General features: G+C 54.7%; 58 protein-coding genes and 2 pseudogenes (1 of these 60 running past the window's edge). 39 read left to right on the top strand and 21 right to left on the bottom strand.

Features of this window, described 5'->3' with window-relative positions; all coding sequences use genetic code 11:
- A protein-coding gene (locus ACTF5G_RS02565) for a sensor histidine kinase (RefSeq protein ID WP_438951257.1) crosses the window boundary here: on the bottom strand, window positions 1–489 show its 5' portion. Its footprint begins 597 nt before the window's first position; 489 of the gene's 1086 nt are visible here — the first part of the coding sequence; the start codon lies at window positions 487–489; its stop codon lies beyond the left edge, outside the window.
- 100 nt (window positions 490–589) lie between these two features.
- Here ACTF5G_RS02565 and argH point away from each other — a divergent pair, with 100 nt between their 5' ends.
- From argH to ACTF5G_RS02545, 4 genes are all read left to right on the top strand, one after another.
- Window positions 590–1990 carry an argininosuccinate lyase gene (gene argH, locus ACTF5G_RS02560; RefSeq protein WP_438951256.1) on the top strand — a complete coding sequence of 467 codons (1401 nt, stop codon included), beginning with the start codon at window positions 590–592 and terminating at the stop codon, window positions 1988–1990.
- Between the two features lie 196 nt (window positions 1991–2186).
- A complete protein-coding gene (locus ACTF5G_RS02555) occupies window positions 2187–3632 on the top strand; it encodes a circularly permuted type 2 ATP-grasp protein (RefSeq protein ID WP_438951255.1) in 1446 nt (481 codons plus the stop codon).
- Window positions 3632–4549, top strand: coding sequence for an alpha-E domain-containing protein (locus ACTF5G_RS02550; protein WP_438951254.1), 918 nt, complete (start codon window positions 3632–3634; stop codon window positions 4547–4549). Before ACTF5G_RS02555 ends, ACTF5G_RS02550 begins: the two co-directional genes overlap by 1 nt.
- On the top strand, window positions 4546–5589 hold the full coding sequence (locus ACTF5G_RS02545) for a zinc-binding metallopeptidase family protein (protein ID WP_438951253.1): 1044 nt from the start codon (window positions 4546–4548) through the stop codon (window positions 5587–5589). The genes ACTF5G_RS02550 and ACTF5G_RS02545 overlap by 4 nt, the downstream gene beginning before the upstream one ends.
- Here the strand turns inward: ACTF5G_RS02545 and ACTF5G_RS02540 are convergent.
- Together ACTF5G_RS02540 and cyaY are read right to left on the bottom strand one after the other, a co-directional pair.
- Window positions 5543–6289, bottom strand: a complete 747-nt coding sequence (locus ACTF5G_RS02540; protein WP_438951252.1) for a peptidase — start codon at window positions 6287–6289, stop codon at window positions 5543–5545. The two genes, ACTF5G_RS02545 and ACTF5G_RS02540, sit on opposite strands and share 47 nt — an antisense overlap.
- 113 nt (window positions 6290–6402) lie before the next feature.
- The gene (gene cyaY, locus ACTF5G_RS02535) at window positions 6403–6735 is read right to left on the bottom strand and encodes an iron donor protein CyaY (protein ID WP_438951251.1); all 333 of its coding nucleotides are present in this window, start codon (window positions 6733–6735) and stop codon (window positions 6403–6405) included.
- A 118-nt stretch (window positions 6736–6853) separates the two neighbouring features.
- Here cyaY and lptM point away from each other — a divergent pair, with 118 nt between their 5' ends.
- The 6 genes from lptM to ACTF5G_RS02505 all read left to right on the top strand — a co-directional run bounded on the left by lptM (window position 6854) and on the right by ACTF5G_RS02505 (window position 11603).
- Window positions 6854–7030, top strand: a complete 177-nt coding sequence (gene lptM / locus ACTF5G_RS02530; RefSeq protein WP_438951250.1) for an LPS translocon maturation chaperone LptM — start codon at window positions 6854–6856, stop codon at window positions 7028–7030.
- 24 nt (window positions 7031–7054) lie between these two features.
- Window positions 7055–8302, top strand: coding sequence for a diaminopimelate decarboxylase (lysA, locus tag ACTF5G_RS02525; RefSeq protein ID WP_438951249.1), 1248 nt, complete (start codon window positions 7055–7057; stop codon window positions 8300–8302).
- Window positions 8303–8360: 58 nt separating this feature from the next.
- Window positions 8361–9191 carry a diaminopimelate epimerase gene (gene dapF / locus ACTF5G_RS02520; RefSeq protein WP_438951248.1) on the top strand — a complete coding sequence of 277 codons (831 nt, stop codon included), beginning with the start codon at window positions 8361–8363 and terminating at the stop codon, window positions 9189–9191.
- Window positions 9188–9886 (top strand): DUF484 family protein, encoded by a 699-nt coding sequence (locus ACTF5G_RS02515; protein ID WP_438951247.1) that lies wholly within the window; start codon window positions 9188–9190, stop codon window positions 9884–9886. Before dapF ends, ACTF5G_RS02515 begins: the two co-directional genes overlap by 4 nt.
- 19 nt (window positions 9887–9905) lie before the next feature.
- Window positions 9906–10799: a tyrosine recombinase XerC gene (xerC, locus tag ACTF5G_RS02510; RefSeq protein ID WP_438951246.1), complete on the top strand. Its 894-nt coding sequence runs from the start codon at window positions 9906–9908 to the stop codon at window positions 10797–10799.
- Window positions 10800–10889: 90 nt separating this feature from the next.
- Complete coding sequence (locus tag ACTF5G_RS02505; protein ID WP_438951245.1) at window positions 10890–11603, top strand: SIMPL domain-containing protein; 714 nt, start codon at window positions 10890–10892, stop codon at window positions 11601–11603.
- A gap of 128 nt (window positions 11604–11731) precedes the next feature.
- Here ACTF5G_RS02505 and glnK read toward each other — a convergent pair whose 3' ends face one another.
- The 4 genes from glnK to ACTF5G_RS02485 form a co-directional block, all read right to left on the bottom strand.
- On the bottom strand, window positions 11732–12070 hold the full coding sequence (glnK, locus tag ACTF5G_RS02500; RefSeq protein ID WP_438951244.1) for a P-II family nitrogen regulator: 339 nt from the start codon (window positions 12068–12070) through the stop codon (window positions 11732–11734).
- A 158-nt stretch (window positions 12071–12228) separates the two neighbouring features.
- Window positions 12229–13476, bottom strand: a complete 1248-nt coding sequence (locus ACTF5G_RS02495; protein ID WP_438951243.1) for an ammonium transporter — start codon at window positions 13474–13476, stop codon at window positions 12229–12231.
- A gap of 19 nt (window positions 13477–13495) precedes the next feature.
- The gene (locus ACTF5G_RS02490; RefSeq protein WP_036858463.1) at window positions 13496–13834 is read right to left on the bottom strand and encodes a P-II family nitrogen regulator; all 339 of its coding nucleotides are present in this window, start codon (window positions 13832–13834) and stop codon (window positions 13496–13498) included.
- A gap of 53 nt (window positions 13835–13887) precedes the next feature.
- Window positions 13888–14664, bottom strand: a complete 777-nt coding sequence (locus ACTF5G_RS02485; RefSeq protein WP_438951242.1) for a TorF family putative porin — start codon at window positions 14662–14664, stop codon at window positions 13888–13890.
- Window positions 14665–14979: 315 nt separating this feature from the next.
- Here ACTF5G_RS02485 and ACTF5G_RS02480 point away from each other — a divergent pair, with 315 nt between their 5' ends.
- The 4 genes and pseudogenes from ACTF5G_RS02480 (at window position 14980) to rep (ending at window position 20764) form a co-directional block, all read left to right on the top strand.
- Window positions 14980–15237 (top strand): accessory factor UbiK family protein, encoded by a 258-nt coding sequence (locus tag ACTF5G_RS02480; RefSeq protein ID WP_438951241.1) that lies wholly within the window; start codon window positions 14980–14982, stop codon window positions 15235–15237.
- Between the two features lie 72 nt (window positions 15238–15309).
- A pseudogene (locus ACTF5G_RS02475) lies at window positions 15310–16803 on the top strand (YifB family Mg chelatase-like AAA ATPase).
- A gap of 61 nt (window positions 16804–16864) precedes the next feature.
- Window positions 16865–18652, top strand: coding sequence for a PHA/PHB synthase family protein (locus tag ACTF5G_RS02470; protein WP_438951240.1), 1788 nt, complete (start codon window positions 16865–16867; stop codon window positions 18650–18652).
- A 78-nt stretch (window positions 18653–18730) separates the two neighbouring features.
- Window positions 18731–20764: a DNA helicase Rep gene (gene rep / locus ACTF5G_RS02465; RefSeq protein ID WP_438951239.1), complete on the top strand. Its 2034-nt coding sequence runs from the start codon at window positions 18731–18733 to the stop codon at window positions 20762–20764.
- A 16-nt stretch (window positions 20765–20780) separates the two neighbouring features.
- On the opposite strand, the gene sfsA is transcribed toward rep, so the two are convergent.
- Entirely contained in the window at window positions 20781–21491 is a 711-nt protein-coding gene (gene sfsA / locus ACTF5G_RS02460) for a DNA/RNA nuclease SfsA (protein WP_438951238.1), read from the bottom strand.
- Complete coding sequence (locus tag ACTF5G_RS02455; RefSeq protein ID WP_438951237.1) at window positions 21488–22669, bottom strand: aminotransferase class I/II-fold pyridoxal phosphate-dependent enzyme; 1182 nt, start codon at window positions 22667–22669, stop codon at window positions 21488–21490. Before ACTF5G_RS02455 ends, sfsA begins: the two co-directional genes overlap by 4 nt.
- A gap of 231 nt (window positions 22670–22900) precedes the next feature.
- On the opposite strand from ACTF5G_RS02455, the gene dksA reads away from it, so the two are divergent.
- From dksA to panB, 7 genes are all read left to right on the top strand, one after another.
- Window positions 22901–23347 (top strand): RNA polymerase-binding protein DksA, encoded by a 447-nt coding sequence (gene dksA / locus ACTF5G_RS02450; protein ID WP_438951236.1) that lies wholly within the window; start codon window positions 22901–22903, stop codon window positions 23345–23347.
- Window positions 23313–24284, top strand: coding sequence for a tRNA glutamyl-Q(34) synthetase GluQRS (gluQRS, locus tag ACTF5G_RS02445; RefSeq protein WP_438951235.1), 972 nt, complete (start codon window positions 23313–23315; stop codon window positions 24282–24284). Before dksA ends, gluQRS begins: the two co-directional genes overlap by 35 nt.
- A 102-nt stretch (window positions 24285–24386) precedes the next feature.
- Window positions 24387–25757 carry a sigma-54-dependent transcriptional regulator gene (locus ACTF5G_RS02440; protein ID WP_438951234.1) on the top strand — a complete coding sequence of 457 codons (1371 nt, stop codon included), beginning with the start codon at window positions 24387–24389 and terminating at the stop codon, window positions 25755–25757.
- 412 nt (window positions 25758–26169) lie between these two features.
- Complete coding sequence (gene pcnB / locus ACTF5G_RS02435; RefSeq protein WP_438951233.1) at window positions 26170–27540, top strand: polynucleotide adenylyltransferase PcnB; 1371 nt, start codon at window positions 26170–26172, stop codon at window positions 27538–27540.
- Window positions 27533–28042, top strand: coding sequence for a 2-amino-4-hydroxy-6-hydroxymethyldihydropteridine diphosphokinase (gene folK, locus ACTF5G_RS02430; protein WP_438951232.1), 510 nt, complete (start codon window positions 27533–27535; stop codon window positions 28040–28042). The genes pcnB and folK overlap by 8 nt, the downstream gene beginning before the upstream one ends.
- On the top strand, window positions 28026–28712 hold the full coding sequence (locus ACTF5G_RS02425) for a deoxynucleoside kinase (protein WP_438951231.1): 687 nt from the start codon (window positions 28026–28028) through the stop codon (window positions 28710–28712). The genes folK and ACTF5G_RS02425 overlap by 17 nt, the downstream gene beginning before the upstream one ends.
- A 14-nt stretch (window positions 28713–28726) precedes the next feature.
- Entirely contained in the window at window positions 28727–29515 is a 789-nt protein-coding gene (gene panB / locus ACTF5G_RS02420) for a 3-methyl-2-oxobutanoate hydroxymethyltransferase (RefSeq protein WP_438951230.1), read from the top strand.
- Here the strand turns inward: panB and ACTF5G_RS02415 are convergent.
- The gene (locus tag ACTF5G_RS02415) at window positions 29512–30165 is read right to left on the bottom strand and encodes a glutathione S-transferase (RefSeq protein WP_438951229.1); all 654 of its coding nucleotides are present in this window, start codon (window positions 30163–30165) and stop codon (window positions 29512–29514) included. The two genes, panB and ACTF5G_RS02415, sit on opposite strands and share 4 nt — an antisense overlap.
- A gap of 109 nt (window positions 30166–30274) precedes the next feature.
- On the opposite strand from ACTF5G_RS02415, the gene ACTF5G_RS02410 reads away from it, so the two are divergent.
- Both ACTF5G_RS02410 and ACTF5G_RS02405 read left to right on the top strand, forming a co-directional pair.
- A complete protein-coding gene (locus tag ACTF5G_RS02410; protein ID WP_438951228.1) occupies window positions 30275–30934 on the top strand; it encodes an alpha/beta hydrolase in 660 nt (219 codons plus the stop codon).
- Window positions 30935–31017: 83 nt separating this feature from the next.
- Window positions 31018–32052, top strand: a complete 1035-nt coding sequence (locus ACTF5G_RS02405) for an MBL fold metallo-hydrolase (RefSeq protein WP_438951227.1) — start codon at window positions 31018–31020, stop codon at window positions 32050–32052.
- Window positions 32053–32065: 13 nt separating this feature from the next.
- Here ACTF5G_RS02405 and ACTF5G_RS02400 read toward each other — a convergent pair whose 3' ends face one another.
- The 3 genes from ACTF5G_RS02400 to mpl are packed head-to-tail and all read right to left on the bottom strand — an operon-like array spanning window position 32066 to window position 34654.
- A complete protein-coding gene (locus ACTF5G_RS02400; RefSeq protein WP_438951226.1) occupies window positions 32066–32689 on the bottom strand; it encodes a DUF2238 domain-containing protein in 624 nt (207 codons plus the stop codon).
- Window positions 32689–33297: a flavin prenyltransferase UbiX gene (locus ACTF5G_RS02395; RefSeq protein WP_438951225.1), complete on the bottom strand. Its 609-nt coding sequence runs from the start codon at window positions 33295–33297 to the stop codon at window positions 32689–32691. The genes ACTF5G_RS02400 and ACTF5G_RS02395 overlap by 1 nt, the downstream gene beginning before the upstream one ends.
- Window positions 33284–34654: a UDP-N-acetylmuramate:L-alanyl-gamma-D-glutamyl-meso-diaminopimelate ligase gene (gene mpl / locus ACTF5G_RS02390; protein ID WP_438951224.1), complete on the bottom strand. Its 1371-nt coding sequence runs from the start codon at window positions 34652–34654 to the stop codon at window positions 33284–33286. The genes ACTF5G_RS02395 and mpl overlap by 14 nt, the downstream gene beginning before the upstream one ends.
- A gap of 190 nt (window positions 34655–34844) precedes the next feature.
- Between mpl and ACTF5G_RS02385 the strand changes: the two genes are divergently transcribed.
- Both ACTF5G_RS02385 and ACTF5G_RS02380 read left to right on the top strand, forming a co-directional pair.
- A complete protein-coding gene (locus ACTF5G_RS02385) occupies window positions 34845–36107 on the top strand; it encodes a 6-phosphofructokinase (protein ID WP_438951223.1) in 1263 nt (420 codons plus the stop codon).
- A 59-nt stretch (window positions 36108–36166) separates the two neighbouring features.
- Complete coding sequence (locus ACTF5G_RS02380) at window positions 36167–36838, top strand: hypothetical protein (RefSeq protein WP_438951222.1); 672 nt, start codon at window positions 36167–36169, stop codon at window positions 36836–36838.
- 115 nt (window positions 36839–36953) lie between these two features.
- On the opposite strand, the gene dtd is transcribed toward ACTF5G_RS02380, so the two are convergent.
- Both dtd and ACTF5G_RS02370 read right to left on the bottom strand, forming a co-directional pair.
- Window positions 36954–37391: a D-aminoacyl-tRNA deacylase gene (dtd, locus tag ACTF5G_RS02375; RefSeq protein WP_438951221.1), complete on the bottom strand. Its 438-nt coding sequence runs from the start codon at window positions 37389–37391 to the stop codon at window positions 36954–36956.
- Window positions 37392–37402: 11 nt separating this feature from the next.
- On the bottom strand, window positions 37403–37729 hold the full coding sequence (locus ACTF5G_RS02370) for an NAD(P)-dependent oxidoreductase (protein ID WP_438951220.1): 327 nt from the start codon (window positions 37727–37729) through the stop codon (window positions 37403–37405).
- Window positions 37730–37788: 59 nt separating this feature from the next.
- Here ACTF5G_RS02370 and ACTF5G_RS02365 point away from each other — a divergent pair, with 59 nt between their 5' ends.
- The 8 genes and pseudogenes from ACTF5G_RS02365 to ACTF5G_RS02330 all read left to right on the top strand — a co-directional run bounded on the left by ACTF5G_RS02365 (window position 37789) and on the right by ACTF5G_RS02330 (window position 46992).
- Window positions 37789–38181: a SelT/SelW/SelH family protein gene (locus ACTF5G_RS02365; RefSeq protein ID WP_438951219.1), complete on the top strand. Its 393-nt coding sequence runs from the start codon at window positions 37789–37791 to the stop codon at window positions 38179–38181.
- Entirely contained in the window at window positions 38163–40709 is a 2547-nt protein-coding gene (locus ACTF5G_RS02360; protein WP_438951218.1) for an efflux RND transporter permease subunit, read from the top strand. Before ACTF5G_RS02365 ends, ACTF5G_RS02360 begins: the two co-directional genes overlap by 19 nt.
- A gap of 127 nt (window positions 40710–40836) precedes the next feature.
- On the top strand, window positions 40837–42468 hold the full coding sequence (locus ACTF5G_RS02355; protein WP_438951217.1) for a Na/Pi cotransporter family protein: 1632 nt from the start codon (window positions 40837–40839) through the stop codon (window positions 42466–42468).
- A gap of 104 nt (window positions 42469–42572) precedes the next feature.
- A pseudogene (locus ACTF5G_RS02350) lies at window positions 42573–43669 on the top strand (S-(hydroxymethyl)glutathione dehydrogenase/class III alcohol dehydrogenase).
- A gap of 14 nt (window positions 43670–43683) precedes the next feature.
- On the top strand, window positions 43684–44517 hold the full coding sequence (fghA, locus tag ACTF5G_RS02345) for an S-formylglutathione hydrolase (protein ID WP_438951216.1): 834 nt from the start codon (window positions 43684–43686) through the stop codon (window positions 44515–44517).
- Window positions 44518–44533: 16 nt separating this feature from the next.
- Window positions 44534–45217 carry a CatB-related O-acetyltransferase gene (locus ACTF5G_RS02340; protein ID WP_438951215.1) on the top strand — a complete coding sequence of 228 codons (684 nt, stop codon included), beginning with the start codon at window positions 44534–44536 and terminating at the stop codon, window positions 45215–45217.
- A 108-nt stretch (window positions 45218–45325) separates the two neighbouring features.
- Window positions 45326–45751, top strand: coding sequence for a LexA family protein (locus ACTF5G_RS02335; protein ID WP_438951214.1), 426 nt, complete (start codon window positions 45326–45328; stop codon window positions 45749–45751).
- Window positions 45739–46992 (top strand): Y-family DNA polymerase, encoded by a 1254-nt coding sequence (locus ACTF5G_RS02330; RefSeq protein WP_438951213.1) that lies wholly within the window; start codon window positions 45739–45741, stop codon window positions 46990–46992. Before ACTF5G_RS02335 ends, ACTF5G_RS02330 begins: the two co-directional genes overlap by 13 nt.
- An 11-nt stretch (window positions 46993–47003) precedes the next feature.
- Here ACTF5G_RS02330 and ACTF5G_RS02325 read toward each other — a convergent pair whose 3' ends face one another.
- Both ACTF5G_RS02325 and ACTF5G_RS02320 read right to left on the bottom strand, forming a co-directional pair.
- A complete protein-coding gene (locus ACTF5G_RS02325) occupies window positions 47004–48074 on the bottom strand; it encodes an MJ1255/VC2487 family glycosyltransferase (RefSeq protein ID WP_438951212.1) in 1071 nt (356 codons plus the stop codon).
- On the bottom strand, window positions 48071–48619 hold the full coding sequence (locus ACTF5G_RS02320; RefSeq protein WP_438951211.1) for a phosphatase PAP2 family protein: 549 nt from the start codon (window positions 48617–48619) through the stop codon (window positions 48071–48073). Before ACTF5G_RS02320 ends, ACTF5G_RS02325 begins: the two co-directional genes overlap by 4 nt.
- A 133-nt stretch (window positions 48620–48752) precedes the next feature.
- Here ACTF5G_RS02320 and ACTF5G_RS02315 point away from each other — a divergent pair, with 133 nt between their 5' ends.
- From ACTF5G_RS02315 to rlmH, 6 genes are all read left to right on the top strand, one after another.
- On the top strand, window positions 48753–49259 hold the full coding sequence (locus ACTF5G_RS02315) for a DUF4124 domain-containing protein (protein ID WP_438951210.1): 507 nt from the start codon (window positions 48753–48755) through the stop codon (window positions 49257–49259).
- Window positions 49260–49333: 74 nt separating this feature from the next.
- Window positions 49334–49921 carry an LON peptidase substrate-binding domain-containing protein gene (locus ACTF5G_RS02310; protein WP_438951209.1) on the top strand — a complete coding sequence of 196 codons (588 nt, stop codon included), beginning with the start codon at window positions 49334–49336 and terminating at the stop codon, window positions 49919–49921.
- Window positions 49922–50127: 206 nt separating this feature from the next.
- Window positions 50128–51381, top strand: a complete 1254-nt coding sequence (locus ACTF5G_RS02305; RefSeq protein WP_438951270.1) for a glutamate-5-semialdehyde dehydrogenase — start codon at window positions 50128–50130, stop codon at window positions 51379–51381.
- A gap of 15 nt (window positions 51382–51396) precedes the next feature.
- Entirely contained in the window at window positions 51397–52050 is a 654-nt protein-coding gene (gene nadD / locus ACTF5G_RS02300) for a nicotinate-nucleotide adenylyltransferase (RefSeq protein ID WP_438951208.1), read from the top strand.
- A 15-nt stretch (window positions 52051–52065) separates the two neighbouring features.
- Window positions 52066–52416: a ribosome silencing factor gene (gene rsfS, locus ACTF5G_RS02295; RefSeq protein WP_438951207.1), complete on the top strand. Its 351-nt coding sequence runs from the start codon at window positions 52066–52068 to the stop codon at window positions 52414–52416.
- Between the two features lie 6 nt (window positions 52417–52422).
- Window positions 52423–52890 (top strand): 23S rRNA (pseudouridine(1915)-N(3))-methyltransferase RlmH, encoded by a 468-nt coding sequence (gene rlmH, locus ACTF5G_RS02290; RefSeq protein ID WP_438951206.1) that lies wholly within the window; start codon window positions 52423–52425, stop codon window positions 52888–52890.
- Window positions 52891–52920: 30 nt separating this feature from the next.
- Here rlmH and ACTF5G_RS02285 read toward each other — a convergent pair whose 3' ends face one another.
- The 4 genes from ACTF5G_RS02285 to ACTF5G_RS02270 form a co-directional block, all read right to left on the bottom strand.
- Window positions 52921–53565 (bottom strand): pyroglutamyl-peptidase I family protein, encoded by a 645-nt coding sequence (locus ACTF5G_RS02285; RefSeq protein ID WP_438951205.1) that lies wholly within the window; start codon window positions 53563–53565, stop codon window positions 52921–52923.
- A gap of 35 nt (window positions 53566–53600) precedes the next feature.
- Window positions 53601–54110, bottom strand: a complete 510-nt coding sequence (gene msrB / locus ACTF5G_RS02280) for a peptide-methionine (R)-S-oxide reductase MsrB (RefSeq protein WP_438951204.1) — start codon at window positions 54108–54110, stop codon at window positions 53601–53603.
- A gap of 17 nt (window positions 54111–54127) precedes the next feature.
- Window positions 54128–54958 (bottom strand): carbon-nitrogen hydrolase family protein, encoded by an 831-nt coding sequence (locus tag ACTF5G_RS02275; protein WP_438951203.1) that lies wholly within the window; start codon window positions 54956–54958, stop codon window positions 54128–54130.
- Window positions 54955–57074: YhdP family phospholipid transporter (locus ACTF5G_RS02270; protein ID WP_438951202.1), on the bottom strand; the 2120-nt coding region annotated here is incomplete at its 5' end. The genes ACTF5G_RS02270 and ACTF5G_RS02275, both read right to left, overlap by 4 nt.

The following is a 57074-nucleotide window of genomic DNA, read 5'->3' as shown; positions in this document are numbered from 1 at the left end:
CAACTGCTGTTGAAGGTACAGGTAGCGAAGCAGAATGCCGGCAGGAATCGCAGCCAGAAGCAAATACTCGGCAATGTTCCAGATATTGTAAGTGCGCTCTGCCAAAGGCGCTGAATACCACCACATAATGCCTTCGGATACTGCGCCACAAAACAGGGTGACGATCAGAATCAGCAGAAAAGAGAGGGTTGCTGCGGTCACCAGCCGGACACCGGACAGCAGTCGATTGACGAAACAGAGCACGACCGCACTGAGCAGGGCTATCCACAGGGAGAGCAAGGAAACCCTGGCCAACTTGACCCAGTCGAAATTTTGCAGCCCACTGTCGGCAACACTGATCAACAACGCCAGCAGTTCCGATATAACAATCACCGCCAACAACCCCTGGCCGCGGCAAAAATTCGGCAGAAAAGTGTCCCCCTCCCGAAGAAATAACTGGGCAGGCCTGGGTTTGCTCACTTTCCACCGCTCCATGATTCCCATTAACATCCACCCATCCTGTTTGACTCGGCTTTGCTATAATCAGGCTTTTCCCGCACCCGCAGCACTTTATCTGTGGTCCGACAAGTTATAAAGGTTCAGTTTACCGATGAGCAACTCAAAAGACACCAATCTATCCTGGGGCGGCCGCTTCAATGAGGCCACAGATGAATTCGTAGCCAGGTTTACAGCCTCTGTCAACTTCGACCAGCGACTTGCGCCACAGGATATTCAGGGTTCCATTGCCCACGCCACCATGTTGACCAGCATCGGGGTGCTCGATGAAAGTGAGCTTGACTCAATCAAGACTGGCTTGACAGAGATTTTGACTGATATTGAAAACGGTACATTTGAGTGGAGCCTGGCACTGGAAGATGTCCATATGAATGTGGAGGCAGCGCTCACTTCACAGATCGGCATTACGGGCAAAAAACTCCATACCGGACGCTCGAGAAATGATCAGGTGGCCACGGATATCAGACTCTGGTTAAGACATGAAATTGACGCAATCGGCGTGGAATTGACTCGGCTGCAACAGGGCATTCTGGAGCTGGCACAAGCACAGGCAGACACCATCATGCCGGGATTTACCCACTTGCAGACAGCGCAGCCGGTGACATTCGGGCACCATCTGATGGCTTGGTTTGAAATGCTGGAACGCGATTACGGCCGATTGCTCGATTGCAGAAAACGCCTCAATCAGTCGCCGCTGGGTGCCGCGGCCCTGGCAGGAACCACCTATCCCATTGATCGTCAAATGACCGCAGAATTACTGGGCTTTGACGGTCCTACCCGCAACTCACTGGACTCCGTAAGCGACAGGGACTTCGCCATCGAATTTTGTGCGTTTGCGAGTATTTTGCTCACACACCTGTCCCGCGCTTCCGAAGAATTGATTCTGTGGACCTCCGCGCAGTTCAATTTTATTGAGTTGCCGGATCGTTTCTGCACGGGCTCCTCCATCATGCCGCAGAAAAAAAACCCCGATGTTCCCGAACTGGTCCGGGGTAAAACGGGCCGGGTTAACGGCCACCTGGTTGCGCTGTTGACCCTGATGAAATCCCAACCACTGGCCTACAATAAGGATAATCAGGAAGACAAGGAACCGCTGTTTGACAGCGTCGATACCGTCAAGGATTGCCTGCGGGCTTTTGCCGACATGATTCCCGCCATTCAACCGAAAAAGGAGGCCATGCGTGAAGCTGCAAGACGTGGCTTTTCAACTGCCACCGATCTTGCCGACTATCTGGTTCGCAAGGGGATACCCTTTCGTGACTCCCATGAAATTGTCGGTAAGTCTGTGGCATTTGGCATTGCCGTAAATAAGGATCTCTCGGATATGACACTGGAAGAACTGCAGCAATTCTCAAACGTTATTGAAGCAGATATTTTCGAGGTATTGACGCTAGAAGGCTCCGTCGCCGTCAGAAACCACATTGGCGGCACAGCGCCCGAACAGGTAAAACGTGCCGTCAAGTTTGCAACCAGGCAGCTCAGCGATCGAGCCTAACCAGAGGCGGATGCGCGACACAAGCACAACAGTGTGGCCTACCCTGATCAAGGTGGGCCCGACAACCGTTTTTCGGGACAGGGTTACTGCCTGTTCTCTCCAGTGGCGGTTGTTGGCATAGCGATTGCTAACTTGTCATTAATTGGGCCGCTTTCGGGATGGCTGATCCGCCACAACAGGAGGTGCGTGACAATTTATGAATAAAACCTGGCAAAGCTATAACTCCAGCTTGTTTTATGACGAGCTACTGTCCAGCTCGGGAAATCCAAGAGTTGCCGCACGGGGCATCATCAAATTTCTGCAGAGCCTGCCGGAAGAGGAGATTAATGAACGCCGCTCTGCCGCAGAGTTGGCAATCAGGGATATGGGCATCTCCTTTACTGTTTACACAGAGGGCGGCAACATTGACCGAAACTGGCCATTTGACATCATCCCCCGTGCCATCACTGCAAAAGAGTGGTCAAAAGTCAGTCTTGGCTTACAACAGCGAACCCGGGCCCTCAACTGCTTTATTGACGATATTTATAACCGGCAGAAAATCCTCGCCGACAAATTGGTTCCGGCAGAAATTGTATTGGAGTCTTCCAATTACAAACCCCAGTGCGCCGGCGTTTCGCCTCGTTATGGCGCATGGGCTCATATCTGCGGCTCCGATTTGGTGCGCAACAGCAACGGAAAGTTTTATGTACTGGAAGACAACCTGCGGGTGCCCTCCGGGGTATCCTATATGCTCGAAAACAGGGAAATCACCAAACGGGTTTTGCCAGAACTCTTTGAAAACTACAGCATCCAGCCAGTCGATGACTATCCGTCCAGGCTCTATCAAACCCTCGCTTCGCTCTCTCCTCGCCAAACGGGCAAGCCATGCATTGTAGTTTTGACACCTGGCATCTATAACTCAGCCTATTTTGAACATGCATTTCTTGCCCAGAGCATGGGCGCTGAACTGGTGGAAGGCAGCGATCTGCACACCGGTGACGACGACTGTGTCTATATGCGCACCGTTGATGGACCCGTCATGGTGGACGTGGTCTATCGACGCATAGATGAAGATTTCATTGATCCCGAGGCCTTTCGTGAGGACTCCATGCTGGGGGTTCCCGGCATCATGCGAGCCTGGAAGGCAGGCAATATTGCCATTGCCAACGCCCCGGGAAGCGGCGTGGCCGATGACAAGGTTATCTATGCCTATGTCCCCGACATGATCCGCTATTACCTCAGACAGGAGCCCCTGATCGATAGCGTAAAAACCTACCTTTGCATGATTGAAAAAGATCGCGAGTATGTGTTGGCAAATCTCGACAAACTGGTGGTCAAGCCCGCCAATGAATCCGGAGGCTACGGCATCATGGTTGGCCCCCATGCCAGCGCCCAGACACGCAGGGAGTTTGCCTCTCTGATCGAGAACAATCCCCGCAACTATATTGCTCAGCCCACTCTGTCATTGTCGACTGCGCCGACTTATATCGACCACACTGTGGAACCGCGCCACCTGGATCTGCGTCCTTTTATTCTGCAGGGCAAAGATACCTGGGTAACGCCTGGGGGATTAACAAGAGTTGCGATGGTAAAGGGCTCTCTCGTGGTGAACTCCTCCCAGGGTGGCGGCAGCAAAGATACCTGGATTGTGGAGGGACACTGATGACCATGCTATCCCGTGTTGCCGAACGACTCTACTGGATGGCCCGCTATCTGGAGCGCGCCGAGAATACCGCCAGAGTAACCAATGCCTACACCCACCTGATAATGGACCTGCCTCGTGATACCCAGGTTGGCTGGGAAATATTAATACAAATACTGGACGCAGAGCCGGTTTATACAAAGCAGTTTCGCGCTTTTAATGAACAGAATGTCCTCCGCTTTCTGATTGCGGACCAGGAAAACTATTCCAGTATCAGCCGCTCGGTAAAGGCGGCCCGGGAAAATGTTCGCACGACCCGCGATGCTCTGCCGGAAGAAACCTGGGAGCATGTCAACGAACTGTTTATTTACACGCAGGAGACGGCAGAAAAGTCGATTGGCCGGCGTCACCGCTATGAGTTTCTGGAACAGATTATTTCGCGCTGCCAGATGATCAACGGCCTGCTGATGACCACGCTTTACCGGGAACACTCCCACCGTTTTATAAAACTGGGGCATCTGCTGGAGCGCGCGGACATGAGCAGTCGCATCATCGACGTCGGTGCTGGCGCCAACCAGGCGATCGACCCCTTGCTTTGGGGCAGCATGCTGAAGTCCCTCTCGGCGATGAGTGCCTACCGTCAAAAAATCGGTCCACTGGTGGGGCCGAATGCTGTCATCAACTTTATTTTCAAGGAGTCCAGACTCCCCCGTACCGTCTTCTTTTGCCTGACCGGAATCCTTGAAGAACTCCAGCCACTGAGCAACAATAGCGATGCGATTCAGATAGTGGAATCGGCACGGCGAAAACTGACCCGGTTTGATGCGGAAAGTATGACCCTGGAGCAACTGCACCAATTTATCGATCAGCTGCAAATATCACTCAACCAACTTGATGATGCCATCAATAAAGCCTGGTTTTTGCCCATGCAATCATGAAGAAATTTTTCTGCCACTGCGGTAATCAGGTTTTTTTTGAAAGTCGCCAGTGCCTGTACTGCAAAACCGATCTGGGTTTTGACCCAGGCAATATGGACATGCGGTCACTGACCGCTGTACATGACCACTTATTCGAGGCCAGCGACCAACGGTTGTTCCGCTTCTGTAGCAACAAAACAGAATTTGGCGTCTGCAATTGGCTGTGCTCCAAAGAAAGTGACCACCCACTTTGTCTCGCTTGTCAATTCAACCGCACCATCCCCAATCAGAGCCAGCCTGAAAACAAGGCTCGCTGGTTCCGCCTGGAACAGGGCAAAAAACGCCTGATCTTCACCTTGATGCAGCTGGGATTGCCCCTCGAAAATGGTTGGTCAGATCCCCAGCGGGGCCTGCTCCTGGATTTTATTGAGGATGGCCGTACACAGCCACTTTTTGCGGAAACCTTTGTCACCACCGGCTATCTTGGCGGGGTCATTACGATCAACGTGATGGAGGCAGACGATATCGCCCGAGTGACCGTCAAAGCCGAAATGAAGGAAGCCTATCGCACCGTACTTGGGCACCTGCGCCATGAATCAGGCCATTATTACTGGTCAAGACTGAATCCCGACAACACCATGAAACAGGCATTCAGAAATGTTTTTGGTGATGAACGCCGGGATTACCGCAGCGCGCTGGATGACTACTACGCACAGGGACCAGCGCCGGATTGGGCCGATCACTTCATCAGCAGTTATGCCAGCTCCCACCCATCAGAAGACTGGGCCGAAAGCTGGGGGCATTACTTGCACGTCTATGATGCATTGGAAACGGCGGCGGCTCACGGGGTGATCAATCACGGGCCTTCCGCCATGGATATGCAAACCCGAATTGATATCTGGCGACAGCTGAGTATTACTCTGAACGAACTCAACCGGAGTGTCGGTCGGCAGGATGCCTATCCTTTTATCATCAACCACCAGGTAGAAACCAAGCTGGTATTTGTTGACCAGGTTATAAGTCAGCTCCAAACACTTGGCTCAACGATGGCAATTCACTAAACGCCTTGCGGATATTTTCATCCCAGCTCTGCCGCAACATGACCAAGTAGGGATCATTTTCCTCAAACTTATAATACTTGTTTGGATTGCTCAGGCTATCTGCCTCGTAGTAAAGCAGCTCGATGGGTGGCCCCACGGTGACATTACTGCGCATCGTTGAATCCAGTGACACCAGGGCACAGCGCATGGCCGTCTCATGGGGTGTTTCGGGACGGACAATCCGGTCCAGTATCGGTTTGCCGTATTTGGTTTCACCAATCTGCAAAAACGGATACTGTTCCGAGGAGGTAATGTGGTTGCCCTCGGGGTATATCATGTAAAGCTCGGTATCCACTCCCTTGATTTGTCCACCCAGAATAAAGGTTGCCTCGGCGTTGAAACCGGCCTTCATCCCGTTCTGCTTGTATTTGCTTTGCTCCCTGACGCTCAGTTCACCGATATAATCAGCCACCTCGGACAGATAGCAGGCCTTGCGCAAATTAAATTCGGCATCCTCTTTGAGATCCCGCTCAATCTGGGCCATCACGGCCTGACTGGTGGCCAGGTTACCGGCAGACATCATCATCATCTGGCGATCGCCGTGGATGGAAAAGCGGTGCAGCTTGCTGTAGGTACTGACCCTGTCCGGGCCGGCATTGGTACGTGAATCAGAACAGAAAACCAGTCCTTCATTCAATCTTATCGAAACGCAATACGTCATAGAGCCAAAAACCAATTCATGTAAATGCAGCGGGGGCTAACCGGGAGAGCACAAAGAATAAAGGCTCCGTTCCGTAAAAGCTATCAGCTTTTCCCTAACCGGAACCACCTTGACTAGCCATTTGAGCAATCAAAAATTCCCTGTTCTCCCGCGCCCTGTTCCCGGCAAACTCGGTTAAGCAGCGCTTCAAAAGTTTCACCTGTGGTGGTGCAGCGCCAGGTTTGATCATGGTAATCCAAATGATAGCCACCGGATTTGGCCGCCAGCCATATCTGGAACATCACCGGTTGCCGGGAAATAATCACTTTGGAATGCTCAGCCTCGATGGTCAGTGTCAACACACCACCAGCGCGCTCATAATCGATATCAAGGCCACTCTCTTCAATAGCATCTTCAACCGAGAGCATCAGCTCGTCTGCCCGTTGGGCGAACTCAACATCAGTCATATTGTGGCACTCATACAGGCTTCAGTGAACATATCAAAGAGTATACGCGATTGAGTGTTTAGGGTGACAGCCGCTATACTCGCAGGTATTCCCGGAATCAGAATACAGGCTTCCCCACATGCAACGTTTTTTTGCACTGATATTGCTCAGCGCGTCTTTTATTGGCTTGTCCGCCTGCGGCAACAAAGGTCCGCTATACCTCCCGCCCGAACCGGTGCAACAAACCCCGGTTGAACAGGACGAAACCCAACCCGCAGAAGAGGGGCAAACCCAACCCTCCGACACCGATGAATAATTGACTAACGGTTGCGGTTGAGCCATGAAATATTTTGATTACCGAGACGGCAAGTTGTGTGCCGAGGGCGTCGCACTGGACGTTATTGCCAAGCGCTTTGGCACCCCCACCTATGTCTATAGCCGGGCGGCCCTAACTGAACAGTTTATGGCCTACCAGAACGCACTGGCCGATAGACGTCACCTGATTTGTTATGCGGTCAAAGCCAATTCCAACCTGGCGGTATTGAATGTACTGGCGAGGCTGGGAGCAGGATTCGATATTGTCTCGGTTGGCGAACTGGAGCGTGTTCTGGCAGCGGGCGGGGATCCCGAGAAAGTCATTTTTTCCGGCGTGGGCAAACAGCACTCGGAGATGGCCCGGGCGTTGCAAGTCGGCATCCACTGCTTCAACGTTGAATCTGAAGCCGAGCTTACAGTACTCAACCGGGTGGCAGGCGAATCCGGCAAAAAAGCGAATATCTCCCTGCGGGTCAACCCTGATGTGGATGCAAAAACCCATCCCTATATTTCCACAGGGCTGCGCGACAACAAGTTTGGTATTGATATCGACCAGGCACTGGCTATCTATCTGATCGCCAGCAAAATGCCCCATTTAAGTATTACCGGTATCGACTGCCACATCGGCTCCCAACTGACCGAAATCGCACCTTTTATTGATGCACTGGATCGGCTACTGACACTGGTCGAGCAGCTGGCTGCCAATGGTATCGAACTGGAACATCTGGATCTGGGAGGCGGCCTCGGCGTGTGCTACCAGAACGAGCAGCCGCCTCACCCATCGGAATACATCGCCGCTATTCGGCAGAAGCTCGACCAATTGCCGGTGACACTGGTGCTCGAACCCGGTCGATCGATCGCGGCAAACGCCGGCGTACTCCTAACACGGGTCGAATACCTGAAGCCGGGAGAAAATAAAAACTTTGCCATTGTCGATGCAGCCATGAACGATATGATTCGACCGGCACTTTATCAGGCATGGATGGCCATAGAATCGGCATCACCCCATGCCGGTACACCACGGCACTGGGATATTGTCGGCCCGGTATGTGAAACCGGGGACTTCCTGGGGAAAAACCGCTTGCTGGTGCTTGAGCAGGATGACTTGCTGTGCATCCATTCGGCCGGAGCTTATGGATTTACGATGAGCTCAAACTACAACAGCCGAGGCCGTGCTGCAGAAGTCATGGTGGATGGCGAGCAGGCCTATCAAGTCCGGCAGCGGGAAACGATCGAAGATCTGATTCGCGGAGAGGCACTGCTGCCTGTCTGAATATGCAACGACCTCAAGTGGCCCTGAGGAAAAACCTTCAATAGAAGACAACTCTGCTATGCTGTTACGTTTTACCAAAATGCACGGGCTGGGCAATGATTTCGTCGTCATTGACGGGGTCTCTCAGGCTGTCACCATGACCCCGGAACTGGCCCGAAGGCTCGGGGATCGTCACTTTGGCATCGGCTGTGATCAGATACTGATTGCGGAACCGCCCAGCCACCATGATACGGATTTTCGCTATCGGATTTTCAACCAGGACGGCAACGAGGTCGAGCAATGCGGCAATGGTGCCCGCTGTTTTGCAAAATTTGTCCGGGATAGGCACCTCACCGGGAAAAAAACACTCCAGGTGGAGACTGGTACAGGCATTATCACGCTGCGGATTAAAGCCAACAATCTGATTGAAGTGAGCATGGGTGTGCCGATTCTGACCCCCGCGGATATTCCGTTTGTTGCCGATGCAATGGCCATTAATTACCCGCTGTCAGTTAACGGCAGAGAACTGTCCGTCAGTGTGGTATCCATGGGCAACCCCCATGCCGTACTCACTGTGGCCGACGTGCAAACGGCACCGGTTGAGACTCTGGGGCCAGCCATAGAGAGCCACTATCGGTTCCCTCAGAGAGTAAACGTAGGTTTCATGCAGATTTTAAGCCGTCAGGAAATCAACTTGCGGGTTTATGAGCGGGGTGTTGGGGAAACATTGGCCTGCGGCACGGGGGCCTGTGCCGCAGTAGTGGCAGGCCACTTGCAAGAACTGCTAGACTCGACCGTAACTGTGAACCTGCCGGGCGGCAGTCTCCAAATTGAGTGGCCAGGTGAAGGCCAGCCGGTCATTATGTCGGGGCCCGCCACTACCGTTTTTCATGGGCGGATAAAGCTATGAGTACCGAGCAAAAAAAACCGCATGCCAAAGAGTTGTTGATCCTCTCCCAGATCAAAGCCCATCTGGAAGCAAACCCGCGTTTTTTTGAAGATCATCCGGACCTGCTAGAAGTAATTGAGCTGCCGCATGACAGTGGGCCTGCCATTTCATTGATCGAACGGCAGGTATCCGTTTTACGGGAACGCAACCTGGAAATGCGGCAGCGGCTGAATGCCATGCTGGATTCCGCAAAGATCAATGACAAACTCTTCGAGAAAACCAAGCGGCTTATCCTGACCCTTCTGGAGGCAAGGGATCTGGAAACCATCGTCAACGCCACATCCAACAGTCTCAGCACAGACTTTCAGGTCCAGTTCCACAGCATGATTTTGTTTGGGGACAACCCGTCAGCAGAAATTAAACCCCATGTGCGGATGGTCAACATTGAACAGGCCAACGACCATATCGGGACACTACTACGAACCAATCGGGCAATCTGCGGGGTACTGGGCAGCGACGAACTGACTTTCCTGTTTGGTAACCAGGCTGAAAAAGTGGGTTCAGTAGCCGCTGTGCCCCTGGCACAGGGGTCCGTGTTCGGTGTGCTGGCTATCGGTCATGCCGACCCCAATTATTACCGGAGCAGCATGGGAACACTGTTTCTCAGCTATATCGCCGAGGTACTGAATCGCATTATTCCCCGCCTGCTACCCTAGCCGCCCGATGACTGTGACGATGCCCGTCCTCGCTGATTCAATCAAGCAATTCGAGCAGCACTTACGCAGTGAACGCAGACTCTCCACCCACACCATCAAGGGCTATCTTCGGGATTTGCATAAACTGGAGGGCTGGTGTGAGAGACAAAGCCTGTCATTGTCACAGCTGGACAACCAGCATATACGCACCTGCCTGACTACTCTTCATCGCAAGGGACTGGGTGGGCGCAGCCTCAACCGCTGGCTTGCTTCACTGAGAACTTTCTTTAACTACGCGCTCAAACAACAATGGCTGAAATCCAACCCGGCGATTGCCGTCAGCGCACCAAAATCCGCCAAAAAACTCCCGAAAACACTCGATACAGACCAGGTGGCCCGTTATCTGGCTTTCACAGCGGAGAGCTGGATTGACTGCAGGGATCTGGCCATTGTGGAGCTGTTCTACTCCTCCGGTCTGCGGCTATCGGAATTAACCGCTCTGAACCTGGAAGATATTGACCTGAATGATCAACTGGTTACAGTGACCGGGAAAGGGAATAAATCACGACAACTGCCCATGGGAAGCCATGCCATCAACGCCTTGAAAATCTGGCTGGCACGGCGTCATGAGCACGCCAGCGACCCTACGCGAGCGATATTCGTCAGTCGGCAAGGCAAGCGTATTTCGCCACGTGCCGTTCAGGAACGTCTGAGACTGATTGGTCTCAGGCAAGGCATGGACGGCAAGATACACCCCCATATGCTGCGTCACTCGTTTGCGAGCCATCTGCTGGAATCCAGTGGCGACCTGCGTGCCATACAGGAACTGCTGGGGCATGCCAATTTATCCACCACTCAAGTTTATACCCACCTGGACTTTCAGCACCTTGCCAGGATCTATGACCAGTCTCATCCTCGCGCGCAAAAAAAATGAACGGGAGTCAAAGCCACTTGGCTAACGGTAGCCGCTGCAAGCCAGGATTCTTAACCCTGATTTATCCACCCACACCAACGGAGTTTTATTGTGCGCAATATTCTGCTACTACCTCTACTGTTTCTGTCCCTCTCCTGCCAGGCCCATAATGAGAGTGATCGAAGGCTGGTTTCCACCAATGGCTATGGTGAAATCACCGTCCCGGCAGATACTGTTATCCTTGATTTGAGTGTTCGGGCCACCCGAAAATCCGGCCAGGAAGCGAAGCGCGATGTGGACGACCGGGTGAATGCCTTTATCGATCGACTTGAGGCGCTATCTATCTCGCAGGATGACCTGGTGGCCTCATCGATCCGCATTCATCCCCGCTACGAACACACGGACAACAATCGACTGTTCAGTGGTTACGAGGCAATGCGCCAACTCACAGTCACATTAAAAGATATGACGCAACTCACTGAAGTGATGGACCAGGCGTTGGCCCAAAGGGTGGAAGGTATCGATAATGTGCGGTACGAAAACAGCCAAATGGCCGAACATATACAGGCCGCCTATCTGCTGGCCATTGCGGACTCGAAGAGCAAAGCCGAAGCGCTGGCAAAAGCCTACGGTGCGGAACTTGGGTCTGTCGTGCGTATCGACTACCACCGCAACACACCTCCCCCTGGTGACATGATGAAGGCATCCGGAATGGAGACGATGATGGTACGCAACAGTGCCCCGCGACCGGGAACCTATCTGCCCGATGAAATAACCTTCAGCGATAATATTCAGGTGGTCTTTGACCTGATTATCAGCCGCTGAGACGGTAAAGGAGTTGATAGGGAAAGGGCGAAACTGTTTGCCAATGCGGCTCTATTCAACAGAGAACAATCCGCTAGCATTTGAAAAATCATGCGTTGCCGGGCTTTCAACCCGGCCACCCATCTGTCTCAAATTGCGTCGCTACCGGTTTCTCCGGTGCGAATACGGATCACTTCTTCCAGTGTGGAAATAAAGATTTTGCCATCCCCAATTTTACCCGTTTGAGCAGATTTGGTAATCGCCTCAACCACGGCATCCACATGATTGTCATCAAGTGCAATTTCCAGTTTCACCTTGGGCAAAAAATCCACCACATATTCGGCACCACGATACAGTTCAGTGTGGCCTTTCTGACGCCCGAATCCCTTTACCTCAGTGACAGTAATGCCCTGAACACCGACCTCTGCAAGCGCCTCTCTGACATCATCCAGTTTGAAGGGTTTTACAATGGCTGTAATAAGCTTCATAGAGTTACCTTGTACATTTTATTGATCGAGAACAACAATTGACGGCAAAAGATACACCTTCCCATTGATAATTGCACCCGATTACAGGGTTTTCAGATCAAACATAAAAACAGGGAGTCAGCCATAGCGACCGACCCCCCCGGGAGAGGAAAGAACAATCAGCTTTTGGTGAACTCGGGGTAGGCTTCGATGCCACATTCGGACAAGTCAACACCCTCGTACTCAGCCTGCTCACTGACACGAATACCCATAGCGACCTTGATAATGCCCCAGACAATCAGGCTCATCACAAAGACCCACAGGAAAATCACCACGATGCCGTAGATCTGTGAGCCCCATGAGGCTTCGCCATTGGTGAACGGCACAGCCAACACACCCCAGATACCTACCACGCCGTGAACCGAAATAGCCCCGACCGGATCATCAATTTTCATCTTGTCCAGCCCGACGATGGAGAACACCACGATGATACCGCCAATGGCACCAATCAATGTTGCCACCACAGGACTCGGTGCCAAAGGACCGGCCGTGATGGCTACCAGACCGGCCAGAGCACCGTTCAGCGCCATGGTGAGGTCAGCCTTGCCAAACAGGATATGGCCCAGCAACAGGGCAGCGATCAATCCACCGCAAGCCGAGGCATTGGTGTTAACAAAGACACTGGCCACGTTATTGGCGGAGCTGACATCCGAAACGACCAGCTCGGAACCACCGTTGAAACCGAACCAACCCATCCACAGAATAAAGGTACCCAGTGTTGCCAGGGGCATGTTGGCACCCGGAATGGCATTGATCTGACCGTTGGCACCGTATTTTCCCTTGCGGGCACCGAGCAGCAACACACCCGCCAGAGCAGCGGCAGCACCCGCCATGTGAACAATACCGGAGCCGGCATAATCGGAGTAACCAGCTTCACTGAGGAAACCGCCGCCCCAGGTCCACATTCCCTGAATTGGGTAGATAACACCCGTCATGACCACAGCGAAGATCAGGAATGCCCAGAGCTTCATCCGCTCGGCAACTGCACCGGACACAATCGACATCGCGGTTGCGACAAATACCACCTGGAAGAAGAAATCCGACGCGCCGGAATAGTAGGTATCACCATCACTGGCCAGCACCTCTTCGAGGGAAGCATTCGCAATACTGTTGCCGAACCAGCCGTCAGGCAGAAAACCGCCCGCGCTGCCGCCATACATAATGGTGTAACCCACGAACAGGTACATGGTGCAGGCAACGGCAAACAGTGCCACGTTCTTGGTGAGAATTTCAGTGGTGTTTTTGGCGCGAACCAGGCCGGCCTCCAACATGGCAAAACCTGCTGCCATCCACATCACGAACGCGCCTGCGATCAGAAAATAAAATGTATCGAGCGCGTATTTAACTTCAATAATTTCAGGACTCATTGTTGTCGTCTCCCGTGTCTTAAACTGCTTCTACACCGGTTTCACCGGTGCGAATTCGAATGACTTCCTGTAAATCCGAAATGAAGATTTTGCCGTCGCCGATCTTGCCGGTATGAGCGGCAGAAGTAATCGCTTCGATAGCGCCATCTACCATCTCATCCGCAAGGGCCAACTCGAGTTTTACCTTGGGCAGGAAATCCACCACATATTCAGCACCACGATAGAGCTCCGTGTGGCCTTTTTGACGCCCGAACCCTTTTACCTCGGTGACGGTCACGCCCTGCACACCAATGGCGGCAAGCGCTTCGCGCACGTCATCCAGTTTGAAGGGCTTGACAACTGCTGTAATCATTTTCATTGCACTGCTCCTCAGTGGTAGTGGCACCCAGCATGCCGGGTGCCACCAGTCAATTACATGCTTTTGCTAATGGAGAACAACAATGTGCTGTCACACCAGGAAGTATTAAAACACTCTTCATCATCAAGGTTGGTGTCAATCCAGCTCAACGCAAAGTCCAGCCCCTGCCAGGATTTACCGAGAGTAACGGAGTAGTCGGTATAGCTGTCTTCACCATCCGTCAGAAATGCCTCTTCAGCGTCCTTGGGGTCACTGTCAGTGCTTTTGTTTTCGAAGTCGTTGTAACCCACATGGAAGCCCAGAGAAAACCCGTGGGGCAGCTCAAAGCCATAGTCTGCATAGAGATACCAGAATTCACCGGTTTCCAGGAAATAGTCGTCAGAATAGGCGAAACCCAACGTGCCTCCCAAATAGGACAGGCTACCGTAGAATTCCTGATAGTCGAGATCGCGCTTACCGGTCAGATGGAATTCAGTGGCATCGGACCCGGGATAGTCGTAGTAAAGATAACCGACGTCATAACTAATCTCTTCAGTGAGATTGCCACCGTAACCAAAGTAATAATCCAGTTCGAGCCCGGCATCGGAACTGTCCGGATCATTGAAGTCCACCTGGGAACCCCAGGTACCCACATACAGGCCGTTATCAAACGCGATATCGAAACCACCCTGCAGGGCAATTTCAGTATCATTCTGTGAAATCCCACGGAATCTGTAATCCGAAGCGATTGTGACGTTGGCAGACACCTCGTAGGCCTGTGCAACATTTGAAGCCAAAGGAAGGGTCAGAGCCATGGAAGTAACGACCAGAGACTTTTTAAATGCGTTCATGTGCTTCTCCAAAATATAAACATCAGCGAAAATTTAAAAATCAATCACGGTTTTTAATTGGTACATCAGAGATCACTGCATTTGGCATGCCAACATCCCTAGAACGGTATTTATACTCCGATAAAGCGGACTCCAAGCCAAAAACGCACCATTTCTGTGCATTTTCGGGATCGAAAAACCCAGCCTCGCACCAAAACACTTCGCCTCAACTGTCGTTGCTCACTACTTTTTTGTGGGGGCCATCCCAAATGGTACGCTGTACATGCGGGGGGATCGCCTTAAAATAGGCTTATATCCAATTGGAGCGGTCCATCAATGAAACCCAACGAGTTCATTAACCAGTTTTTGCACCAACTCAATAACATCATTACACCGGGTGCGGAGGCCCTGGGCAGCGAGATGCAACAGAAACTGAGAGCCGCCGCACAGGCTGCTTTCGACAGACTGGATCTGGTTACCCGGGATGAGTTCGACGCGCAGCAGGCTGTATTGAAACGCAGCAGAGAAAAACTGGAAAAGCTGGAACAACAGCTTGCCGAACTGAAAGTGCAAGTCGACAATCAGCACAGTTGAGCAATTCGTCAAACGCCTGCCATCACAGAACCAAGCACCACCAAACCGACATGTCAGCCAAGGAGGGTACCCATGTCAATCGCCATCGTTCATACCCGCGCCAAATACGGTATTGATGCGCCCGCCGTGACCGTGGAGGTTCACCTGTCCAATGGACTCCCCGGACTGTCGATTGTCGGCATGCCGGAAACGGCCGTGAAAGAGAGCAAGGACCGGGTGCGCAGTGCCCTGTTGAACGCCCACTTCGATTTCCCTGCCCGGCGTATCAAAATCAATCTCGCGCCCGCCGATCTACCCAAGGAGGGTGGCCGTTTCGATTTGGCCATTGCGCTGGGCGTGTTGGCCGCATCGGGACAAATCCCCTCCGACTTGCTCGATCAATATGAGGTGATCGGTGAACTGGCACTATCAGGAGGGTTGCGTGCCGTGGACGGGGTTCTGCCAACCTCACTGGCTTGCGGCCAGGCAGGAAGGGCCTTGCTATTGCCCACCACGAATGCGGCTGAAGCGGCCCTGAGCAGCAAAACCCGCGTTATTGCGCCGCACATCTGCTCGAAGTCTGTGCACATCTGAATGGCAATCAGCCAATTGAGCCCCTGTCTGGTCTGGCCAAAGCAAATATGAATGAAACGGATGGCGATATGGCCGACATTATCGGCCAGCACCAGGCAAAACGGGCACTCGAAATCGCCGCTGCCGGCGGCCACAACCTGCTGTTCAGTGCCCCCCCCCGGGACGGGCAAAACCATGCTGGCCAGTCGGCTCACCACCATACTGCCACCGTTGCAGGAGCATGAAATGCTTGAGGTGGCCGCCATTCACTCGGTCGCCGGTCGCGGCCTGCGCGTTGCGCTCTACAACCCGCCCTTCCGTTCGCCTCACCATACGGCATCGGCAACCGCTCTGGTGGGCGGCGGCACTGTGCCCAGGCCAGGGGAGATATCCCTCGCCCATTGTGGTGTACTGTTTCTGGATGAACTCCCCGAATTTCCCCGCCGGGTTCTCGAGGTACTGCGCCAACCACTGGAATCCGGTGAAATCATGATTTCACGGGTTCAGGCCCAGACGCGCTTCCCTGCGGCATTCCAACTGATCGCGGCAATGAATCCCTGTCCCTGCGGCTACCAGGGTAGTCAGCGCTGTCGATGCATCCCCGACCAGATATGCCGTTACCGCGATCGCATCTCCGGGCCATTGCTGGACCGCATCGATTTACAGGTTGAAGTCCCACCGCTACCGGGTGACCGGCTGGTGGAAGCGAAGGCTGACGGTGACCACAGTCCGGATATCCGCAACCGAGTCATGGCTGCCAGGCAGCGGCAACTGTTGCGTTCGGGAACCATCAATGCACGACTTTCCAGCCGGGATGTAAACACCTTCTGCGTACTTGATCAGTCTCAAAAAACCCTGCTCAACCGGGCTGTAGAACAGCTCGGTTTATCACCCAGAGCCTTTCATCGTATATTAAAAGTGGCTCGAACTATTGCAGATCTCGATAACAGTGCTGCAATTACCATGGATCATCTCACCGAGGCGCTCGGCTACAGACTCAGACTCAGCCACTGATTCGCCTCCAGCCGATGGTCGTTCAGTGCTATCATGGCCCGACTTGACCAAGGAGCAATACATGGTGGAAAAACCGGATAGAACAGTTTCCAGTGTGATCGATGAGCTGGACAATCTCATCGCCGAAATCCCCCGACTGAACGATGCATCTGTCGAGAAAATAGACTCACGGATACGGTCTATCATCGGCAAGGCATCCCAGGGACTGTCACCTGTTCAGTTATTGTTGGCCTACACGGACTGGCTGGCTCATCTGTCAATTTCTCCCGCCAGACGCCTGAAGTTATTGCAAAATTTCTCCGAGAAGCTGCTGCAATTATCCACTTTCACCGCCCGTGCCATCACCGAAAAGAGCGAGAACCCACCCGCCAGAAAATACCCTTATTTCATGAATGAGCTCTGGAAAAAAGTCCCTTTCAGCGTTATGGCCAAGGGTCACAGCATGGCGGTGGAATGGCTGAAGGAGGCAGATACGGATCTGCCGGGCATGGGGCCATTCAGCAAGGAACTGGTGGACTTCATCAACGGCCATGCCCTGGAGGTCATTTCACCGACCAACTTACCGCAAACCAATCCCGAGGTCCTCAAGGCCACCTGGGAAAACAAAGGCCGGAATTTGCTGGAAGGCATCGGCAATATGCAACGGGACATTCAGAAAAAACTGCTCCGGGATAACCGGCCCGAAATGGGTGATTTCAAGGTGGGGGAGAATTTGGCCATTACCCCGGGCCAGGTTATCTATCAGAACAATCTGATCGAACTGATTCAATACAGCCCCGCTACGGAAACCGTCGCCAGGGAACCGGTACTCATCGTCCCCGCCTGGATCATGAAATATTACATCCTCGATCTGCTGCCAGAAAAATCCCTGGTCAATTATCTGGTCGCGCAGGGGAAAACCGTGTTCATAATTTCCTGGAAAAATCCCGATAAAGACGATCGCGACCTGGATATTGATGATTACATCAAGTCGGGGCTTTTAGCCGCAGTGGATGCCGTCAGAACCGTGGTGCCAAAAACTAAAATCAATGCCACAGGCTACTGTATTGGCGGCACACTACTGGCAATAGCCGCTGCGTATCTGGCCAGAGAGCAGGATGACATCCTCAATAGTATCACTCTGCTCGCAGCCCAGACGGACTTCACCGAACCGGGTGAAATCAAACTGTTTCTGGGTGCCAGCCAGCTGGCATTCCTCGACAGCATGATGTGGACCGATGGCTATCTGGAGGCCGCCAGCATGGGCGGAGCCTTCAAGGCGCTGCGCACCCAGGAGCTGGTCTGGAACCCGGCGGTGGAACGCTACTATCTGGGCCGCGAGACCAAACCCGTCGCACTGATGGCCTGGAATGCCGACGGCACCCGAATGCCTGCGGCCATGCACAGCCGCTATCTGCACGAACTGTTTGTTGAAAACCGGTTGGCCAGCTGTAAATTTCTGGTGGAGGGCAAGCCTGTCGCGATCCAGGATATTCGCGTACCGTTCTTTGTCGTTGGAACCTCCGCCGACCATGTGGCACCCTGGAAATCCGTCTATAAAATCCACCATATCGCCCGCTCTGACATCACCTTCCTGCTCACCAGCGGCGGCCACAACGCCGGTATCGTGTCGGGCCCCGAACACCCCCACCGCCACTACCAGATCAAGTCACAGGATCCCATGGCACCGTATATTGATCCGGACAGTTGGGTGGAATCGGTGGAGAGTCACCCCGGCTCCTGGTGGCCCGCCTGGAATCAATGGTTGGAGGACCAACCCTCCGAACAAGTTGCACCGCCGACCATGGGTGCAGAAGGCACGGACTATCAGGTCTTGTGGCCCGCGCCCGGGAAATATGTTTTTGGTTGACCCTGTCGGCAGCAGTGAACGGCAGCTATTCACTTGCTACAATCCGCTGCTCACTGATCCCCAAATCGGCAAATCGACTTGAACAAACTCAATAGCCAGCAACGTGCTGCAGTAAATTACATTGATGGCCCACTGCTGGTTCTGGCCGGTGCCGGCAGCGGAAAAACCAGTGTCATCACCAGCAAAATTGCCCACCTGATTCAGCAATGCGGCATCAGTGCCCGTCACATTGCAGCCGTCACTTTCACAAACAAGGCCGCACGGGAGATGAAATCACGGGCGGGCAAACTGGTCAGTGGCCAGCAGGCAAAGGGACTGACTGTCTCCACGTTTCACAATCTTGGTCTGCACATTATCCGCAGTGAAATCGCCCGGATCGGCTTCAAGCCAGGGTTTTCCATCTTCGATGCAGAGGATGCCAAAAGTCTGTTGCGGGAACTGATACTGAAAAAATCGGACCTCGATACCGATCATCTGGACAGGGTGCAACAGCAGATTTCCAGCTGGAAAAATGACCTGTTGACGCCACCGCAAGCCATGACAATGGCCACGAGCGGTGGAGAGCAGGCGATGGCGCTGATCTACCAGCGTTATACCAGCGCCCTGCGGGCGTACAATGCAGTGGACTTCGATGACCTGATCCTGATTCCATCACTGCTGTTCCAGCAATCGCCGGACATCCTCGACAAATGGCAGCATCGGATTCGTTACCTGTTGGTGGATGAATACCAGGACACCAACTTCGCCCAGTACCAACTGGTGAAATTGCTGGTGGGGACAAGACGATCACTGACGGTGGTGGGTGACGACGATCAGTCCATCTATGCCTGGCGCGGCGCAAGGCCGGAAAACCTGCAACAGCTGCAGGAGGATTTTCCGGAGCTTCACGTCATCAAGCTGGAGCAAAACTACCGTTCAACTGGCCGCATTCTGAGGGCAGCCAATCGACTGATCGACAACAATCCCCACTTATTCAGCAAATCCCTCTGGAGTGAATTGGGCCCCGGGGCACCACTGCGGGTCATTCTTACCGCCAACGAAGAAGCGGAAACCGAACGAATCGTCAACGAAATCCTCGATATGAGGTTGCGCAAAAGCTGTCATTTCCGTGACTTCGCAGTGCTCTATCGGGGCAACCATCAGGCCAGATTACTGGAATTGAAGTTGCAGGCTCAGGGTGTGCCCTATCAACTCAGCGGTGGCACCTCGTTTTATGCCCGCACTGAAATCAAGGACATCATGGCCTACCTTCGCCTGATGGTGAACCGCGATGACGACAATGCCTTCCTGCGAATCATCAATACCCCCCGCCGCCAGATCGGTACGTCGACTCTGGAGAAACTCGGCCGCTACGCCAATGAACGAGATATTTCCCTGATGGATTGTGTCGACGAGCTGGGCTTGCAGGCCCAACTCGCACCCAATAATCTGGAACGGCTGCAACGTTTCAGACACTGGATTGATCAGGTATCCGGCAACTGCGGCAATGGGGATCCGATTGCCGCCATCCGTGAAATGGTCAACGATATGGACTATGAAGGCTGGCTGCACCAGAACGCCAGCAGCGGCAAGGTTGCAGAAAAGCGCATGGAGAACGTCAACTTTCTGATTGAGCAAATCCGGCAACTGTTGACCCGGGACGAGCTGGCGATTGCCGGAGAGGGGGAACACCACGACACGGCAGTGGAAGATGCGATCGCCAAACTGGTACTGAGGGACATTCTCGACCGTCAGGAAGAGGATTCCGCTGATGACAAGGTACAACTCATGACACTACACGCCGCCAAGGGGCTCGAGTTTCCCCACGTATTCATGATCGGCATGGAAGAGGGACTGCTGCCCCATCGCAACAGTATTGACGGAGATACCATCGAAGAGGAGCGGCGGCTGGCTTACGTCGGCATTACCCGGGCCAGACAGACCCTGACACTGACCATGGCCGCCAGACGAAAACTGTTTGGCGAGATTACCGAGACAACACCGAGCCGCTTTATCGATGAACTGCCGCCAGAGGATCTGGAAAAAGAGGGTATGGGACAACCGAGCGACCCCGAGGTAGCCCGACAAAAAGGCCGCGACTCACTGGATGCGCTGAAAGGATTGTTTGCCTAAAGCAAGTGCAAGGCTATCAATTGATGACAAAGGGCAGACGCCGGTCAACAACAATTTCATCCTCAGCCAGCCTGCACCCGTAAGCCAACACTTCAACACCGGCAGCCATTGCCTGCCGCAGGGTCTCACCATAAACCGGATCAATCTCATCGGCAGGGCCTGTCGAAGTGGCACCACTGTGCTGCACACAAAATACCAGCACGGCGCGGTGACCCTGCTGGGCCATACTGATCAATTCCCGTAGATGCTTGGTGCCGCGCTCGGTGACTGCATCGGGAAACAGCACACGGCCGCCACCCATGCCGAGGGTCGTGTTCTTAACCTCCACATAGCAACGCGCAAGACCTTCCCCTGTCAGCAACAGATCAATACGGCTGTTCTCGACACCGTATTTCACCTCCGCGCGAATTGACGCATAACCCTGCAGCTCTGCAATAACACCCTGCTCAATCGCTTCGCGAACCAGCTTGTTGGGCCGGTTGGTATTGACGCCGGCAAGAAAGCCATCCGGGGTGGTGGTGATTTCCAGGGTACCCGACAATTTTCGCCGGGGATCATCAGAGCGTGAAAACCAGCACGGTGTCTCCGCTTGCCAACAGTTTTTCATGGAGCCGGTATTCGGACAGTGGATCGTCATTTCTTCGCCACTGGGCAACCGGATATCGGCGAGAAACCGCTTGTAGCGGTTAATCAGCGTGGCCCGTTCAAACGGCGGAACAATCTTCATGACTGCAACGCCCGCTCAATCCGCTGCACCGCCAACTGCAATCGCGGCAGTGGTTCGGTATAGGCAAAACGCACATGCTGACTGGCGCGATACTGACCAAAATCCGTACCCGGGGTACAGGCCACGCCGTGCTCGTTCAACAACCGCCAGCAGAAATCTTCACAGTTATCGGTCAAGGCAGACACATCCGCGTAGACATAAAAGGCACCCTCGGGCAGTCCGGCAACAGCAAACCCGAGTTGCTGCAGTGCCGGCACCAGATAGTCCCGGCTCTGCTGAAATTCCGCACAACGCCCATCCAGTATCGACAGGGTCTCCGGTTGAAAGGCCGCAAGCGCTGCATACTGCGACAGGGTGGGACTGGCAATATAAAAATTCTGGGCCATCACCGTAAACAGATCGACAAAGGTCTCGGGCACGACCATCCAGCCCAGCCGCCAGCCGGTCATGCCGAAATATTTGGAGAAGCTGTTAACCACCAGTACATCCTCCGCCACCTCAAGGGCAGAACTGGGCGGCGCAGCCGTGTAAGTCAGGCCATGATAAATCTCATCCACCACCAGAGTGCCACCCTGGGAGGTAACTGCCCGATACAAGCCTGACATCTGATCCCGATCAATGACCGACCCGGTAGGGTTACTGGGGGTTGCGATCATTGCGCCGACCGTATTCGCCTGCCAGTGACGATTGACCAGGTCTGCGGTCAACTGGTAATTATGCTCGGGACCCACGGGTACGAGCTGAGGTTCGGCATCCAGTCGCCGGACAAAATTGGCATTACAGGGGTAACCGGGGTCTGCCAGCAAGAACCCATCGCCGGGATTTACTAACAGTTCAAAGACCATGCCCAGTGCTGCACTGCTACCGGTAGTGACAATCACACGGCGGGGATCAATTCTGACACCGTAGCGATGGCGATAATGATCGCTGATGGCAAGACGCAGCTCGGGAATACCACAGGAAGGGGCATACGCTGTTTTGCCCTGGTCCAGTGCCAAATGAGCGGCTTCAATAATGGGCGTTGCAGTAGCAAATCGGGGTTCACCAATTTCCATGTGAATGATATCCCGACCTTCCGCCTCAAGTTGCCCGGCAGCCTCAAGAAAATCCACCACTTTGAAAGAAGTGAGCTTGCGGGTTCTTTCTGCTGTTCGCATGATATTCTGCCTTTGCGTCACGACATACTTCCGGATGACGGAATCGGTGCTTAGTATAACCGTCAGCATTATGCGATGATTTCCCTGTCAACCAAACAGATGCTATAAATTGCTATACTCTTGGCTCGCTGTTGCCAGTATCCGGATAGACCAATGACCGCCTTAATGCCGACAAAGTAGCTTTTTTACTTGAAAAATTTTCCCGCTGGCACTATAAACGCGGGTCTCGCAAATTACCGAGAATGGAAAGAGATGCCAAAGAAAGCAGAAACTGTCACCGCCGCTTCACTTCATGGTTTCACCCCCTACAAGGAAAAGAAGGGTGAGGGATTCATGAATGACCATCAGCGCAGCCATTTCAAGCAGATTCTGCTGGCCTGGAAGCGTGAGCTGATGGAAGAAGTTGATCGAACCGTATCCCACATGAAAGACGAAGCGGCCAACTTCCCGGACCCTGCGGATCGCGCCACCCAGGAAGAGGAATTCAGCCTGGAGCTCAGAACCCGCGATCGGGAACGCAAACTGATCAAAAAAATTGACAGTACCATCGAGCGAATTGAAGCCAATGATTACGGCTTTTGTGATCAGTGTGGTGAAGAGATCGGCATCCGCCGCCTAGAAGCACGCCCCACTGCAAATCTTTGCGTCGATTGCAAAACCCTTGATGAAATCAGGGAAAAGCAACTCACTGGCGGTTGATGACTTGCGGGAAGTGGCAAATGCTACTTCCCCGGACGCCATGAGCTCACCCCGAAGCATCCTGCCCTACACAGGGCGTTTTGCCCCCTCTCCCACCGGTCCACTCCATTTTGGCTCGCTGGTTACAGCACTGGCCAGTTATCTTGATGCAAAGGCAGAGGGCGGCACCTGGCTGGTCCGCATGGAGGATATCGACCCACCGCGCCAGATGCCCGGCGCTGAAGATACCATTCTCCGTCAACTTGAAGCCCACAACCTGCTTTGGGACAAACAGCTCCTCTATCAGAGCGAGCGCACTGAAGCCTATCTTGCCGCACTGGAAGGGCTCACCTGCGCGGATCTCGCCTACCCTTGTCATTGCAGTCGTCAAGCACTTCAAAGCACCGGTGGCCTGCACATGCACCGCTGCGTTTCAAAATATCCCGATCACCCACATGCCCTCCGGCTGGCGGTACCCGAAAACTGTTCTATTGAATTCACTGATCTTTTTCAGGGTCGACAACAGCAAAGGGTCAAAGAAACCGCGGGAGACTTTGTACTACTTCGCAAAGATGGCCTGTTTGCCTACCAACTGGCAGTTGTCATAGATGACGCACATCAGGGTATCAACCACATTGTCCGCGGCAGCGATCTGCTTGACTCCACCGCACGACAAATCTGCCTGCAGCAATTGTTAACTTTACCGACCCCAGTCTACGGACATCTCCCGATCGCTGTCGATGAGCACGGGCACAAGCTCAGCAAGCAGAATCTGGCAACGCCGGTGGACAACCGCCGGGCGGCTGACAACCTGATCGCAGCGATGCGTTGGCTGGGCATGCACCCACCCCCAGACCTCATCGGTGCCAACCCCCATGAGCTGACTGATTGGGGCATACGGAGCTGGCGCCGGACTCAATTACCCCGCATGATACAAATACCGGTGCCAGCGCTGTAGAATGAAAGGCACCCGCCCCATTGCGTCAGTTGTCCGGTTGGTATTAACAGCATACCCTCCGGTAGACAAGTAACCCAGATCGCACATTGATACAGGTTAGCCATGAACAAGATTCTGATTGTTGAAGACGAAGATATTTTTCGCACTTCACTGAGAAGACTACTTGAACATCACCGTTTCGAAACCGTTGAAGCAAAAAATATCAAAGATGCGCTCAATCGTTTCGAACTCACTGATTTTTCACTGATTATCAGTGACCTGCGACTCCCAGGCGCACCGGGCACCGACCTGATTCAGTTGGCGGGCGCAGTGCCGGTATTGATCATGACCAGCTATGCCAGCCTCAAATGCGCAGTGGAAACCATGCGTATGGGAGCAGTGGATTATATTCCCAAGCCCTTCGACCACAAGGAGCTATTGGAGGCTATGACCCGGATCCTGGACAAACCCCGTCCCGTCGAGCAGCGCCATGCCCCCGACCTGTCCAACTGCGGCATGATTGGCTCCAGCTCCGCCATGAAAACTGTCTTCAGTATCATTCAGAAAGTCGCCCGAACCGATGCGACAGTCCTGATTCATGGGGAAACCGGCACCGGCAAGGAACTGGCTGCCAGCGCCATTCATAACGAGAGCCCACGGGCAAAGAAACAACTCATCTGCGTCAACTGCGCCGCAATCCCGGAAACTCTGATTGAAGCTGAATTGGTCGGTCATGAAAAGGGGGCGTTCACTGGCGCTACTGAAGCACGTAAGGGCCTGGTCGCAGCCGCAGATGGTGGCACGCTGTTCCTGGATGAGGTTGGTGAGTTGCCACTGGAAGCCCAGGCGAGATTATTGAGGGTACTGCAGGAAAAGGAAGTTCGCGCTATCGGTTCAGTCAAGTCGCGCAAGGTAGACGTTCGCCTTGTGGCAGCCACCCACCGCAATCTGAAAAAACTCTGCGAACAGGGTCGCTTTCGCGAAGACCTGTTTTACCGCATCAATGTGGTGAACCTGAATCTGCCACCATTGCGGGAACGGGGTAAGGATATTCTCGAAATTGCTGACATACTGCTGGCCAAACAGTGTCAAAAGCTAAACAGGCACAATCTAAAACTGGCACCGGATGCCATTCAGGCCATCACGATGTATAACTGGCCGGGCAATATCCGCGAGCTGGAAAATTCGCTGGAACGGGCCAGCATCCTGTGTGATGAGAACGCAGAAATCAGCCATGACTTGCTGGGTATTGAGCTGTCGCTGGTGGAAATTGAAAATGAACCTGCGCCACTGCGTTCTGCGCCAAGCAATATCCGGCATATCGACACAGATCCACCGGAGGGGTTGTCTCTCGAGGATTACTTTACCCGTTTTGTGCTGGAACACCAGGAAGCCATGAGCGAGACCGAACTGGCCAGAAAATTGGGCATCAGTCGAAAATGCCTTTGGGAACGACGCCAGAAGCTCGGCATACCCCGACGGAAAAGTGATTAGCCGGCCATATCACCGAAGATAGTTGTTACCTGACCAACCGGCTCGCTGTGTAGATAGGTAACAAAATCAATGGAACTATGTGCGACACGTCACAGAAAAAACTACAACTCAATGTTTATAAAGGATTTTATTTTCTGGCACGCTTAATGCTTTCTAACAGGCACAATAAAAACAGCAACTATTAAAAAAATAAATAATAAAAATAATACAGGATGGATTGCTAAGAGGTTGATCAAGGGGGTAGACCCATCGACCAATAGCCTATGGGATACAGGGGGAAGCTTAAACGCTTTCCCTTTTTTAATGCAGCCGGGTTAATCTGACCCACTGACGATTTCAACACACCCACCAACAGTCTTTTTATTATGCCCTGTGCTAGAATCGCCAGTTTACGGGTCTGCGCCACCACAACATGCTAAAGAAGCTTGCCAGATATTTCAGGAGAAGTTCTCTCCCAATTATCAACGAACCCCACATTGTCCGCTCCGGAGAGCACCCGCTCTCCGCCAGGCAGATTACCAGTGGGGCGAGAAAGGTTGTTGAACAACTTGTCAGTGATGGCTTTCAGGCCTATCTGGTCGGTGGTTGTGTTCGCGACCTGATGTTGGGACTCCACCCCAAGGATTTTGACGTGGCCACGGATGCCACGCCCGAGCAGGTAAACAAACTGTTCCGGCGGGCCCGTATTGTCGGTCGACGCTTCCAGATTGTGCATGTACGCATGGGGGCTGAAATTATCGAGGTGACCACCTTCCGGGCCCATCACACTGAACAGGGCTCAAACACCCGGGATGAGTCGCACCGGTCCGCCAAGGGCCTGCTGCTGAGGGATAACCTGTTCGGCTCCATCAACGAAGATGCCAGCCGGCGCGATTTCACCATGAACGCGCTCTATTATCATCCACAGGATAATAGCGTCTATGACTATGCCAATGGCCTGGAAGACATAGAGCGGCGCATGATCAGAATTATCGGCGATCCCGAGGTACGCTACCGGGAAGATCCGGTCAGGATGCTGCGAGCCATTCGCTTTGCCGGAAAACTTGGCTTCAGTATCGAGGAAAAAAGTGCCGTAGCCATCGGCAAAATGGCACATCTACTGGCCGACATTCCACCGGCACGACTGTTTGATGAAGTCCTCAAACTGCTGATGCATGGGCAGGCCCTGGCCACATTCCGGCTACTCCGGGAATATGGTCTATTTCGCCTGTTGTTTCCCGCTACTGAAGAGGCCCTGAGCCAGGATCCCGGCTACTATCTTGAGTTTATCGAACAGGCTCTGACCAATACCGATAAACGCATTCGCTCAGGCAAGCGGGTCACGCCGGCATTCCTATTTGCCGCATTGCTTTGGCCGGCGACCAAAGAGGCCAACAAAAAATTTGAGCGCACCAATACTTCCCCCGTGTACGCCTTGCAACAGGCCACGGCAGATGTTCTACACCGGGCCTGCCAGCGAGTCGCCATACCCCGTCGCTTCAGCATGCCAGTGCGGGAGATCTGGGAAATGCAGTTGCGCCTGCCCCGCCGCAATGGCAGCCAGGCTCTCCGGCTAATGGAAAATAAACGTTTTCGTGCCAGTTATGACTTCCTGTTGTTGCGGGAAGATGCCGGCGAACTGGAACCCGGTCTGGGGATATGGTGGACCCGCTTCCAGGAGATGGACGAAGATCAGCGACTCAAAATGATCAGCAACCTGGCAGAGGAGCCAACACCCGGCAAAAAACGGCGCCGGCGGCGGCCACGAAGCCCATCGGTCGCAGCTCAGCCAGACAATGGCTGAAATCACCTATATCGGGCTAGGCAGCAACCTCAACCAGCCGCTGCAACAACTCCAGAACGCAGCTATCGAACTGGCATCACTACCCGACACCAGGCTGATGGCCCTGTCCAGTTGGTACCGGAGCGTACCAATGGGACCGCAGGACCAGCCGGATTTTATCAATGGCGTCGCCAAACTTTACACATCACTCCCGCCCCGAAAACTGCTTGCAGCGCTGCAAGCCATCGAACAGGCACACCTGCGGAAAAAGGATAAGCACTGGGGTCCGCGCACGCTGGATCTGGATATTTTACTTTATGGTGAGCAGGTCATTGACGACTTCGACCTGCAAGTTCCCCATACCGGCATCCACCTAAGGAACTTTGTTTTGCTGCCATTGGCGGAGATCACTGAACAATTGATTTTCCCCGACGGGACGTCACTGGTTTCACACTTGGAAAACTGTCCATCTGGCGGTATCGTTCGCCTCTCGTCTGGAGATCCCTTTGGAACAACTGACTAACGACCTGACACCTCCTGGGCAAATAGACCATCAACTACCTGGCTTTATCGCGGTAGAAGGGCCCATCGGCGTTGGCAAAACCACCCTGGCCAAACGTCTGGCGAACAGTTTCAACTACGACACACTGCTGGAACAGCCCGAACAAAACCCGTTCCTTGAGCGCTTTTACGAAGATCGCCGCTCGGGAGCACTTCCGGCACAACTGTTTTTCCTGTTCCAGCGAGCCCGACAAATCCAGGAAATGCGTCAGGGCGATATTTTCCAGCAGGTCCGGGTGGCAGACTTTCTTATCGACAAAGACCAATTGTTCGCCCAGATTACGCTGGATGATGATGAACTAAAGCTGTACCAGACGGTGTATCAACAACTCACTATCGATGCACCCAGACCGGATCTGGTCATTTATCTCCAGGCTCCCACAGATGTGTTGCTGGACCGGGTTCAGCGGCGTGGGACCGAAGCAGAGAAAGCGATTGATGCCACTTACCTCCATCAACTCAATGATGCCTATACCCGCTTCTTCTACTATTACGATGACGCCCCACTGCTGATTGTCAATGCCGCAGACATCGATCTCGCCAACAGCGAACAGGACTACCACAATCTGCTCGCCTATTTACTGAACATCAAGACCGGACGCCACTACTACAATCCACAAGCTCACTTGTGACAGGACCACCAGCCATGAAAACGGTCACCATCAATACCCTGTACAAACTCAAGCAACTGGGCGACAAATTCCCGGTTATTACCGCTTATGACGCGGCTTTCTCACGCCTGATAGAGCAGGCCGGTATTGAAGTCGTACTGGTAGGCGATTCACTGGGTAACGTCATACAGGGACAGGACAGCACGCTTCCCGTCACCGTAGAACACATGACCTATCACGTCAGCGCTGTGCGACGGGGCAACAGCAAGTCCCTGATTGTCGCTGACCTGCCCTTTATGGCCTACGCGACAGAACAACAGGCGATGGAGAGTGCTGCCCGGATCATGCAGGCCGGCGCCCATGTGGTAAAACTGGAGGGTGGTGCCTGGCTGGCAAAGACAGTCGCTATGCTGACGGAAAGAGGCATCCCGGTATGTGGCCACCTCGGCCTGACACCCCAGTCCGTCAACAAGCTCGGTGGCTATCGGGTTCAAGGCAGGGATGAGGCTGCCGCCGAACAGATGCTGAGCGATGCGAGGACGCTCGAAAAAGCGGGTATTGATCTGCTGGTGCTCGAATGTGTGCCGGCCAGCCTGGCAAAAACGATTACCGAGGCCCTGGCAATTCCAGTGATCGGCATCGGGGCAGGTGCAGATACGGACGCACAGGTATTGGTGCTCTACGACATGCTTGGCCTGTCACCCCATCAGCCCAGTTTCGCCAAAAATTTTCTCGCAGAAACCGGTGACATCATGGCGGCACTAAAGGCCTATGCCGACGCCGTGCGAACAGGCCTCTTTCCGCAAAGTGAGCAAAGCTTCTAGCCGGCGTCAGCTGTGCAGCCGAAATAGCGCACGACCGCGCCGTCTTGCCAGACCGGATATTTTTCCATAACAGCGACAAACAGGGGGGAATTCAGCCAGCCATTCAGCCAACGCCGCAATTCTGGATAGGGCGCACTGGAAAACCATGCTGGATCCACCAGAGAGAACTGTCGCACAAAGGGAAAAATGGCCACATCGGCAAAGCCCGGTTGATAACCGAGCAAGAAAGGCCGCTGTTGCAAGCGGACTTCCAGGGTTTCTAAAAAAACCTCCCCTTCTGCACGATAATGCGCCGGGGTTTGCTCAGGGTAGCGATCCGCATATTTGTAATGGTCCAGATGGGTTTTGAAAGACCCGTCATTCTCCGCAATCAGCCGGGAGACTTCGCGGCTTGCGGCTGGATCCATCCAGTTGTCCGGATCATGAATAGCCAGCCCCCAACGCATCACATCACAGCTTTCGTCCAGTACACGGCCATCGGGCAGCACCAGTACGGGCACGGTGCCCTTCGGCGAGGCGACCAGCATGGCTGGGGGCTTACTCTTCAGTAAAATCTCCCGCAATTCCACCCGAACACCCGCGTAGTGAATCGCCATACGCGCCCGGATGGCATAGGGACAGCGGCGAAAGGAATACAATACAGGCAACATCAGAACCTATCCGGCAAAAAACAACCGGAGCCAGCGTAGCAAACTTCCCACACCGGTCGCCAGCAGGCTTTATACTGGTGAGCCAGCAAAAACAGGAGTTCAAGCCATCATGAGTCCGCTGCCCTGCGTCGAAATAGAACCCAGATCACCGGCAAACGCTGCCGTTATATGGCTACATGGCTTGGGGGCCAACGGCCACGACTTTGAGCCCGTGGTGCCGGAATTGCATCTTCCCGAGTCTTTGCCGGTTCGTTTTATCTTTCCCCACGCACCAGAGCTTCCGGTAACGATCAACAGCGGTTATATCATGCCTGCCTGGTACGATATCCTGGAAATGAACCTGGATCGCAAGGTAGATGAAATACAGCTGAAGACATCCGCCCGCAACATACAGGACTTGATTGATCGGGAAATCGAACGGGGTATCGACAGTCGGCGCATTGTCATTGCCGGATTCTCCCAGGGCGGCGCCGTCGGCTTCGAAGCAGCCCTGAGCTATTCCAAACCACTGGCAGGTTTACTGGCCCTATCCACCTATTTGGCAACTGCCGATTCAATCGGCATCCATTCTGCCAACCGGCACCTTCCGATACAGATATTCCACGGTACCGCCGACGAAGTGGTGCCGGAACAGCTGGGCCGGAAAAGTGTCACCTTTTTGCGCGACCGGGGATTCCAACCCGGCTACCAGACATTCCCCATGGGGCATGCGGTCTGTCTGGAAGAAATTCAGGCCATCTCCGGCTGGTTACAGCAGGTATTGGCTTAGTTATCTACAGCCATCGCAATTGCGATGCTATGCTATGCTTTTTGTTAGCATGGCCCGATACCGTAACCAAAACGTGAAAATGCATGAATAACCTCGCCAAGCCCCAGTATCCGTTTCCCGAACCCCCGCCGTTGGGAGTCCTGAAAGAAATTGCGGATGGCGTCCACTGGCTGCGCATGCCATTGCCCTTCCGGCTCGACCATATCAATCTGTGGTTACTCGAAGAAAACAATGGCTGGACGATAGTGGACACCGGGCTGGCCACCGAGGACACCACCGAGCTGTGGCTGAAGCTCGCGCCGATTGCGTCATCAAAAAAGCCGGTAAAACGCCTGATTGCCACCCACATGCACCCGGATCATATCGGACTCGCCGCCTGGCTATGCCGCTACAGCGGCGCCAAATTCTGGATGTCCCGCAGTGAATATATGCATTGCCGGATCCTGCTGGCTGACAGTAATCGTGAAGCACCGGAAGAAGCGATCAACTTCTACCGGGCCGCCGGTTTCAACAACGAACAATTGCGTTATTATCGCGCCAAATTTGGCTCCTTCGGCAGTATGGTTCGGGGCATGCCGGCCACTTACCACCGACTGCAGCCAGGCGACAGTTTCGATATCAGGGGTCGTCGCTGGCAGGTGGTCATGGGCGAGGGGCATTCACCCGAACACGCCTGCCTGCACTGCCCCGAGCTGGGCCTGTTTATCGCCGGGGACCAGCTGTTGCCGACCATTTCCTCCAACGTCAGCGTCTGGCCCATGGAGCCGGCGGGCAACCCACTGCAGGCATGGATCGACAGTTGCCACAAACTCAAGGCATTGCTACCGGAAAAGACACTGGCGCTGCCCTCCCACGGCTTACCGTTCACCGGCGCTCAGCCGAGATTGCAGACCCTGATCGACGGCCATGAACGGGACCTGGACAGGGTTGTGCAACACTGCGACAGCCCAAAACGGGTGGTTGATCTGTTTCCAGTGCTTTTCAAAGCCCCGATCGGCAACTCGATGCTGGTACTGGCGACAGGTGAAAGTTATGCCCACCTGCACTACCTGATGGCACAGGGAAAACTCACCATGCAGACCGACAAAAGTGGGACTAACTGGTATCAGTGCGTCTGAATCACAGACAAAATCAATGCCGCATTGACGCAGCAACAACCGCCATCTGCCGGTCGTGCCAACCACCCAGCAACAACTGGGCACTGATCGCGCCGAGCAACGCGATAAACATATCCCACTGGGCGTCCCAGACATCCCCCTGCGTGCCGAGAAATTCGACGGAACCGTCGCCACCCACTACCGCGGTCAGCCACTCCAGTAATTCATAAAAGGCGCTGAACGCCAGACAGAAGCAGGTGACCAGAAAAAACAGCCAGTAGCGACCGACCACAACCCGGTTGCGCCAGAGTATCTCCCTCGCCAGAATCGCGGGCACAAAGCCCTGGGCCAGGTGCCCAAAACGGTCATAGTGATTGCGGGTGAAATCAAACCAGTCTGCCACCAAAAACCCCAATGGCACCCGGGCATAGGTATAGTGGGCACCCACCAGTAAAATCACGGCGTGCAGAAAAATCAGGTAATAACTAAGTCGCGTCAACGGGAAGTCCCGACGGGTGACGTACAGCACCGGCAGGGCAATCAATACGGGGATGGCCTCAAGCCACCAGGTGGCACGATCAAACGGCTCGACCCAGGACCAGACCAGCACAGCCAACAGAACAGCCAGCAGCCATAGCAGCCCTCGATTGCCGGCCATCACTCACCCCAGCGGGGCAGCAGGCTCTGTTCAATCTCCAGGTGATCCAGCAACCTCGCCACCAGAAAATCCACCAGATCGTCGATTGTCTGCGGGTTCTGGTAAAAACCCGGCATCGCCGGCATCACGGTGACACCCAACCGGGCCAGTTTCAGCAGATTCTCGAGATGCAATTCTGACAGGGGCGTCTCTCTGGGCACCACGATCAACTGCTGTTTTTCCTTGATCGCCACATCTGCGGCGCGCTCAATCAGATTATTACTGGCGCCACAGGCAATCGCAGAAATGGTGCCACCACTGGCGGGACAGATCACCATCGAGCGCGGCGCAGAGGACCCGGACGCCACGGGCGAGAACCAGTCGCGGGAGGTATTGAGAATGATCTGGTCCGGCTCAGCATCAAAATTGAGCGTTAAAAAATCCTCCAGCTCCTCATCGCCGGGCAGCGTCAACTCCGTTTCAGTTTCCACCACGACCCGCGCCGCTTCCGAGATCAGAAAATGGACCTGACAATTGGCCTGAACCAGACACTCCAGCAGACGCAAGCCATACTGGGCACCGGATGCCCCAGTCATTGCCAGGGTAATCGAACGATCAAACTCCGCCATGAGCATGCTCCTCAAGTGCAGCCACCAGCTTGCCGTGCAAGCCACCAAAACCACCATTACTCATAATCACCACATGGGTGCCGTCCACTGCCAACTGTAAAATCCGCCCCACCAGTCGATCAATCGTCTCAAGCACTTCGGCCGGGACCGGACCGGCTATCACCTCCTCCGCCAGCGACCAGCCCACGTTATCCGGCTGGAACCAGAGTACCTGATCGGCAGCACCGGTAGCCTCGGCAAGATGGCCGCGATGCACGCCAAGCTTCATGGTATTGGAGCGCGGCTCAATGACCGCGAGGATTTTTTCGTCGCCCACCCGATAGCGCAAACCGGCCAGCGTCGTCGCTATGGCAGTGGGATGGTGGGCGAAATCATCGTAGACCGAGACACCGTTAATGGTCGCCAGTTTTTCCATGCGGCGTTTGACGCCACTGAACCGGCACAGTGCCTCACAGGCCACCTCTGGTGCTACGCCCACATGGTGGGCAGCGGCAATGGCGGCCATGCCGTTGGCGATATTGTGGTCTCCGGTTTGCTGCCACCGGACAATCCCACGCTGCCTACCCTGATAGCGGATGCGAAAAACCGAGCCGTCCTGTTCTATGGCCTCCACATCCCAACTGTCGGGATCACCCAAAGGCTGATACTCCGACCAGTTCCCCATTGCCAGGACCGCCTGAAGATGGGCGTCTTTGGCCGGTGCAACGATCAGCCCGTGGCCGGGGATAGTGCGCACATAATGGTGAAACTGGGTCTGGATGGCAGCCAGATCGGGGAAGATATCAGCGTGATCAAATTCCAGATTATTGAGGATTGCAGTGCGAGGGCGGTAATGAACAAACTTGGAGCGCTTGTCAAAGAAAGCACTGTCGTATTCGTCCGCTTCCACCACAAAAAACGCTGACTCGCCCAATTGTGCAGAGACACCAAAATTATTCGGCACCCCGCCAATCAGAAATCCCGGTTGCATACCGGCATACTCCAGTATCCACGCCAGCATGCTGGCAGTACTGGTTTTGCCGTGGGTTCCCGCCACCGCCAGCACCCAGCGATCACCGAGACAATAATCCCCCAGCCACTGCGGACCGGATGTGTAGGGAATGCCGTTATCCAGCACGTATTCCACGGCGGGGTTACCGCGGGACAGCGCATTGCCGATCACCACCAGATCCGGAGCAGGGTTGAGCTGATCCGGGTCGTAGCCTTCCGTCAGGGTAATACCGGCATTTTCCAGCTGGGTACTCATCGGTGGATAGACATTGCTGTCGCAACCGGACACATCATGCCCCATGGCTTTGGCCAGCTGCGCGAGTGAGCCCATAAAGGTGCCGCAAATACCTAGGATATGAATATGCATACGGTCTCGATAACCTGTCTCTGTTGTGGCATTCCGGCACAAGAACCAAGCGGCAATGTGTCGGCCGGACTCAATTACCCTGCAAGTCTAGTCGGAGGCAGTGCTGCAATGCCACCATAAAAAATGAAATCCCCAACGCTTTCCAGTATGATTCGCCGCTGCTGAAAATTGCGGTCCAACGGGGGAACCCATGCCGAAAAAGAATGCCTTCTATGCACAGTCCGGCGGCGTTACAGCGGTCATTAATGCCAGTGCCTGCGGCGTCATTGAAACTGCCCGTCGGCACAGCGATAAAATTGGCAAGGTCTACGCGGGCCACAACGGCATTATCGGCGCCCTGCGGGAGGATATGATCGATACCAGCAAGGAATCGGATCAGGCCATTGCCGCCTTACGCCACACGCCATCAGGGGCTTTCGGGTCGTGCCGCTACAAGTTGAAAAGCCTGGAAGAAAACCGCGCCGAATACGAACGTCTGATCCAGGTATTCAAGGCTCACAACATCGGCTATTTCTTCTACAACGGTGGCGGCGACTCTGCCGATACCTGCCTGAAAGTTTCCCAACTCTCGGAGAAAACGGGCTATCCAATCCAGGCGATCCATATCCCGAAAACCGTGGATAACGACCTGCCCTTCACCGATAACTGCCCAGGCTTTGGCTCGGTTGCAAAATACGTGGCCATCTCCACCAAAGAAGCAAGCCTGGATGTCGCGGCAATGTGCGAATCCTCCACTAAGGTATTTATCCTGGAAGTGATGGGCCGTCATGCCGGCTGGATTGCTGCCGCCAGCGCCATGGCTGCGGAGCAGGCAGGCGACCCGCCGCATATTATTCTGTTTCCCGAGTTGCCCTTCATTCATGAAGACTTCATTGCCAAAGTCGAGCAGACCGTGCAACAACAGGGCTACTGTGTGATCGTCGCCTCGGAGGGTGTTCAGTACTCTGACGGCACCATGCTCGCCGGATCAGTCACCACAGATGCCTTCGGGCATCAGCAGCTGGGTGGGCTGGCGCCTACCCTCGCGGCAATGATCAAGCACGAGCTGGGTTATAAATACCACTGGGCCGTAGCGGATTATCTGCAGCGCTCAGCACGACATATCGCCTCCGCCACAGATGTACAGCAGGCGTATGCGGTGGGAAAGGCTGCGGTGGAATACGCGCTGGCGGGCAAAAACTCTGTGATGGTAACCATCGAACGGCTGGACGGAGACGATTACAGGTGGCGACTGGGGGAAGTGGGGCTGGACAAGGTAGCCAACATTGAAAAGAAGATGCCCAGCGATTTTATTTCACGGGACGGTTTTGGCATCACCCAACTGGCAAGGAATTACCTTGCACCATTGATTGAAGGGGAAGACTACCCACCCTACATCAACGGTATACCAAGTTATGCCCGACTGGCCAAAGTGGCGGTGAAAAAAAAGCTCAACACGCCCTTTGATATTTGATTAAATGAGACTCCTATCACACTTTAGCCATCTCACCATGCATTGAAGAGGGAATTTTCATGATCTCAAATTGCCCGCTATTTCGCCGTGCCACCGTTTTGCTGTTCGCAGGCACTCTCGCACTGGGTGTCAGTGCGGCATCCGCGGGCCAGAAACCCTGCATTGCCATTGCACCTCCCCAGGCCCAACTGGGCCAGGGTGCCAGCGGACAGGACGTATCCAGCCCAGTGCAAAACATGCTGGTCTCCTACCTCAGCGGTCCAATGCTTGAAGTGGTCGCCCTGCAATCCCGACTGCCCGCGCAACTGGCAGCCGAGGCAAAGCAGTCCGGCTGCGATTACATGCTGACTGCCGACGTGGCGTACAAAAAAAAGAAGAGCTGGGGCAAGGCACTTTCCATCGGTGCCGGCGTGATTTCCTCAGCACTGCCATACGCAGGCGTGGGGGGAAGTATGGGTAGTTATGTCGCCGCCACCACTGCGGCCAACGTCGCCAATACTGCCGCCAGCGTGCAGATGCAGCAGGAATCGATGGAAAAGCTGACGGCGGCTCAGGGGACCATTCGCAAAGGGAATTCCGTTGCGCTCAACTACAAGTTGGAGAGCATCACCAACGGCAAGCAGATCGCCGGCAACGACTTTAATACCAAGGCTGAACAGGATGGTCAGGACCTACTGATTCCGATGATCGAGCAGAGCGTCACCGAGGTGTTCAACAAAGTCACTCAGTAAAAGGTGCCCGAAAAAGTCACCCCATAAAAAACCGCAGAAGTCTCCCTGCACCCCACTGAAACTCGACATGGCGTTCTCCCCTCATAGGCGCGGCGCCATTTTTCTGCCCTCCGCCTCACCCTTCCAGCATAAAGGTCACCGGGCCATCATTGCACAGGCTCACCTGCATATTGGCACCAAAAATCCCCGAGGCCACATCCGGATAGAGATGCTCTGCCCTGCTCAAAAAATAATCGTAAAGTACCTCTGCCCGATCTGGTAGCGCCGCATTACTGAACCCCGGGCGCAATCCCTTGCCAGTATCTGCGGCCAGCGTGAACTGGGATATCACCATCAAACCACCACCCGTCTGCTGAAGATTAAGGTTCATCCTGCCTTCATCATCCGGAAAGATACGGTAGTTGAGCACCTTGTGAAGCAATCGGGCGGCAGTTTCCTCGCTGTCACCGGCCTGGACACCCAGCAACAGCAGGATACCCGGACCAATTTCACCCACTTTGTCACCATTGACCTCAACCGTGGCATAGCTGACGCGCTGTATCAGTCCCAACATGGTCCCCTCTCCTACAAAACCTGATTGTCTGACGAGCCCGCCAGATAGGATTGCAGATTGCCTGCTGCCAGAGTGATCAAACGCTGCCTTGCTTCGCGAGCCACCCATGCGCTATGGGGCGTAACGATCAAGTTGGACAGAGCCGGATTGAGCAGTGGATTGCCATTGGCAGGGGGCTCTTCGGTGAGCACGTCCACCCCTGCACCGGCAATGCGTTCGACGAGCTCGGTCGGCTCGGTATTGCCATATACTGTCCATAACAGCGGCAGATCCGTGATCGGCGGCAGATCCACATCCTGCGGCCCAAGGTTGTCGACATCGAGGATTACCCCTTTCATATTTTCTGCCCGAAAGTTATCTTGCCACGATCCCAATTTATAACACCGGAGTGTACCCGATGTCCCCGAAACCACGCATCGTCATCACCTATTGCCCCCGCTGTCAGTGGTTATTGCGCTCAGCCTGGCTGGCTCAGGAACTGCTCACCACCTTTGCCGACGACCTTGCTGAAGTTGTTCTGAGGCCAGCAGAAATCGGTGGCACTTTCGAAATTTCCCTCGATGAACAGTTGCTGTGGGAACGCGCTCGCAACGGTGGTTTCCCGGAGGCAAAAACACTCAAGCAACGGGTGCGCGATCTGATTGATCCCGAGCGCCCGCTGGGCCACACCGATCGGCAAATGATGCTGCCGTGGTCTGGCTACGATGCTGCCATTTCTTCTGGCATAATGTGCCGCTTGCCCCCATCCACCAGAAGAATAAGGAAACCCAGATGTCAGCAAGACTCCTGAGAATCTACGAAACCATCGTACTCCGCCATCCTCTGGCTGTCTTGATAGCGACACTGTCGCTGGCCGTGGGCATGGCTTTCGGATTGCCGAACTTCAAGCTGGATGCCTCTGCTGACTCATTAACCCTGGAACATGACGCAGATCTGGATTATTTCCGCCAAACACTCCAACACTACGGTAGCAGCGATTTTCTGGTGGTCACTTACACCCCCAAAGAAGGGGATCTGTTTGACGATGACTCACTGGCCACACTGGCGGAGATTCGCGATGAACTGAGGCAAATCGAGGGCGTCACCAACATCACCTCCATGCTTGACGTTCCTCTACTCTACAGCCCCAAAGTCAAAATCTCCCAACTCAAGGATGAGCCGCGCAAACTCACCGACAAAGATACCGACCGCGATCAGGCCCGTCAGGAATTTCTCGAAAGCCCGATCTATCGCAACCTGATTCTCAGCCCGGATGGTCAAACCACGGCGCTGCTGGCGACCATGGAGCTGGATCGAAAATACCTTGATCTGGTTCGCAAACGGGATTCACTGCGGCTCAAGCGGGATACCGAGGGATTGACAGCTGAGGAAGAGATCGAACTGGAACGAGTGAGCAAGGAATTCCTCGATTACCGTACCGAGCGCGCCGCCATTGAGCACCAGAGAGTGGCCGAAGTGCGTGAAAAAATGGCGGCCTTCAAGGATCGTGCCGAGCTGTTTCTCGGCGGGCCGAGCATGATTACCGCAGACATGATTGACTTTATCAAAAGCGATCTGCGGATTTTTGGCACTGGTATCGTGCTGTTTATTATCCTGACCCTGGCGATTATCTTCCGGCAACTCCGCTGGGTGGTCCTGCCACTACTGACTTGCCTGCTGTCGGTGGAAATCATGCTCGGTTACCTCAGCTGGATTGACTGGCGGTTGACCGTGATCTCCTCCAATTTTGTGGCACTGCTGCTGATCATCACTCTGGCGCTGACCATTCACCTGATTGTTCGCTACCGGGAAATACTCGCCGAGTCCCCTGAGCGCAGCCAACTGGCGCTGGTCAGTGAAACCGTCAGTTACATGGCCCGCCCCTGCCTGTATACCGTACTTACCACCGTGGTGGCATTCGTCTCGCTGGTGGTCAGCGACATCCGGCCGGTGATCGATTTTGGCTGGATGATGACCATGGGTATCACCCTGGCACTGATACTGGCGTTTCTGGTGATTCCCGCCGGCATGATGCTGCTCGGCAAGGGTCAAAACAACGACAATGGTGACAACTCTGCTGCCTATACCCTGTATTTTTCACGATTCACCGAAAATCACGGCGGACTGGTACTCGGTCTGGCTTTGCTGGCCGCAGTGATTAGCGGCTGGGGTATTTCCCAGTTGCAGGTGGAAAACCGTTTTATCGACTACTTCCGCTCGAACACCGAGATTCATCAGGGACTTTCCGTTATCGATGAAAAACTGGGAGGCACCACCCCACTGGATATTATTCTCGATGCGCCCAAAACAGCTGCGCCGCCCACCGGCAGTGACAATGGTGCTGGCGCAGACGAAAAAGACCCGTTTGCGGAGGAAGATCCATTTGCTGCCGACGACCCCTTCGGCGAAGAGGACCCTTTTGCCGACGGCGACAGCTCCGGCAACCAGGCTTCCACCACCAGCTACTGGTTCACGGGGGTCGGCATTCAAGAGCTGGACAAACTGCATGATTACCTGGAATCGCTTCCCGAGGTGGGTAAAGTCAATTCGCTAGTAACAATCACTGATGTTGCCGAAGACCTGATGGGGCATCGCCTTAACGACCTGGAGCTGGCCTTTCTCCGCAACAGCCTGTCCCGGGAAAATGCCGAACTTCTGTTTGACCCCTATATTGACGACGAGCTGAATCAGGCCCGTATCACTTTGCGCATCCGGGAAACCGGCGGTGAACTGAAACGACCGGAACTACTGGAAAGTATTCGTCGGTTTGCCGTGGAAGAAGTGGGACTGCAGGAAGACCAGGTGCATCTGACCAGCCTGCTGGTACTCTATAACAATATGCTGCAAAGCCTGTTTCGCTCACAGATCCTGACTTTGGGTGCCGTATTTATCGGCATTATGGCCATGTTCCTGGTGCTGTTCCGCTCACTGTCCATTTCTCTCATTGCCATCCTGCCGAATATGCTCGCCGCCACCGTAGTCCTTGGCGGCATGGGGATTGCCAGGATACCTCTGGATATGATGACCATTACCATTGCCGCCATTACAGTGGGCATTGGTGTGGATCACGCCATTCACTACATCACCCGTTTCAAACGGGAGTTTGTCGTGGATCGCAACTACCTCGCCACCATGCACCGGGCCCATGCCAGCATTGGCCGGGCACTGTTTTATACGGCCATCACCATTATCATCGGCTTCTCCATTCTGGCGCTGTCGAATTTTATCCCATCCGTCTACTTCGGCCTGCTGACCGGCTTGGCGATGCTGGCAGCATTGCTGGGCTCGATGACGTTGCTGCCAAAACTGATCCTGATATTCAAGCCATTCGGCAAGTAACGGCAGACCCCTTAAAAACCGCAACGGCTCATTGCCTGTTGCGGTTTTTTAACCCTGTCGCCACGTTCCCTGCTACACTTTTTCAAAACAAGCTGTAAACGCAAGTCTTCTGGAGATTATTCCAACGATGCCGTTTCAACCCTGGGAACTGGTGGCCGGTCTGGGCATTTTCCTTTACGGGATGATGATTCTGGAACAGGCGTTGCGTACGCTCGGCACCCGCGCCTTCCGCCACATACTGAGGGATTACACCAACACCCCGATCCGCGGTGTCATGATGGGCGTCGTCAGCACCGCCTGTCTGCAGAGCAGTTCAATGGTCGGCCTTATCGTGCTGGCCTTTGTGGGAGCCGGCATCCTCACCATGGCCAACGCCCTGGGCGTTATTTTCGGCGCCAGCCTCGGCACCACCTTTACCGGATGGATTGTTGCCACCATCGGTTTCAAACTCAGTCTCACGGAATACGCCATGCCGCTACTGGCGGTGGGGACGCTCGGTACCGTCTTTCTCAGCACAGAACATCGACGTCACAGTCAAGCCCGATTGCTGCTCGGACTGGGGCTTCTGCTGATGGGACTCGATTTTATGAAAACCAGTATGGGGACACTGGCCGAACAGAGTGTTCCCGGGGTGTTTGCCGATTACCCGATTCTGCTCTACGCACTGGGGGGGCTGCTATTTACGGCAGTGATTCAGTCCAGCTCAGCCACCATGATGATTGTACTGAGCGCGATTCATGCCGAAGTGATGCCGCTCACTACCGCGGCAGCCGTCATGGCAGGCGCAAACCTGGGAACCACCGTAACAGTTGTCATCGGCAGCTTGAAAGGCTCACCGGACAAACACCGGGTGGCGCTGGCGCATTTCATTTTTCATTTGCTGTCCAGTCTGATCGCGCTGGCGCTGCTCTACCCGATCCTGCAGCTGATTACCGATATCCTGGCGGTACAGGATCCGATGTACGCCGTGGTACTGTTCCACTCCCTGTTTAACCTGTTTGCAATTATTCTTTTCCTGCCCTTTGTCTCACCGCTCGCCCGCTGGCTGCAAAACCGCTTTGCCGACGAAGATGGCAGCGGCTGCCAGTTCATCACCAAAGTCCCGGCCACCGTCAGCGATGCCGCCAGTGAAGCCATTCACCAGGAAGTGATCCGGCTGTTTTACCGGGTCATCATCCTCAACCTTCGGGTGCTGAAAATACGCCCACAAGAGCTGCTGCAGGAATACGATGCCTACCCGGTATATCGTGAAATCAGCCTCAAAAATCCCAGCTATGATGACCAGTATGCGGATATAAAGCACACCGAACAGCAGATCCTGCACTACGCCAATCGGGTCCTGCAGGAAAAAGCCAGCAGCGATGAAGCGCAGATTGTTTCGGGGCTGCTGCATGCGGCCAGGGATATGGTGTTCAGCGCCAAAAGCTTCAAGGACATACGGCTCAATATCGTGGAATTGCGGATGCAGTCCGACGACGAGGAAGTGATAGAAACCATTCGCCACGACACCCGCGCCATTTACCGGCACCTGCTCAACCTGCTGGAAAAAACCGACCCGATACTGGTTGCCGAAAAGCGCACGCAACTGGAGACCGAAATCAACCTGTCCCATGACCGTCTCCACCAATTGATTACCCGCCACAGCGATGGTGATGGTATCGGTGTGCCCCTCTCGACACTCCTTAACGTCAACCGCGAAATGCTGGTATCCAATCAGATGCTGGCCACGGCCGTCAGGGATCTGGTTGCGGCCAAGTAGCCCACTCAGCCTGTGTCGGGCTTGCCACCAGTGATCCGTTTTCTACCCCGCGAGCAACTGATTATAGTCGTGAGCGAATTTCCAAAAGACGGGGAACATGACGGATGAAAACACGTGCAGCGGTCGCCTTTGGCGCAGGCAAACCCCTCGAAGTGGTTGACGTTGACCTGCAGGGACCGAGAGCCGGGGAAGTACTGGTGGAAATCAAGGCCACCGGTGTTTGTCACACCGATGCTTTCACCCTCTCCGGTGATGACCCGGAAGGCGCATTCTCGGCCACGAAGGTGCCGGGATCGTGGTGGAAGTGGGTGCCGGAGTAAAAAATCTCAAGCCCGGCGATCATGTGATTCCCCTCTACACCCCCGAATGCCGGGAATGTGATTTCTGCCTCAACCCCAAAACCAATCTCTATCAGGCTATCAGAAGCACTCAGGGTCAGGGGTTGATGCCCGACGGCACCAACCGGTTTTCTCTCGACGGACAACCCCTGCTTCACTACATGGGCTGCTCCACCTTTGCCAACTTTACCGTGCTGCCGGAGATCGCTCTGGCGAAGGTCCGCGAGGACGCGCCCTTCGACAAGATCTGCTACATCGGCTGCGGGGTGACCACCGGCATCGGCGCGGTGGCCTTCACCATGAAAGTGGAACCGGGCTCCACCGTCGCTGTATTTGGTCTCGGCGGTATCGGTCTCAATGTCATCCAGGGTGCCCGAATGGTCGGCGCTACCCGAATCATCGGCATCGACCTGAATCCCGCCAAGGCTACGCTGGCAAAACAGTTCGGCATGACCGACTTCGTCAACCCGTCAGAGGTGGACGATGTGGTTGGGCATCTGGTGGAAATCACCGGCGGCGGGGTGGACTACAGCTTTGAATGTATTGGCAATGTGAATGTCATGCGTCAGGCACTGGAGTGCTGCCACAAGGGCTGGGGCGAAAGTTGTATCGTCGGTGTCGCCGGGGCCGGCAAGGAAATTGCCACGCGCCCGTTTCAGTTGGTCACAGGGCGCTCCTGGCGCGGCACTGCTTTCGGCGGCACACGGGGGCGCACCGATGTACCCAAAATTGTCGACTGGTACATGGATGGCAAAATTGATATCGACTCGCTGATCACCCACACCATGCCGCTGGACGAGATCAACCGGGCTTTCGATCTGATGCACAGCGGCGAGAGTATCCGCTCGGTGATACGCTACTAGACAGAGGGCCGACCATGGAACAAATCGATGCCCATCGCTGTTTTGAGGGCCAACAGCTCCGCTTCCGGCACCGGGCGGATTCGCTCGACTGCGACATGACATTCTCCATCTACCTGCCACCCCAGGCCGATCAGCGGGCTGTGCCGGCACTGTACTGGCTGTCCGGCCTGACCTTTACAGATGAAAATTTCGTCATCAAGGCGGGGGCACAGCGCTATGCGGCAGAATATGGAATCGCACTGATAGCACCGGATACCAGCCCCCGCGGTGAAGGGGTGCCCGATGACCCGGCAGGGGCCTATGATGTTGGTCTGGGTGCCGGATTTTACCTCAACGCCACCCGACAATCCTGGGACAGACACTACCGTATGTACGATTATGTCGTGGACGAACTGCCTCATCTCATCAATGCCCACTTTCCGGTGGATCACGAAAAAATCGCCCTGTCCGGCCACTCCATGGGGGCCCACGGCGCGCTGACCATTGCCCTGAAAAACCCCGACCGCTACCGCTCGGTATCGGCCTTTGCTCCAATCTGCTCACCCATGCGCTGTCCGTGGGGTGAAAAGGCCCTTAGCACGTACCTGGGGGACGATCGGGAAAGCTGGCGCAACTACGATAGCAGCGAACTGATCAGGCAGGCATCACACCACCTGCCCATACTGGTCGACCAGGGAAAAGCGGATGACTTCCTCGACTCACAACTGAAGCCCCACCTGCTGGCCGATGCCGCGCAACAGGTGGGTTACCCGCTGGATATCCGCTATCGACCGGGTTACGACCACAGCTATTTTTTTATCAGTTCCTTTATCGGCAATCACCTGCGCTTTCACGCCCGGCACCTTTAACCTCTCAGGAAATAAAGTGAAATTTCACGACTACCTGCTCACAAGAAAGGCAAGAATACTGGGCATCAAAATCAATCATATGGAAAGGATTTCGGGATCCTCCGTCATTTATGCGGAGACCCCCATATCCCTCGGCAGCACAAGAATCATTAACGATGATATTGAAAGAATGTCATTTGGCGCATACAGCTATGTCCGCAGCGGCATGATCAGCAACGTGGCAAGTATTGGACGGTTTTGCTCTATCGGACAAAATGTCACGCTGGGGCAAAGCAAGAGAATTCATCCTGTTGACTGGGCCTCAAACAGCATTTATCTGTGTACCAATTACCAATACGTTGCAACCCCAACCGTCATCGAAAATGACATCTGGATTGGCCAGGATGTGGTTGTAATGGAAGGAGTGACGGTGGGCAACGGCGCCATTATTGGCAGAAACTCCGTCGTTACAAAAGATGTACTGCCCTACCAGATTGTCGCCGGCAACCCCGCCAGACCGATCCGGTTTCGTTTTGAGAAGGCACTGATCGAACAACTGCTACACAGCCAGTGGTGGACGCGGGATATTCATGCACTCCAGCAGCTCGACTATAAAAATGTCGCGCGCTTCACAGAGCAGGTCTCTGCCATTCAGGAACCCGCTATTTACCCGACCATTAAAATTACCCGTAACAAAATTACCCGGATCGACCGGGAATAAACTTTTTCCTTCCCATCGGATCGCCTGCTCTATCGTCGGGATACGGTTTTCTCGTAGGCAGCCTAAAATTTCATTGAATACTGTTTATTTATACAGTATTTTGCCACTATGAAAACATCCCTTTTGACACTACCCACCACTAACCGCTGCATACCCCTGTTCGGCGCAACGGTAAGAGCGGGCTTTCCAAGCCCGGCAGACGATTTTGTCGAGAGGCCACTGGATATTCACAACTATCTGGTAAAACATCCGGCTGCCACATTCTTTGCCCGTGCCGAAGGCGATTCAATGACCGGCTTTGGCATTTTCAGCGGCGACCTGCTGGTGGTGGATCGCGCCCTGCAACCCCAACATGGCGATGTGGTGATTGCCGCCATCGACGGTGAACTGACCTGCAAGGTGCTGGATCTCAACGAACAGTTACTGCGCGCCGGCAATCTTCGCTACCCCCCGATCGAGCTGCATGACAATGCCGAATTGATCATTGAGGGAGTCGTCGTCCATTCCGTGCGCCATCACCGATGTTTGCGCTAGTTGACTGCAACAGCTACTACGCCAGTTGTGAGCAGATTTTTCGACCGGACCTGCGCAACAAGCCCGTGGTGGTATTGAGTAATAACGACGGCTGTGTGATTGCCCGCTCAAAGGAAGCCAAGGCGCTCGACATTCCCGACCTACAAGCCTATTTCAAAATCCGGCCGTTGCTGGAGCGACACAGGGTCAATGTATTTTCCGGTAACTTCCGGCTTTATGGCGATATATCCCGCCGGGTGATGGACAGCCTGCGCCACTTCAGCCCGAATATCGAAATTTACAGCATTGATGAAATGTTTCTGGACCTAGCAGGTATGGATCTGCCATTGCAACCGTACGGCCTGACCATCAAACGGGCCATCTGGCAACAGATACGCATGCCGGTCAGTGTCGGCCTGGCACCCAGCAAGACACTGGCGAAACTGGCCAACTACGGCGCAAAAAACATCCCGGGTTGTCAAGGGGTCTGTCTGCTGGACAGTCCTGAAAAATGGCAATGGTTACTGCACCGGGTACCGGCCACCAGGGTATGGGGTATCGGCCCACGGCTCGGTCAGAAGCTGGCCAGAATGGGGATTCACAGCGCGGGGGAACTGGCCGACAGCAACCCGAAAAGAATCCGCCAGCGTTTCAATGTCTGTATCGAACGCACCGTAGCGGAGCTAAACGGCATTTCCTGTCTGGCACTGAAAGAGGTACCACCTGACAAAAAACAGATTTACTGCACACAGTCTTTCGGCCGGAAACCCACCAGCATGGAACCCCTGCTGAAAGCGGTCAGCCTCTATGCCAGTAACGCGGCGGAAAAACTGCGTGGGCAGCAACACCTGGCACGGACCATCCAGGTGTTTATCCATACATCGCCCCACCGGCCTGACTACTACAGCAATAGCACCGTGGTACAGTTGCCCTTTGACACCGACGACAGTCGGCTGATCGCCGCTCATGCCAGACAGGCAGTGCGGGCCATCTACCGACCGGGGTATGCCTATCTGAAAGCCGGGATCGGTCTGATTGAGCTGGTTTCACGTCAGCATCATCAGGCCGACATTTTTCAGAATCATCAAAGTGTCCACACGGATACGCTGATGCAGACACTGGATGCCATCAACCGGCGCTATGGCCGCGGTGCCGCTTTTCTCGCCAGCGCAGGGCGCAGTCAGGGCTGGCCAATGCGCCAGCAGTATTGCTCACCGGCCTACACGACCTGCTGGCATGATCTGCCCGTTATCCGGACCTGATGCCATTGACCTCAGGCGACCCGGCCCATTTTCCAGGAACCGCGACCCCGGTCCGTGTCGCGCCACAACTGGTCGCTGAGGGATGCCGCCGGCTCGGTGCAGCCGCCAGAAATCCAGCGCGCCAGGGCGGCGGCGACATCGGGATAACGGGTACGGGGCGCCACCGGCTCGCAGTCAAACCAGAATGCCAGAGCAGCGCAGTCAATACGATCTTCGATAGCAGCGTAACCGAGCTGCTCCAGGGCGGCGGCATTGGCCAGTTGTTCGATCTGTCCACGGAGCGGCTTGGCCATAATCCGCTTACCCAGCTGCAGGGCTTCACTGATCAATTCAAATCCAGCGTTACAGATCACCCAATGGCTGTCGACCAGATCCTGCTGAAATCCATCCCGACTCAGCGGACGCGTGTGCAAATGGTCATCGTCATGCCAACGTTGACCCGGGGCGTAAATGTAAAAATCATACTGAGTAAACTGACGAAACAGTGGCAGGAGTGCGTCCTGGTCTTCAAAGGGCAGATAAACCAATACCCGGTTCTCCGTATTTCCCTGGGGCGCGAGCCCGTGTGCAAGATCCACAATCGGCGGAAGGATCGGCTGATCAAAATGGTGCCAGTGCAGGCCCACCGGAATGGTTACCGGGGCAAACCGTTGCAGGATCGCACGACTCAGCAGATTGCCACCACGCATGGGAACCGGAAAACGGAACGCGTATTGGTGGCCAATACCGATACAGGGAATGCCCTGGCGACGTGCGGCTCTGGCGGTGATTGGCTCGTAATCACTGATCACCAGATCGTAGCCGGTCAGACCCAGTGTTCTGATATCCCGGTGCAGGCTCAGCAGGTTGGCATGCTGCAGCGTCTTCAGCGGTTGAAGTTGCCCGGCATGGACATGAAAGGTCAGCCCCCGGCGACACTGGAAATCATCAAACAGCGCCATATCGAAATACGCGTCCCGTTGCCGACCGGAAAATAGCCAGTCCACCTGAACGTCCGGATAATGACCGAGTGCCCTGGCCATCGCCCGGGCGCGGGAAAGATGCCCATTACCCGTGCCCTGTACACCGTAGAAAATTCTCATAACAGATCACCGGCTAATTGCAGGGCAACCCAGGCGAGGCTGCTACCCAGCAGGGCACCAGCCAGTGTATCCAGCGGAAAGTGAACGCCCAATATCACGCGGGACAGTGCCACCAACGTCGCCCAGCCATAGAAGTAACCGGCAATGCCGACAGGTGGCAGGAGCATTGCCAATGCTGTTGCGACCAGAAACGCGCCCGAGGTATGCCCCGAGGGGAAGCTGAACTCATCCGATGCCGTGATAACACTCTGGTAGCCGGGAATGGCCCGGGGTGGTCGGTTGCGTCTGAAACTGTTCTTCAGCACATAATAGCTTGCCCGCTCAATAGAAAAACCGATCGCCAGCACCATCAGTAACTGTATCGCCAGAGAAATCGAGAACAGCGCTGCCAGTGCAGGGACTACGGGATAAAGCCAGCCATCGGCGCTGCAGGAGATGAGACGGGCAAACCGTCGAATGCCCTTGCGGGTATTCCACTGCACAATGCGCAAAAAAGTGGCGACATCGAGCAGGTGGAGTGTTTCTAGTGCTTTTAGTGTTGTCATAAATGACACAGTAGGCAGCCTGTGTGACGGCCAAATGAACAAGATATGACTATTTTATGAACGTGCCGGCAGCGACAACTTTGCAACTGCTATAGTGTCCAAATGGGCTGGAGTGAATGATTTGAGGATTGATATGCGGATCACAGGTATTGGACAAGCAGCACTGATGCTGCTGGCCATAGTTGCTGTGCAGGCACAGGGACAGACTGTCTACAAATCCGTCGACATCAATGGCAATGTCGTTTACAGCGATGCGCCGCTGGAAAACGCCGTACTGGTGGAGACCATTACCCTGCCGGACACCGATAGGAAAGACAGCGTCCAGCATGACGCTGACGCCCGTATCGAACAGATGGCCAATACCACAGAGCGCCTGCAGCAGGATCGCGAAAAGAGAACCCAGGCCCGCAGGGAAGCTGAAGAAGCTCTGATTCCCGAACCATTGGCCACGCCCCCGGTGATCTATCGGGAGGAGCACTACTACAACAATTACTACCCCTATTACAATCGTCACCCCTACCGACCCTTCTGGCAAAAACCCCAGCGGTATCCGCCCCGCTATCGCAGCGGCGAATGCTTCAATAACGACACCCTGCTGGTGCCGAAATCAAAATTGCTGACACCTTCCCCACATCAATGAGAAAATTCCTCATCGGTTCTGATTGCACAGGAACACACCAAGATTCATCGCCACTAGCTGACATTGAGTACACCATGACAGAAACCACCAGGCTGCCACTGTTTCCGCTGACACAGCCACTTTTTCCGGGCACAACGCTCAATCTGCAAATTTTTGAGCAGCGCTATCTGCGGATGATCACCGAGTGTTTCAAAAAACAGCAGTCCTTCGGTGTCGTGCCGATTCTGGAGGGACCTGAAGTCGGCGCCGTGCCCAGAGTTTACCCTTGGGGGGTTATTGCCGAGATTATTGATTGGAGTCAACTTGAAAACGGCCTGCTCGGTATCCTGATACGTGGCAATCAACGATTTCAGCTGCTCAATAGCGAGGCCGAACAGGATGGCCTGGTCACCGGCATTGTCCGATTTTGTCCCCCGGACGAACCGCTTGCACTGGATGACTCTACCGCGGATCTACTCGATCTGCTGATGGCGCTGGCGGAAGGTGAGCCCGTTGTGCAACAAACGTTTGTCGCACCCCAGGACGGCAATGCCCTGGGCTGGGAACTGGCCCGTTTGCTGCCCATAGAGCCAGAGCTGCGAATCAGCCTGCTGGAACTGGATGATCCCGGCGAACGCCTGCAACAGATTCGCAGTTGGCTAATCGCAATGAGCCAGCACTAACCCGCCACGCGCGCCTGCTCACCTTTGGCATAAGACCGGCAATCATTCATCACAGCAAAAAGTCAGTTTCAGGGACACTCGTCCACCCACCGGATGACAACAACCGCTGTATTCGTCTGCCAAATAAAAATTATCACTGGATCATCAGGACTTATCTGCCTTGCAGCGATATAATGCGCGGTCCTGAAATCACTGCACTGAATGACATGGATCTCAAATCATACATGCAACAACTCGGACAGCAGGCCAGAACTGCTTCCCGGGTCATTGCCGCCACCTCCACCGAGGCAAAGAATGCGGCACTGCTGGCCATTGCCAAGGCGCTTGATGCCAACCGGTCCAGCGTCTTGAAAGCCAATGCGCTCGATATACAAAAGGGCCGCGACAATAATCTGGATGCCGCGCTGCTTGATCGCCTCGAGCTGAACGATGCCCGTGTGGATGCCATGATTGAGGGTCTTCGTCAGGTGGCTGAACTGCCCGATCCCATCGGCGTCATCAGCGACAGAAATACCCGCCCGAGCGGCATTGAAGTGGCCAAGATGCGCGTACCCCTCGGTGTCGTGGGTATCATTTATGAGTCCCGCCCCAATGTCACGGTGGATGCCGCCAGCCTCTGCCTGAAATCTGGCAACGCTACCATTCTTCGCGGTGGCAGCGAGGCCATTGAATCCAACCGGGCCATCGCTGACTGTATTCGACAAGGGCTGACCGACAGCGGGCTTCCGGAAGCCATCGTACAGGTGATCGAGACTATCGACCGGGCCGCTGTGGGCGAGCTGGTCACCATGACGGACTATGTTGATGTGATTATCCCACGCGGCGGCAAGAGTCTGATCGAACGGATCAGCCGCGAGGCACGGGTACCAGTGATCAAGCATCTGGATGGCATTTGCCATGTCTATATCGATGACAAGGCTGATCTGGAGATGGCGTTCGACATCGCATTGAATGCCAAAACCCACCGCTACGGCGTCTGTAATGCCATGGAAACCCTGCTGGTGGCAGAGGCGGTGGCCACCAGAATTCTGCCCAGACTGGCAGAGGCCTATCGGGCCAAGGGCGTGGAACTGCGGGGCTGCGAGAAAACCCGCGCCGTCATTGACTGCCTGCCCGCCACCGAAGAGGATTGGCGCACCGAGTATCTTGCCCCGGTTTTGTCCATCAAGATCGTTGCAGATATGGATGAAGCAATGGCACATATCGCCCACTATGGCTCCCGGCACACCGAGTCCATCGTGACGACCGATGACGCCCGCAGCGGCCGCTTCCTGGCGGAAGTGGATTCCAGCTCGGTCATGGTCAATGCCTCCACCCGCTTTGCCGACGGCTTTGAATACGGGCTGGGTGCGGAAATCGGCATCTCCACAGACAAAATTCATGCACGCGGCCCGGTGGGCCTGGAAGGGCTCACCTCACAGAAATGGGTCGTGTTCGGCCACGGCGAAATTCGCCAATAGGAGTGCCGCCAGGCTATGCCCCTGACTTCTGACCAATTATGTGGTGTCGGCCTGTTTGGCGGCACCTTTGACCCGGTGCATATCGGCCATCTCCGCACCGCACTGGAACTGAAAAATCTTCTGGCACTTGCCGAGATGAGACTGATGCCCAGCGCCCGCCCCCCTCATCGCGTATTACCACAGGCATCGCCGAAGCAGAGAATGGCCATGCTGAAATTGGGACTGGCCGGTGAACCGGGTCTGGTAGCCGACGACCGCGAACTGCGCCGGGATGGCCCCTCCTATACCGTGGACAGCCTGATCGAACTGCGCCATGAAATCGGACCGGAAGTGCCGCTGTGCCTCTGTATCGGCATGGATGCACTGCTGACCATCAATCAGTGGCACCGCTGGCGGGACCTGACTGACTTTGCTCATATTGTGGTGGCAGCCAGGCCAGGCTGGCATCTGCCGGAATCGGGGGAAGTACTCAATTTTGTGGAGGACCACCGCCTCCATCAGACCAGAGAGCTACAGACAACACCGGCTGGCGGCCTATTGATTCGGGAAATGACCCTGTTGCCCGTTTCCGCCACCGGTATCCGCCAGGCATTGCAGCGGGGAGAGTCCATCCGCTATCTGGTACCAGACGACATAATTGACTACATTAACCAACATCAGCTGTACTAACCAACAAGGCATTCAATGAGCAAAAAACTGATCGATATCGTGTTCAACGCCCTCGAGGATATCAAGGGCAAGGACATCATCACCATGGATGTCAGTGATCTGACCGATGTCATGGACCAGATTGTAGTCGCCAGCGGCTCCTCGAACCGCCAGGTCAAATCACTTGCGGACAACGTGGTGGAAGAAGGCAAAAAAGCCGGCTTTCAGCCCATTGGCGTCGAAGGGATGGACACCTCGGAATGGGTGCTGGTGGATTTTGGCGATATCGTGGTACATGTCATGCTCCCGGAAACCCGCCTGTTTTACGATCTGGAGAAACTCTGGTCCGTTCGGCCCGGCAGCCCAAGAATCAGCAGCGAGGAATAAAATCCGGTGCGGCTGAGAATCCTTGCCATCGGCACAAAAATGCCCGACTGGGTGGAATCCGGCTGCAACGAATACCTCAAGCGCCTCCCCCCGGAGTTCCGCATTGAGGTGATCGAATTGCCACTTGGCAAGCGAGGCAAGGGGGCCGACATTCAGCGCGCAATCCTGCGGGAAGGCGAGGCAATGCTGAAAACCATCGGCGAGCGGGACCAGGTTATCGCACTGGATGTAAAGGGCAAATCCTGGCGTACAGAAGACCTGGCTATCAAGTTGCAACAGTGGCAGGGTTCCGGCGACAACGTCAGCCTGCTGGTCGGCGGTCCCGACGGCCTGGCACCGGCGTGTCTCGCGAGAGCGGACAGCCGCTGGTCACTTTCCGCACTGACCCTGCCCCATCCTCTGGTGCGTGTACTACTGGCAGAACAACTCTACCGCGCCTGGAGTATCAATGCCGGGCATCCCTATCACCGTTAAGCAACAGGGTTTCCCGTCAGGCAGGTTGATTCACGACGCAGATGCCCCGGTCTGCTGAACCAACACCAGCAGAATCTGTGCCAGAGCTGCACGACTCATCTCCAGTAGCATGAATGGGGTTTCCGGCCACTGGTGGCGAACCTGTATCGGAAGAGGCGGGATATGAACAAGACCGCAGGCCATGCCGGAACCGTTCTGCTGCGCCCAGTGCAGAACCTGATAGAGCAACTGGTTGCACAGATGATTGCCGGCATGGTTCGATAGCGCTGCCGGAATACCCTGTCGATTGAGTTGCTCTATCATCGCTTCCTGTCCCGGCAGGGTACTCCAGTAAGCTGCCGGGCCATCGGGTTCAATCCTTTCCCCGCGCGACTGAGAGCCCGCCACATCCGGGGAATCAAAATCCCTCAAATTGGTAGCCAATCGTTCCAGGTGGACTTTATTGCGGCCCCGGGCCTGACCGGTGAACACACAAAACCTCGGCTGACAAACAGCTATTTGCACCAACACCGCCTCGCGCAGATCAGAGGCACTCAGGGGCAGGATGGCAAAGTGGAGTTGTGAGCGCAGCGGGTACAATGGCTGTGGCAAATCATCCCGAAGGGAAGCTGTCAGCACCGCAGAGGCATTGACTTGATCGTGACCGGCATCAAAACCTGTAACCAGTATCGACATGGCAATAAACCTGCGAATCCATTCCTGACGCGGAGTTACTGCTCCTCGTCAGGAATAAACAGGAGCGCATCGGAATTGATGCAATAGCGCAACCTGGTAGGTTTTGGGCCATCCTGAAACACATGCCCGAGGTGCTCACCGCAGGCAGACAACACTTCCACACGCTTGCCCATCCATGACCAGTCATCCTCGAGCACAACATTGTCCAGCTTGTGGGATTTCCAGAAACTCGGCCAACCGGTTTGGGAATCGTATTTGTGATCGGAGCGGAACACGGGAATGCGACAGCCCGCCGTCACATAAGTACCCTTTTGTTTGTTCTCCAGCAGAGACCCGGTGTAGGGACGCTCGGTGCCTTTCTTCCAGAGAATTCTGTACTGCGCCGGGGTGAGTATCTGTTTCCAGACTGCCTTGGGAATGGTTTCCATATTCCGGCCCTCCTCAATGAGCTGCCGGGCTTGATCAACACCCATTTCTGCGGCGGAAACCGTCAGGGGGAGAACCATCAATAATGCCATCAGTGCGCCTAAACAGGGGGTTTTCATGATAGAGCCTTTGTTTTTTATGATGGCGTTTTGACCACATCAAAGCGTCGGTGTTCGTGAAGCGGCATGTTTTTTCGCAATTTGTTCAGATAAGCCAGATCCACATCTGCCACCAACACCCCCGGCCCCGCATCCAATTCTGCCAATACCCGACCCCAGGGATCCACCAGAGCAGAGCCACCCCAAGTGGGCCGCTTTGAGTGAAACCGATCGCCCAGATTGGCACCGACCACATAACAGAGATTTTCCACTGCTCTGGCGCGCAACAATAATTGCCAGTGCACTTCACCGGTCGTCGCCGTAAAAGCGGAGGGAACCAACAAAATTTCTGCTCCCCGGGCCATCAGGTAACTGTAGAGTTCCGGAAAACGGAGGTCGTAGCAAACACTCAATCCCAGCTTGCCGAAGGGACTGCCTACCACCACCGGTTCGCTGCCGTGACGATAGTCATCCGACTCGCAATAACGACCCTGGCTGTCACCCACCTGCACATCGAACAGATGGATCTTTTGGTAATTCGCCACCTCACTGCCATCCGCATCCACCACAAAACACATCGCTGCCGCACGCTGATCAACTGGTTGGGCAACCGGGATAGTTCCGCCCACAATCCAGACCTGATGGCGTTTTGCCTGCTCTGCCAGAAACTGTCTGGCCGGACCATTGGCATCTTTCTCATCCCGGGCAATCGCCGGCAGATCCCGACAGCCCTGATAGGCGAAATATTCCGGCAACACCAACAGCTTTGCCCCCTGATGGGCCGCCTGTTCCATCAGGGTCGCCGCCTGCTGCAAGTTACCCTGCAAACTGCCATTGTTTGTCATCTGAATGGCTGCGACGCGGCTCATTTCGCCCCTTTATCACTGAATATTTTCTGCACCTTGACCGATGGATCATCCCAGGGACCGGTGATTCGATAGCTGATACTGGACAACTTATCTACCTGCTTTTCAAACAGCTTGCTGGTGATATAAACCCCGGCAGCGGCAGGCAAGCCACCGACCAGTGCCGCCACCCAGGGCAGGTTGGTACCCACGGGTAATGTCGTGACCAGCGACGCATCAATTTGCTCGGCAATCAGATCGGCGCTACCGGCCATCTTGATCCGCCCGGAAGGCATTTTGACCAGCAGTGGCGGATCAAACAGCATGGTGCCCTCATCGAACACCAAACCGCCCTGCAACTCATCAAAACTCATGCCTTTTTCAAACAGATCGGAAAAATCCAGCTGCAGACGGCGCAGCCAGTTGTTGAAATTAAACAACCCCACCAAGCGGATCAACGCATTGGCCGTGCCGGAAGGTGATTTGTAAAAACGCCCGTTTTCCAGTTGCAGGGACATGGCACCACGCATCGTGGAGGGGGATATTTCCCAGGGCTGACCAAGCCAGCTCAGATCGGCAAAAAAGCGCCCGGCCTCACTGTCCAGCGCGGGGGGAATCCCCCAATTCTCCATGACCTGACCCACATCACCCACACTGAACAGACCATCAAACTGGGTCGCATGAATGCCATTTTTCAATGTCCAGAGTACCGAAGTATCGTAATCCTTACCCCCCAATTGCAGCCCCAACAGATTGGCATCGAGTGAAGAAATCAGCACGCCGGAGGGCTGCGGCTCCGCCCGGAAGCCAACCCGCCCGAACGTACGCTCTCCCATGGCGAATTTTTTGATGGATAACTGCATCAGTGGAAATAGCGCCGGATCGAGGCGGCTTTCGCCATCCCCATCTGCTTCCTGTTCGGGTGCGGGAGTCGGCAAGGTCAGCCATTCCAGATCCAGCAGAATCGGTGACGACGGGGAACCGGGAATCAGCGCCTGACCGGCGGCCTGTTGACTGTCCAGCACCACCTGCCAATCGCCTTCGTAAAACCGGCCACTTCCCACCGCATGATCTACCGTCAGCCCCGCCACCTCAAGCTCCTCAACGCGCGCATCAAACATCGTCGTCAACGCTGTCGGGGCATTGGTATTGCCGCTGGCGAGTTCAGCGAAGTAGGGCTGCCACTCGGTCATAGAAAAATAGTCCAGTTTGCCGGTAATACGGAATTGGCCCGGTCCGGGCAATTCGGCCTCATCATCCTGAACCGCCAACAGACCGCGCGACAACACACCGGCTTTCTGCTTCAGGTGTGCACGGAGGTGGCCATCAGCACTGATACGAATATCCTGTTCTTCTGCCAGTGTGACATCCACCTGGATATTCTTCACAGATGCCTGAGTCTTGCCCGCAGGGGCGGGCAAATCGATCCTGACACCTTCCAGCCGACTATTGAGCTGCAGCCTGACCGGATTACCATCGTCGTCAAGGGGCAACCAGAGTTTCGCCGAAACCGGTGTTTTCCCCTGCAGAATCCGCGTCGATGAAAGATTGATAAACCGGGCCAGGGCCGGCATGGCAAGGGGTCCCGCTACATCAATCAGCAAATCATCACCATCAGTGGAGATATCTGCCAACACCGGCTCACCCCAGAACCTGCCCGTCAGCCCTTTGCCATATAACCCCTTACCATCGCGATAACGGAGTATGCCCTGCAACTGTTCAAGGGCAATATCACTGTCCGGCAAAGCCAGACCACTGTTCTGCAATGTGGCGTCAACGGTATAGGAGCCCTCGGCATTGTCACCCGCGAGAGGAACCATGAGATCAAGCGCCACCCTGCTCTGGCCGGAGATGTTCCAACCAGCCAGACCATCCACCCGCCCCCGCAATGGTGACTGGGCCAGTACCGCTACCGCATCGCCGGTTTTGCCACTGATATCGGCCTTGATCAGCAACTGTTGCCCCCCGGCAGATGGCGACGGTCGCAACTGCACAATGCCGCGCTGGACAGTGGTTTCGCCTATGCGGGCTGATTGAATTTGTGCATCCAGCTCGCCGTTGTCCAGAGTAATCACCGTATCCAGCTGTTCCAGTGGCAACCAATCGGGCTGAAATTGCAGCACGCCATTTTCAGCTTCCA

Source organism: Porticoccus sp. (assembly GCF_965660005.1).
Lineage (GTDB): Bacteria > Pseudomonadota > Gammaproteobacteria > Pseudomonadales > Porticoccaceae > Porticoccus.
This window is presented reverse-complemented; position numbering and strand designations above follow the sequence as displayed.

Excerpts from the sequence above, each read along its gene's own strand:
- argH (WP_438951256.1), top strand. The coding sequence starts at position 590 with ATGAGCAACTCAAAAGACACCAATCTATCCTGGGGCGGCCGCTTCAAT.
- ACTF5G_RS02555 (WP_438951255.1), top strand. The coding sequence starts at position 2,187 with ATGAATAAAACCTGGCAAAGCTATAACTCCAGCTTGTTTTATGACGAG.
- ACTF5G_RS02550 (WP_438951254.1), top strand. The coding sequence starts at position 3,632 with ATGACCATGCTATCCCGTGTTGCCGAACGACTCTACTGGATGGCCCGC.
- ACTF5G_RS02545 (WP_438951253.1), top strand. The coding sequence starts at position 4,546 with ATGAAGAAATTTTTCTGCCACTGCGGTAATCAGGTTTTTTTTGAAAGT.
- ACTF5G_RS02540 (WP_438951252.1), bottom strand. The coding sequence starts at position 6,289 with ATGACGTATTGCGTTTCGATAAGATTGAATGAAGGACTGGTTTTCTGT.
- cyaY (WP_438951251.1), bottom strand. The coding sequence starts at position 6,735 with ATGACTGATGTTGAGTTCGCCCAACGGGCAGACGAGCTGATGCTCTCG.
- lptM (WP_438951250.1), top strand. The coding sequence starts at position 6,854 with ATGCAACGTTTTTTTGCACTGATATTGCTCAGCGCGTCTTTTATTGGC.
- lysA (WP_438951249.1), top strand. The coding sequence starts at position 7,055 with ATGAAATATTTTGATTACCGAGACGGCAAGTTGTGTGCCGAGGGCGTC.
- dapF (WP_438951248.1), top strand. The coding sequence starts at position 8,361 with ATGCTGTTACGTTTTACCAAAATGCACGGGCTGGGCAATGATTTCGTC.
- ACTF5G_RS02515 (WP_438951247.1), top strand. The coding sequence starts at position 9,188 with ATGAGTACCGAGCAAAAAAAACCGCATGCCAAAGAGTTGTTGATCCTC.
- xerC (WP_438951246.1), top strand. The coding sequence starts at position 9,906 with ATGCCCGTCCTCGCTGATTCAATCAAGCAATTCGAGCAGCACTTACGC.
- glnK (WP_438951244.1), bottom strand. The coding sequence starts at position 12,070 with ATGAAGCTTATTACAGCCATTGTAAAACCCTTCAAACTGGATGATGTC.
- ACTF5G_RS02495 (WP_438951243.1), bottom strand. The coding sequence starts at position 13,476 with ATGAGTCCTGAAATTATTGAAGTTAAATACGCGCTCGATACATTTTAT.
- ACTF5G_RS02490 (WP_036858463.1), bottom strand. The coding sequence starts at position 13,834 with ATGAAAATGATTACAGCAGTTGTCAAGCCCTTCAAACTGGATGACGTG.
- ACTF5G_RS02485 (WP_438951242.1), bottom strand. The coding sequence starts at position 14,664 with ATGAACGCATTTAAAAAGTCTCTGGTCGTTACTTCCATGGCTCTGACC.
- ACTF5G_RS02480 (WP_438951241.1), top strand. The coding sequence starts at position 14,980 with ATGAAACCCAACGAGTTCATTAACCAGTTTTTGCACCAACTCAATAAC.
- ACTF5G_RS02470 (WP_438951240.1), top strand. The coding sequence starts at position 16,865 with ATGGTGGAAAAACCGGATAGAACAGTTTCCAGTGTGATCGATGAGCTG.
- sfsA (WP_438951238.1), bottom strand. The coding sequence starts at position 21,491 with ATGAAGATTGTTCCGCCGTTTGAACGGGCCACGCTGATTAACCGCTAC.
- dksA (WP_438951236.1), top strand. The coding sequence starts at position 22,901 with ATGCCAAAGAAAGCAGAAACTGTCACCGCCGCTTCACTTCATGGTTTC.
- gluQRS (WP_438951235.1), top strand. The coding sequence starts at position 23,313 with ATGAAATCAGGGAAAAGCAACTCACTGGCGGTTGATGACTTGCGGGAA.
- ACTF5G_RS02440 (WP_438951234.1), top strand. The coding sequence starts at position 24,387 with ATGAACAAGATTCTGATTGTTGAAGACGAAGATATTTTTCGCACTTCA.
- pcnB (WP_438951233.1), top strand. The coding sequence starts at position 26,170 with ATGCTAAAGAAGCTTGCCAGATATTTCAGGAGAAGTTCTCTCCCAATT.
- folK (WP_438951232.1), top strand. The coding sequence starts at position 27,533 with ATGGCTGAAATCACCTATATCGGGCTAGGCAGCAACCTCAACCAGCCG.
- panB (WP_438951230.1), top strand. The coding sequence starts at position 28,727 with ATGAAAACGGTCACCATCAATACCCTGTACAAACTCAAGCAACTGGGC.
- ACTF5G_RS02415 (WP_438951229.1), bottom strand. The coding sequence starts at position 30,165 with ATGTTGCCTGTATTGTATTCCTTTCGCCGCTGTCCCTATGCCATCCGG.
- ACTF5G_RS02410 (WP_438951228.1), top strand. The coding sequence starts at position 30,275 with ATGAGTCCGCTGCCCTGCGTCGAAATAGAACCCAGATCACCGGCAAAC.
- ACTF5G_RS02405 (WP_438951227.1), top strand. The coding sequence starts at position 31,018 with ATGAATAACCTCGCCAAGCCCCAGTATCCGTTTCCCGAACCCCCGCCG.
- ACTF5G_RS02400 (WP_438951226.1), bottom strand. The coding sequence starts at position 32,689 with ATGGCCGGCAATCGAGGGCTGCTATGGCTGCTGGCTGTTCTGTTGGCT.
- ACTF5G_RS02395 (WP_438951225.1), bottom strand. The coding sequence starts at position 33,297 with ATGGCGGAGTTTGATCGTTCGATTACCCTGGCAATGACTGGGGCATCC.
- mpl (WP_438951224.1), bottom strand. The coding sequence starts at position 34,654 with ATGCATATTCATATCCTAGGTATTTGCGGCACCTTTATGGGCTCACTC.
- ACTF5G_RS02385 (WP_438951223.1), top strand. The coding sequence starts at position 34,845 with ATGCCGAAAAAGAATGCCTTCTATGCACAGTCCGGCGGCGTTACAGCG.
- ACTF5G_RS02380 (WP_438951222.1), top strand. The coding sequence starts at position 36,167 with ATGATCTCAAATTGCCCGCTATTTCGCCGTGCCACCGTTTTGCTGTTC.
- dtd (WP_438951221.1), bottom strand. The coding sequence starts at position 37,391 with ATGTTGGGACTGATACAGCGCGTCAGCTATGCCACGGTTGAGGTCAAT.
- ACTF5G_RS02370 (WP_438951220.1), bottom strand. The coding sequence starts at position 37,729 with ATGAAAGGGGTAATCCTCGATGTCGACAACCTTGGGCCGCAGGATGTG.
- ACTF5G_RS02365 (WP_438951219.1), top strand. The coding sequence starts at position 37,789 with ATGTCCCCGAAACCACGCATCGTCATCACCTATTGCCCCCGCTGTCAG.
- ACTF5G_RS02360 (WP_438951218.1), top strand. The coding sequence starts at position 38,163 with ATGTCAGCAAGACTCCTGAGAATCTACGAAACCATCGTACTCCGCCAT.
- ACTF5G_RS02355 (WP_438951217.1), top strand. The coding sequence starts at position 40,837 with ATGCCGTTTCAACCCTGGGAACTGGTGGCCGGTCTGGGCATTTTCCTT.
- fghA (WP_438951216.1), top strand. The coding sequence starts at position 43,684 with ATGGAACAAATCGATGCCCATCGCTGTTTTGAGGGCCAACAGCTCCGC.
- ACTF5G_RS02335 (WP_438951214.1), top strand. The coding sequence starts at position 45,326 with ATGAAAACATCCCTTTTGACACTACCCACCACTAACCGCTGCATACCC.
- ACTF5G_RS02330 (WP_438951213.1), top strand. The coding sequence starts at position 45,739 with ATGTTTGCGCTAGTTGACTGCAACAGCTACTACGCCAGTTGTGAGCAG.
- ACTF5G_RS02325 (WP_438951212.1), bottom strand. The coding sequence starts at position 48,074 with ATGAGAATTTTCTACGGTGTACAGGGCACGGGTAATGGGCATCTTTCC.
- ACTF5G_RS02320 (WP_438951211.1), bottom strand. The coding sequence starts at position 48,619 with ATGACAACACTAAAAGCACTAGAAACACTCCACCTGCTCGATGTCGCC.
- ACTF5G_RS02315 (WP_438951210.1), top strand. The coding sequence starts at position 48,753 with ATGCGGATCACAGGTATTGGACAAGCAGCACTGATGCTGCTGGCCATA.
- ACTF5G_RS02310 (WP_438951209.1), top strand. The coding sequence starts at position 49,334 with ATGACAGAAACCACCAGGCTGCCACTGTTTCCGCTGACACAGCCACTT.
- ACTF5G_RS02305 (WP_438951270.1), top strand. The coding sequence starts at position 50,128 with ATGGATCTCAAATCATACATGCAACAACTCGGACAGCAGGCCAGAACT.
- nadD (WP_438951208.1), top strand. The coding sequence starts at position 51,397 with ATGCCCCTGACTTCTGACCAATTATGTGGTGTCGGCCTGTTTGGCGGC.
- rsfS (WP_438951207.1), top strand. The coding sequence starts at position 52,066 with ATGAGCAAAAAACTGATCGATATCGTGTTCAACGCCCTCGAGGATATC.
- ACTF5G_RS02285 (WP_438951205.1), bottom strand. The coding sequence starts at position 53,565 with ATGTCGATACTGGTTACAGGTTTTGATGCCGGTCACGATCAAGTCAAT.
- msrB (WP_438951204.1), bottom strand. The coding sequence starts at position 54,110 with ATGAAAACCCCCTGTTTAGGCGCACTGATGGCATTATTGATGGTTCTC.
- ACTF5G_RS02275 (WP_438951203.1), bottom strand. The coding sequence starts at position 54,958 with ATGAGCCGCGTCGCAGCCATTCAGATGACAAACAATGGCAGTTTGCAG.